57 protein-coding genes, 3 tRNA genes and 6 pseudogenes (1 of these 66 running past the window's edge) are annotated in these 55,859 nt (G+C 51.5%); 36 read left to right on the forward strand and 30 right to left on the reverse strand.

Annotated elements, in window-relative coordinates; translation table 11 throughout:
- Positions 1-155: 155 nt before the first annotated feature.
- Positions 156-758 carry a phage tail protein gene (locus Q3O12_RS08125; RefSeq protein ID WP_301670014.1) on the reverse strand — a complete coding sequence of 201 codons (603 nt, stop codon included), beginning with the start codon at positions 756-758 and terminating at the stop codon, positions 156-158.
- A 76-nt stretch (positions 759-834) separates the two neighbouring features.
- Between Q3O12_RS08125 and Q3O12_RS08130 the strand changes: the two genes are divergently transcribed.
- Together Q3O12_RS08130 and Q3O12_RS08135 are read left to right on the forward strand one after the other, a co-directional pair.
- Positions 835-1,122, forward strand: a complete 288-nt coding sequence (locus tag Q3O12_RS08130) for a BrnT family toxin (RefSeq protein WP_301670015.1) — start codon at positions 835-837, stop codon at positions 1,120-1,122.
- Positions 1,094-1,396: a BrnA antitoxin family protein gene (locus tag Q3O12_RS08135; protein ID WP_301670016.1), complete on the forward strand. Its 303-nt coding sequence runs from the start codon at positions 1,094-1,096 to the stop codon at positions 1,394-1,396. Before Q3O12_RS08130 ends, Q3O12_RS08135 begins: the two co-directional genes overlap by 29 nt.
- Positions 1,397-2,397: 1,001 nt before the next feature.
- On the opposite strand, the pseudogene Q3O12_RS08140 reads toward Q3O12_RS08135, so the two are convergent.
- The 7 genes and pseudogenes from Q3O12_RS08140 to Q3O12_RS08170 form a co-directional block, all read right to left on the reverse strand.
- Positions 2,398-4,029, reverse strand: a pseudogene (locus Q3O12_RS08140) (pyocin knob domain-containing protein); the annotation flags it as partial.
- Positions 4,030-4,214: 185 nt separating this feature from the next.
- Complete coding sequence (locus tag Q3O12_RS08145) at positions 4,215-4,793, reverse strand: phage tail protein (protein ID WP_301670017.1); 579 nt, start codon at positions 4,791-4,793, stop codon at positions 4,215-4,217.
- Between the two features lie 2 nt (positions 4,794-4,795).
- On the reverse strand, positions 4,796-5,749 hold the full coding sequence (locus tag Q3O12_RS08150; protein WP_301670018.1) for a baseplate assembly protein: 954 nt from the start codon (positions 5,747-5,749) through the stop codon (positions 4,796-4,798).
- A 55-nt stretch (positions 5,750-5,804) separates the two neighbouring features.
- Positions 5,805-6,002: pseudogene (locus tag Q3O12_RS08155) on the reverse strand (hypothetical protein); the annotation flags it as partial.
- An 85-nt stretch (positions 6,003-6,087) separates the two neighbouring features.
- Positions 6,088-6,378 carry a helix-turn-helix domain-containing protein gene (locus Q3O12_RS08160; RefSeq protein ID WP_301670019.1) on the reverse strand — a complete coding sequence of 97 codons (291 nt, stop codon included), beginning with the start codon at positions 6,376-6,378 and terminating at the stop codon, positions 6,088-6,090.
- 11 nt (positions 6,379-6,389) lie between these two features.
- The gene (locus tag Q3O12_RS08165; protein WP_308446908.1) at positions 6,390-6,635 is read right to left on the reverse strand and encodes a DNA-binding protein; all 246 of its coding nucleotides are present in this window, start codon (positions 6,633-6,635) and stop codon (positions 6,390-6,392) included.
- Positions 6,628-6,852, reverse strand: coding sequence for a DNA-binding protein (locus Q3O12_RS08170; protein ID WP_301670020.1), 225 nt, complete (start codon positions 6,850-6,852; stop codon positions 6,628-6,630). The genes Q3O12_RS08165 and Q3O12_RS08170 overlap by 8 nt, the downstream gene beginning before the upstream one ends.
- Positions 6,853-6,983: 131 nt before the next feature.
- Between Q3O12_RS08170 and Q3O12_RS08175 the strand changes: the two genes are divergently transcribed.
- From Q3O12_RS08175 to Q3O12_RS08265, 18 genes and pseudogenes are all read left to right on the forward strand, one after another.
- Entirely contained in the window at positions 6,984-7,250 is a 267-nt protein-coding gene (locus Q3O12_RS08175; RefSeq protein WP_301670021.1) for a hypothetical protein, read from the forward strand.
- Positions 7,251-7,349: 99 nt separating this feature from the next.
- Positions 7,350-7,730 (forward strand): helix-turn-helix domain-containing protein, encoded by a 381-nt coding sequence (locus Q3O12_RS10980; RefSeq protein ID WP_304671572.1) that lies wholly within the window; start codon positions 7,350-7,352, stop codon positions 7,728-7,730.
- 193 nt (positions 7,731-7,923) lie between these two features.
- Positions 7,924-9,003 carry a nucleoid-associated protein gene (locus Q3O12_RS08190; protein WP_301670022.1) on the forward strand — a complete coding sequence of 360 codons (1,080 nt, stop codon included), beginning with the start codon at positions 7,924-7,926 and terminating at the stop codon, positions 9,001-9,003.
- Positions 9,000-10,007, forward strand: a complete 1,008-nt coding sequence (locus tag Q3O12_RS08195; protein WP_301670023.1) for a GTP pyrophosphokinase — start codon at positions 9,000-9,002, stop codon at positions 10,005-10,007. The genes Q3O12_RS08190 and Q3O12_RS08195 overlap by 4 nt, the downstream gene beginning before the upstream one ends.
- 77 nt (positions 10,008-10,084) lie before the next feature.
- On the forward strand, positions 10,085-10,588 hold the full coding sequence (locus Q3O12_RS08200; protein WP_301670024.1) for a glycoside hydrolase family 108 protein: 504 nt from the start codon (positions 10,085-10,087) through the stop codon (positions 10,586-10,588).
- Between the two features lie 13 nt (positions 10,589-10,601).
- Positions 10,602-10,775 (forward strand): hypothetical protein, encoded by a 174-nt coding sequence (locus tag Q3O12_RS08205; RefSeq protein WP_301670025.1) that lies wholly within the window; start codon positions 10,602-10,604, stop codon positions 10,773-10,775.
- A complete protein-coding gene (locus tag Q3O12_RS10780) occupies positions 10,700-11,035 on the forward strand; it encodes a hypothetical protein (protein ID WP_308447789.1) in 336 nt (111 codons plus the stop codon). Before Q3O12_RS08205 ends, Q3O12_RS10780 begins: the two co-directional genes overlap by 76 nt.
- Positions 11,028-11,411 carry a hypothetical protein gene (locus tag Q3O12_RS08215; RefSeq protein ID WP_301670027.1) on the forward strand — a complete coding sequence of 128 codons (384 nt, stop codon included), beginning with the start codon at positions 11,028-11,030 and terminating at the stop codon, positions 11,409-11,411. Before Q3O12_RS10780 ends, Q3O12_RS08215 begins: the two co-directional genes overlap by 8 nt.
- Positions 11,389-11,610, forward strand: a complete 222-nt coding sequence (locus Q3O12_RS08220) for a hypothetical protein (protein ID WP_301670028.1) — start codon at positions 11,389-11,391, stop codon at positions 11,608-11,610. The genes Q3O12_RS08215 and Q3O12_RS08220 overlap by 23 nt, the downstream gene beginning before the upstream one ends.
- A complete protein-coding gene (locus Q3O12_RS08225) occupies positions 11,603-11,836 on the forward strand; it encodes a TraR/DksA family transcriptional regulator (RefSeq protein ID WP_301670029.1) in 234 nt (77 codons plus the stop codon). Before Q3O12_RS08220 ends, Q3O12_RS08225 begins: the two co-directional genes overlap by 8 nt.
- A gap of 3 nt (positions 11,837-11,839) precedes the next feature.
- A complete protein-coding gene (locus Q3O12_RS08230; protein ID WP_013448349.1) occupies positions 11,840-12,160 on the forward strand; it encodes a hypothetical protein in 321 nt (106 codons plus the stop codon).
- Positions 12,157-12,474 (forward strand): hypothetical protein, encoded by a 318-nt coding sequence (locus Q3O12_RS08235; RefSeq protein WP_301670030.1) that lies wholly within the window; start codon positions 12,157-12,159, stop codon positions 12,472-12,474. The genes Q3O12_RS08230 and Q3O12_RS08235 overlap by 4 nt, the downstream gene beginning before the upstream one ends.
- 1 nt (position 12,475) lies before the next feature.
- Positions 12,476-13,021: a DUF3486 family protein gene (locus Q3O12_RS08240; protein WP_301670031.1), complete on the forward strand. Its 546-nt coding sequence runs from the start codon at positions 12,476-12,478 to the stop codon at positions 13,019-13,021.
- The gene (locus Q3O12_RS08245) at positions 13,018-14,514 is read left to right on the forward strand and encodes a terminase large subunit domain-containing protein (protein WP_301670032.1); all 1,497 of its coding nucleotides are present in this window, start codon (positions 13,018-13,020) and stop codon (positions 14,512-14,514) included. The genes Q3O12_RS08240 and Q3O12_RS08245 overlap by 4 nt, the downstream gene beginning before the upstream one ends.
- A 21-nt stretch (positions 14,515-14,535) precedes the next feature.
- Complete coding sequence (locus Q3O12_RS08250; protein ID WP_301670033.1) at positions 14,536-16,005, forward strand: DUF935 domain-containing protein; 1,470 nt, start codon at positions 14,536-14,538, stop codon at positions 16,003-16,005.
- Positions 16,002-16,904 (forward strand): phage head morphogenesis protein, encoded by a 903-nt coding sequence (locus Q3O12_RS08255; RefSeq protein WP_301670034.1) that lies wholly within the window; start codon positions 16,002-16,004, stop codon positions 16,902-16,904. The genes Q3O12_RS08250 and Q3O12_RS08255 overlap by 4 nt, the downstream gene beginning before the upstream one ends.
- A gap of 2 nt (positions 16,905-16,906) precedes the next feature.
- Positions 16,907-17,323: pseudogene (locus tag Q3O12_RS08260) on the forward strand (phage virion morphogenesis protein); the annotation flags it as partial.
- Positions 17,324-17,497: 174 nt separating this feature from the next.
- Positions 17,498-17,650: pseudogene (locus tag Q3O12_RS08265) on the forward strand (IS1595 family transposase); the annotation flags it as partial.
- Positions 17,651-18,072: 422 nt separating this feature from the next.
- Here Q3O12_RS08265 and Q3O12_RS10985 read toward each other — a convergent pair.
- The 3 genes from Q3O12_RS10985 to Q3O12_RS10990 form a co-directional block, all read right to left on the reverse strand.
- Positions 18,073-18,210: a toxin-activating lysine-acyltransferase gene (locus Q3O12_RS10985; RefSeq protein WP_500796404.1), complete on the reverse strand. Its 138-nt coding sequence runs from the start codon at positions 18,208-18,210 to the stop codon at positions 18,073-18,075.
- A gap of 116 nt (positions 18,211-18,326) precedes the next feature.
- On the reverse strand, positions 18,327-18,761 hold the full coding sequence (locus tag Q3O12_RS08270; protein ID WP_301670035.1) for a hypothetical protein: 435 nt from the start codon (positions 18,759-18,761) through the stop codon (positions 18,327-18,329).
- A complete protein-coding gene (locus Q3O12_RS10990) occupies positions 18,698-18,880 on the reverse strand; it encodes a hypothetical protein (protein ID WP_502572655.1) in 183 nt (60 codons plus the stop codon). Before Q3O12_RS10990 ends, Q3O12_RS08270 begins: the two co-directional genes overlap by 64 nt.
- 730 nt (positions 18,881-19,610) lie before the next feature.
- On the opposite strand from Q3O12_RS10990, the pseudogene Q3O12_RS08275 reads away from it, so the two are divergent.
- Positions 19,611-19,862: pseudogene (locus tag Q3O12_RS08275) on the forward strand (IS1595 family transposase); the annotation flags it as partial.
- 122 nt (positions 19,863-19,984) lie between these two features.
- On the opposite strand, the gene Q3O12_RS08280 reads toward Q3O12_RS08275, so the two are convergent.
- From Q3O12_RS08280 to rnr, 6 genes and pseudogenes are all read right to left on the reverse strand, one after another.
- Complete coding sequence (locus tag Q3O12_RS08280; protein WP_301670036.1) at positions 19,985-20,464, reverse strand: SMI1/KNR4 family protein; 480 nt, start codon at positions 20,462-20,464, stop codon at positions 19,985-19,987.
- Between the two features lie 143 nt (positions 20,465-20,607).
- Positions 20,608-20,907: an immunity protein CdiI family protein gene (locus Q3O12_RS08285; protein WP_301670037.1), complete on the reverse strand. Its 300-nt coding sequence runs from the start codon at positions 20,905-20,907 to the stop codon at positions 20,608-20,610.
- Positions 20,904-21,503, reverse strand: a pseudogene (locus Q3O12_RS08290) (hypothetical protein); the annotation flags it as partial. The gene Q3O12_RS08285 and the pseudogene Q3O12_RS08290, both read right to left, overlap by 4 nt.
- A 12-nt stretch (positions 21,504-21,515) precedes the next feature.
- A complete protein-coding gene (locus tag Q3O12_RS08295) occupies positions 21,516-21,941 on the reverse strand; it encodes a hypothetical protein (RefSeq protein ID WP_301670039.1) in 426 nt (141 codons plus the stop codon).
- Positions 21,942-21,985: 44 nt separating this feature from the next.
- Positions 21,986-22,171, reverse strand: coding sequence for a hypothetical protein (locus tag Q3O12_RS08300; RefSeq protein WP_301670040.1), 186 nt, complete (start codon positions 22,169-22,171; stop codon positions 21,986-21,988).
- 21 nt (positions 22,172-22,192) lie between these two features.
- Positions 22,193-24,547: a ribonuclease R gene (gene rnr / locus Q3O12_RS08305; protein WP_301670041.1), complete on the reverse strand. Its 2,355-nt coding sequence runs from the start codon at positions 24,545-24,547 to the stop codon at positions 22,193-22,195.
- Between the two features lie 88 nt (positions 24,548-24,635).
- On the opposite strand from rnr, the gene Q3O12_RS08310 reads away from it, so the two are divergent.
- The 5 genes from Q3O12_RS08310 to aspA all read left to right on the forward strand — a co-directional run bounded on the left by Q3O12_RS08310 (position 24,636) and on the right by aspA (position 27,318).
- Positions 24,636-24,722, forward strand: a tRNA-Leu gene (locus Q3O12_RS08310).
- 33 nt (positions 24,723-24,755) lie between these two features.
- A tRNA-Leu gene (locus Q3O12_RS08315) sits at positions 24,756-24,842 on the forward strand.
- Positions 24,843-24,879: 37 nt separating this feature from the next.
- Positions 24,880-24,970, forward strand: a tRNA-Ser gene (locus tag Q3O12_RS08320).
- A 230-nt stretch (positions 24,971-25,200) separates the two neighbouring features.
- A complete protein-coding gene (locus Q3O12_RS08325; protein WP_301670042.1) occupies positions 25,201-25,773 on the forward strand; it encodes a hypothetical protein in 573 nt (190 codons plus the stop codon).
- A 147-nt stretch (positions 25,774-25,920) separates the two neighbouring features.
- Positions 25,921-27,318: an aspartate ammonia-lyase gene (aspA, locus tag Q3O12_RS08330; RefSeq protein ID WP_301670043.1), complete on the forward strand. Its 1,398-nt coding sequence runs from the start codon at positions 25,921-25,923 to the stop codon at positions 27,316-27,318.
- Between the two features lie 209 nt (positions 27,319-27,527).
- Here the strand turns inward: aspA and Q3O12_RS08335 are convergent, their stop codons facing one another.
- From Q3O12_RS08335 to ybaK, 3 genes are read right to left on the reverse strand one after another with little or no spacing between them, the layout of a single operon-like run.
- On the reverse strand, positions 27,528-28,403 hold the full coding sequence (locus tag Q3O12_RS08335; protein WP_301670044.1) for a DMT family transporter: 876 nt from the start codon (positions 28,401-28,403) through the stop codon (positions 27,528-27,530).
- Position 28,404: 1 nt separating this feature from the next.
- Entirely contained in the window at positions 28,405-29,127 is a 723-nt protein-coding gene (locus Q3O12_RS08340) for a DnaJ domain-containing protein (RefSeq protein ID WP_301670045.1), read from the reverse strand.
- Between the two features lie 22 nt (positions 29,128-29,149).
- A complete protein-coding gene (ybaK, locus tag Q3O12_RS08345) occupies positions 29,150-29,629 on the reverse strand; it encodes a Cys-tRNA(Pro) deacylase (RefSeq protein ID WP_301670046.1) in 480 nt (159 codons plus the stop codon).
- A gap of 74 nt (positions 29,630-29,703) precedes the next feature.
- Here ybaK and Q3O12_RS08350 point away from each other — a divergent pair, with 74 nt between their 5' ends.
- The 4 genes from Q3O12_RS08350 (at position 29,704) to ttcA (ending at position 32,692) form a co-directional block, all read left to right on the forward strand.
- Complete coding sequence (locus Q3O12_RS08350; RefSeq protein ID WP_301670047.1) at positions 29,704-30,066, forward strand: RidA family protein; 363 nt, start codon at positions 29,704-29,706, stop codon at positions 30,064-30,066.
- 33 nt (positions 30,067-30,099) lie between these two features.
- On the forward strand, positions 30,100-30,948 hold the full coding sequence (gene ygfZ / locus Q3O12_RS08355; RefSeq protein ID WP_301670076.1) for a CAF17-like 4Fe-4S cluster assembly/insertion protein YgfZ: 849 nt from the start codon (positions 30,100-30,102) through the stop codon (positions 30,946-30,948).
- 5 nt (positions 30,949-30,953) lie between these two features.
- Positions 30,954-31,577 carry a DUF8309 domain-containing protein gene (locus Q3O12_RS08360; RefSeq protein ID WP_301670048.1) on the forward strand — a complete coding sequence of 208 codons (624 nt, stop codon included), beginning with the start codon at positions 30,954-30,956 and terminating at the stop codon, positions 31,575-31,577.
- A gap of 155 nt (positions 31,578-31,732) precedes the next feature.
- Positions 31,733-32,692 carry a tRNA 2-thiocytidine(32) synthetase TtcA gene (gene ttcA, locus Q3O12_RS08365; protein ID WP_301670050.1) on the forward strand — a complete coding sequence of 320 codons (960 nt, stop codon included), beginning with the start codon at positions 31,733-31,735 and terminating at the stop codon, positions 32,690-32,692.
- 93 nt (positions 32,693-32,785) lie between these two features.
- On the opposite strand, the gene Q3O12_RS08370 is transcribed toward ttcA, so the two are convergent.
- From Q3O12_RS08370 to Q3O12_RS08400, 7 genes are all read right to left on the reverse strand, one after another.
- Positions 32,786-35,725 (reverse strand): type III restriction-modification system endonuclease, encoded by a 2,940-nt coding sequence (locus tag Q3O12_RS08370; RefSeq protein WP_301670051.1) that lies wholly within the window; start codon positions 35,723-35,725, stop codon positions 32,786-32,788.
- A 12-nt stretch (positions 35,726-35,737) separates the two neighbouring features.
- On the reverse strand, positions 35,738-37,672 hold the full coding sequence (locus Q3O12_RS08375; RefSeq protein WP_373323076.1) for a site-specific DNA-methyltransferase: 1,935 nt from the start codon (positions 37,670-37,672) through the stop codon (positions 35,738-35,740).
- Positions 37,673-37,937: 265 nt separating this feature from the next.
- The gene (locus tag Q3O12_RS08380; protein WP_301670053.1) at positions 37,938-38,864 is read right to left on the reverse strand and encodes a CobW family GTP-binding protein; all 927 of its coding nucleotides are present in this window, start codon (positions 38,862-38,864) and stop codon (positions 37,938-37,940) included.
- Positions 38,852-39,328 carry a Fur family transcriptional regulator gene (locus Q3O12_RS08385; RefSeq protein WP_118997876.1) on the reverse strand — a complete coding sequence of 159 codons (477 nt, stop codon included), beginning with the start codon at positions 39,326-39,328 and terminating at the stop codon, positions 38,852-38,854. The genes Q3O12_RS08380 and Q3O12_RS08385 overlap by 13 nt, the downstream gene beginning before the upstream one ends.
- Positions 39,329-39,404: 76 nt before the next feature.
- A complete protein-coding gene (locus Q3O12_RS08390) occupies positions 39,405-39,860 on the reverse strand; it encodes a low molecular weight protein-tyrosine-phosphatase (protein WP_441338430.1) in 456 nt (151 codons plus the stop codon).
- 64 nt (positions 39,861-39,924) lie between these two features.
- Positions 39,925-41,031: a conjugal transfer protein gene (locus Q3O12_RS08395; RefSeq protein WP_301670055.1), complete on the reverse strand. Its 1,107-nt coding sequence runs from the start codon at positions 41,029-41,031 to the stop codon at positions 39,925-39,927.
- Between the two features lie 81 nt (positions 41,032-41,112).
- Positions 41,113-42,651, reverse strand: a complete 1,539-nt coding sequence (locus Q3O12_RS08400; RefSeq protein ID WP_301670077.1) for a methyltransferase regulatory domain-containing protein — start codon at positions 42,649-42,651, stop codon at positions 41,113-41,115.
- A 303-nt stretch (positions 42,652-42,954) separates the two neighbouring features.
- On the opposite strand from Q3O12_RS08400, the gene Q3O12_RS08405 reads away from it, so the two are divergent.
- Entirely contained in the window at positions 42,955-48,183 is a 5,229-nt protein-coding gene (locus Q3O12_RS08405; protein WP_301670056.1) for a RecQ family ATP-dependent DNA helicase, read from the forward strand.
- A 98-nt stretch (positions 48,184-48,281) separates the two neighbouring features.
- Here the strand turns inward: Q3O12_RS08405 and Q3O12_RS08410 are convergent, their stop codons facing one another.
- Positions 48,282-48,500 (reverse strand): heavy-metal-associated domain-containing protein, encoded by a 219-nt coding sequence (locus Q3O12_RS08410; protein ID WP_301670057.1) that lies wholly within the window; start codon positions 48,498-48,500, stop codon positions 48,282-48,284.
- Positions 48,501-48,646: 146 nt separating this feature from the next.
- On the opposite strand from Q3O12_RS08410, the gene Q3O12_RS08415 reads away from it, so the two are divergent.
- The 4 genes from Q3O12_RS08415 to Q3O12_RS08430 all read left to right on the forward strand — a co-directional run bounded on the left by Q3O12_RS08415 (position 48,647) and on the right by Q3O12_RS08430 (position 53,553).
- Positions 48,647-49,804, forward strand: a complete 1,158-nt coding sequence (locus Q3O12_RS08415) for a sugar transporter (protein WP_301670058.1) — start codon at positions 48,647-48,649, stop codon at positions 49,802-49,804.
- Positions 49,805-49,932: 128 nt separating this feature from the next.
- Positions 49,933-51,369, forward strand: a complete 1,437-nt coding sequence (locus tag Q3O12_RS08420) for an MBOAT family O-acyltransferase (protein ID WP_301670059.1) — start codon at positions 49,933-49,935, stop codon at positions 51,367-51,369.
- A 10-nt stretch (positions 51,370-51,379) separates the two neighbouring features.
- Positions 51,380-52,363 (forward strand): peptidoglycan O-acetyltransferase PatB, encoded by a 984-nt coding sequence (gene patB, locus Q3O12_RS08425; RefSeq protein ID WP_301670060.1) that lies wholly within the window; start codon positions 51,380-51,382, stop codon positions 52,361-52,363.
- Positions 52,360-53,553 (forward strand): SGNH/GDSL hydrolase family protein, encoded by a 1,194-nt coding sequence (locus tag Q3O12_RS08430; RefSeq protein WP_301670061.1) that lies wholly within the window; start codon positions 52,360-52,362, stop codon positions 53,551-53,553. The genes patB and Q3O12_RS08430 overlap by 4 nt, the downstream gene beginning before the upstream one ends.
- A 69-nt stretch (positions 53,554-53,622) precedes the next feature.
- Here Q3O12_RS08430 and Q3O12_RS08435 read toward each other — a convergent pair whose 3' ends face one another.
- A complete protein-coding gene (locus Q3O12_RS08435; RefSeq protein WP_257623275.1) occupies positions 53,623-53,751 on the reverse strand; it encodes a hypothetical protein in 129 nt (42 codons plus the stop codon).
- A gap of 50 nt (positions 53,752-53,801) precedes the next feature.
- Here Q3O12_RS08435 and Q3O12_RS08440 point away from each other — a divergent pair, with 50 nt between their 5' ends.
- Entirely contained in the window at positions 53,802-55,355 is a 1,554-nt protein-coding gene (locus Q3O12_RS08440; RefSeq protein WP_301670062.1) for a fatty acid--CoA ligase, read from the forward strand.
- A gap of 89 nt (positions 55,356-55,444) precedes the next feature.
- Here the strand turns inward: Q3O12_RS08440 and Q3O12_RS08445 are convergent, their stop codons facing one another.
- A protein-coding gene (locus Q3O12_RS08445; protein WP_301670063.1) for a BCCT family transporter crosses the window boundary here: on the reverse strand, positions 55,445-55,859 show its end. The gene runs 1,613 nt beyond the window's last position; 415 of the gene's 2,028 nt are visible here — the last part of the coding sequence; the start codon falls outside the window, past its right edge — the gene reads right to left on this strand; the stop codon is at positions 55,445-55,447.

Consider the following 55,859-nt stretch of genomic DNA (forward strand, 5'->3'; position numbering starts at 1 on the left):
ACAGGCATAAGAAGAGGCGCAGTATGTAGGGAGCCGCACGGCGATTTCGCAGTGACTGTACTGACTGCGGGTTATAGTACGTATCAGCCAATCCTCAAACCTCGCACGTATTCCGCACGCCTTTCCTTTGTAAAGTGCCAGATAAACCTCCGCCATCATTCAGCCTCAGCTTTCAGGTCGATGACGAGCGATATATCAGCCAATTCATCAAGATTTGCCGCGGCGTTGATTTTGTCTTCCGCCGCCTGCCTCAAGCCTGCAACATGCGCGGTCAACCGCTCGAATTTAAGTGTTTTTTCATAAGCTTTTTGCCTTAAAGCAGCGGGCGATACGCCTCGAGAAGCGGCAATAGCGTCAAGCGTCGGCGTTGCAGCATTCTGGTCGGCATGCCATACCTTCGCCTCAAATGCCTGCGTTGTCCAAGTCGCCACCTCAAATTCGGGTACTTTGTCCAAGCCTGCCGCACGGTCGATATAGGATTGCGCGGCGCGGTTGATTTCCGCCAGTTTTTCAGACTTCGCCTGTTGCAGCATTTTCTTTTTGGCAGTCGGTTTCAGCACCCAGCTGCCGCCGTCCCATTCGTGGTATTCGGACGGGCGCGGCGGTGAAACGGCCAGATCGTCGGACACGATGCAGCCGGAATTGAGGGCGGCGAGCAGCGCGGCGTGTTGTTCGGGGCTTACGGGACGCGCGCCCTCGGGTGCTTGTTCGGGGGTGTCCGCGTCGTAAAAGGCGCGGTCTTTGTAGTAAATGGTCATTGGTTTTCCTTTTCTGTATTTACATTTTGATTTTTTGCCGCTTATAATGTAACGACAAAATACGCTGTAAGCTGCAATGAAGATTGAATTTGACTCCAAAAAAAATCAACGCAATATCGAAGAGTGGAATTTGCCCTTTGAATTAGTCGGGCAAATACGCTGGACAACGGCCGTTATTGTGCCCGATGTCCGCTTTGATTACCCCGAACCGCGTTATGTTGCCGCTGCTTATCTGGGCGATACGCAACGCCTGCACATTGTCTGTTTTACGCCGATAAAAGACGGTATCCGTGTCATCAGTTTTCGCAAAGCGAATAAAAGAGAGGTTAAAAAATATGCAACGTCAATCCTTAATAAACGCTGACGGCGAAGTGCGGGAACTTGCTGCCGAAGATTTTGCGCTTGCCCGCCCCATTGCCGAAACCCTGCCCGAAGACTTGGCACAGGTGCTTTTTTCCCATCAAAAACAATTGGAAGAAAAGGGCGTAATGCAAAAACGAAACACAGGCAAAACCCCGAAACAACTCGTTACCATACGCCTGTCCGCCGATGTGGTCGAAAAATTCCGCGACGGAGGCAAGGGCTGGCAGACGCGCATCAACGAGGTTTTGCGCCAATATGTCGCCCAATTGAAATAACGGGGACGGCCGCTGCTTATCGGGCGCGCCCGACTGTCCTTTCCCGCGCGGTTTCGGCCGTGCAGTTTTTTTTGCCGATGCCGTACCCTGCGGGCAGGCTTCGCACTCTGAAGGGGTCGGCGGGGGTTTGCGCGGTTGTTCCTTGCTTTCGTTATTCCAGCCCTTTTGTTCGTCATTCCCGCGAAGGCGGGAATCCAGGGCATTCGGTTTCAGCCCTATCCGACAGATTCCCGCCGTATCGGGGTTTCTGGATTCCCGCTTTCGCGGGAATGACGGGGTCGGCGGTTTCGGGCTTTCGGATTCCCGCTTGCGCCTTCCCTTGTTATTCCCGTTTGCCGATTGTCGGCGGGTCGGCAATGCCGTACCCTGCGGGCAGGCTTCGTACTCTGAAGGGGTCGGCGGGGGTTTGCGCGCTTGTTCCCGCCTTTCGTTATTCCTGCTCTCGTTGTTCCTGCTTTCGTTATTCCAGCCCTTTTGTTCGTCATTCCCGCCACCTTTCCGTCATTCCCGCGCAGGTGGGAATCTAGGACGTTCGGTTTCGGTTTCTTCCGATAAACCACCTTAACGTTGTGGGTCTGGATTCCCGCCTGCGCGGGAATGACGGAAAGGGGGAGGGAATGACGAAAGGGGGGCGGGAATGGCGGCGGCGGGGTTTCAGACGGCATCGCTGTCGGCGGCGGGGTTGGCGGATTGGCGGGATTGGCGGGCCGAAGCCCGCCCTACAGCCCAACCTATGTCCAACCTGCGCCCATCCTACAGCCTGCCGCGCGCCCTTATGTCCGCCAACGTCCTTTCTATTTCTCTTCGTGTTTCTTCGTCGATTTCAGGTATTCCGGGGCTTATCGCGGGGGGGTCCCCGATGCGGCTTTGCCTACGGCGAACCATAGGAAGCAGGTGTCGCGCCCGCCGCTGCCTCCCCCTGCGGGCAGGCTTCACACTCTGAAGGGGTCGGCGGCTTTTTGCGCGTTTGTTCCCGCTTGCGCCTTCCCTTGTTATTTCCATCTGCCTATTGCCATCCAGTCGCAACTGCCTTCGTACCAGTTGGTAATAATGGCGGCGGCGTGGTTTTTTGCGCGGATAAACAGCCAGTTGTATTGCCTTTCGCCGTTGGCGCGCCCCGAATGGCGTTCGGATACGAAGCAGCGGACGTTGCCGTCGGCAAAGGCGATGGGGAAGACAACTTCGTTTTCTATGGCGCCGCCGCTTCTTGTAAACCTGTAGCTGCCGGTCTGTATCATTGTGCCGTCGGGGAATCTGACAATATCCACGCCGCCGATGGTTTGGCGTGTGAATTGCGCGGCAACGGCGGTGCTGATTTTTTCGTCCAGCCCTTGGATTTGGGCGGCGGTGTGGGTGTGGTCGCGGTCGGCTTTTTCCTGCAAACCTTGCGCCAGCGTGCCCGCGTCCAGCGCGCCTGCGTTAACGGTTTCGCCGTGGGACTTTATCCAGAACACGGCTTCGCCCAAGGTGTCGGCGGCTTTGATGCACAGTTTTAAAACCAGTGCTTTGGGGCGGTTTTCGTCGGCGGTGGGGACGACGCGGGATGCGTCGAATGTGATGGCGGACGGGCGGTCGTTGCCGCTGCCGTCTCCGTCGTATGTCCAATTTTTCCGGGCTTTGTCGATGCCGAACGCGCCCTCGGGGATGGCGGTGTCGAAGAGTTGCTCGTTGCTTCGGTTGCCGCTGTCGATTTTGCCGGTAATGTTGCGGATTGCGTCCCCCTGCATCTGTCCGACTGCCAAGCCGTTGCCGGCGTTGCGGATAAAGCGGTCTTCCGCCTGCGGGACGTTTTGGATGCGTCCGTATTGGGCAACCAGCAGGCGGTAAAGTTCGGGATAAGCGGTTTCGGTTACGCGCGTGCGGATGTCGTCAAACGCCAGCCAGCCGGTCGGGATTTGGTCGGACGGAAACCACGCGGTGATGCCGATGTCGGTACGGCTTAAATCGGGCAGGCGGTTGCTGTTGCCCAGTGCGCGGTACAAATCGGGAAATGTCCGGCTGTCAAAGGTCGTGCCGTCGGCTTTGAGGAAGCCTTCGGGACGGCTTACCGGGCGCGGGAAAGCAACAATCGCGCCGACGGGGATGCCGTCTGAATTGAGTTTTTTCCACGCGCTCCAGTCGTCGTTTGCGCTGCTTACCTGGTGGCGTTCGTACACATCGGACGTGTAGGCGGGATAGCCCAACTGCCTGCACCAGCCGGGTTGCGTGCCGGCGATGACTTGGATATGGCAGGCGGTGTTTTCAACGGGCAGGTTCGAGCTGCCGACCGCTGTCGGCAGGGAATAGACGCCGTCGGTTTTGAGGGTGTTCAAATCGCCCCGGAAGGTTTCTACTTTGAAATTGCCGATGCCGTATCCGGACAGTGTGTTCGGTTTGCCTTCGATGTCTTCGCCAAAACGCGGTTTGTTGGCTTTGTGGAAGATGTCGTGGTTGTTGTAGGAAATGCGGTTGTTTGCGCCGTGCAGGCGCAGGGTGTCGTCGCCGAAGACGATGTGGGCGTTGTCGGCATCCGCGCCGATGTAGGCTTTGTAGCCGCCGTTCCAGTGCGTTTGGTTGGCGGACAAATGGATGCCGCTTGGGAATTGGGTTGCGGCGGCAAAGGTTTTTTGGCCGTTGACGGTTTGGTCGCCGGTGAGGGAGACTTTGCCTTCCGATTCCGTCTGAAGGGCTTCGGTTTGGTTTTTGAGCCAAAGGGTGCGGTTGGCCAATTGTTTTGCCTGACGGTTGTCGATGCCGTCCGGCCCGCCCATCACGGGGTCGGAGGTTTCTAATTGGTAAATGCCTGTTTCCCATTGTGCTGTTTCGTTCAAATTTGCCATTATGCAGTTCCTCGGTTAAATGTTCCGTCTCTCGATACCCGTCCGTTATGCCGGACGGCGGCGTGCCGGTAATCCAATGCCGCCAATACGCATCGGGCAGGCGCGAAGGCTTGCAGGGTATGCCGCAGCAAAGCCGCCTGATCGTTGGTTAGCGCGCCGTTCATGGTGATACGGTAATGCGCCCAGTGGTCGGACCGTCCGTGCGCGTAGGTTCCGTCCCGCCTGATTTCGCCGTTGTGTTCCTTATTGCCCAAGCCTTCGGTGATTTCGACTTCTCCGAAACCGAGCCGCCGCACGATTTCGCGTATCGCCCACGGCGTGCCTTTCATACGGTGCAGCCGATACGCGCCCTTAATCAGCTTGCGGCGCGTCTGGTCGCTTTCAGCTAACCAGTAGCCGTCCGCACCTAAAATGCTGCGGCCCTCCGCCAGCAGTGCCAAGTGTTCCGGAGCAACCAAATCTACCAGCCTCGGCAGTAGTCTGACCGCATCGGCCTCATTCATCCTCAAGCCTAAATCCGCCAACATTTTGTAACGCCGGTCGTGTTCGATAACGGATGCGTAGGAGAGTTTTGCCATTGCTAACCCTCTGCCGTTTCAGGCGGGATGCGGATATTGGCGGAAGTGCATCTTGCCCATTGGTCGGGTTGGACGACGGTCAGCGCGGGCGACTTTAAAACGACGTTGTATACGCCTGCCGCCTTCAATGCCGTCTGAATGTCCAGCGGCACGATGTCCGCGCCCAGTTTTTCGCGGCGTGATGCTTCGTAATCCGCCCAAGCCTGTTTTGCCGCCGCCAAAACTTCGGCGGCATCCGCGCCTGTAAACAGCGTGAGTTCCGCATCCAGCGTGTAATCGATAACAGAAGGGGCGGCAACGCTTACCGTGTCGCAAAGCGGGCGGACACGTTCGTCAGACAAAGCCCTCTGCACTTCGCCGATGAGTTCGGGAGACGGCAGCCCGTTTTTAGTCAGCACCGTTACCCGTACCCGGCCGCCGACCGGTTCGCCGCCTGCCGTTTTCAGGTTGCCGACATGAACGTCGCAAATGACAGGATTGACACGTCGTGCAAAGTATTCGTATGCGCCAACAGGCCCCGCCACGCTGAAACTTTCCGAGGCGAGCAGGATGCGTTGCCGATAAGCATCGTCCGACTCTTCGTCCGCACCGCCTGCCGATACTTCGATATTGGCGGCAGATACGCCGTCAATAGGACTGACCAAGGTATTGATTTGTCCTGCGGCAAAACCATTGCCGGACACACCTGTCTGCGTGCAGACAGCCTCTAAATCCAAAGTTCGGCCGACTGGTGAGAGCGCGCCTTCCGATGCCGTCTGAAACACGGTCGCACCTGCGGCAATCTGCGTACTTTGCGAGATGACGACGGGTTCGCTGTGGGAAGCTGCAAGGGTAAAGCGGACAGTGCAGCGGGCGGCCGATGCCTCAAGGCGCGGCGTGTTCACATCGTCGCCGCACAAATCCAACATCAACCCCGTTGCAAAACGCGGGTGCTGCTGGCGGTAGGCTTCGTTCAAGGCTTTGCGGACCAGTATTTCGCGGTAGGCATAGGTGTTGATAATCAGACGCTCGTTCTTTTAAAACAATTAAAGCCTGACCAAGCTCAAACATCCCTTCCATTGTTTTGCGTGTTGCGATCTTGGCTCTCTCAACCCATACATCTTCATTGTAGGTTTCGCCGTTGCCCCATTGCTCCATCACCAGCACACTGTGCATCGCCGCCTGATTGCTGATTCCATTGCCATCTACAACTTCAATTTCATTGCTCATTTTTATCTCCACTTGTCCTGACGTAAGGACAAGTTAAAATTCAGGTTTCATCAAAAGTCCCGACGTCGGGACTTTTCCAATCCGTTCAAAAAGACTCCGCCCGTTCCAGGACTTCCGCCAGCCGGCGTTGCAGGTTTTCCTGCTGCTGCCGGAAGTGCTCCGCGATTTGCAGCGTCCGCACGCTGTAGGCATAGTTGCCGTTGTCCAGCCGTACCGCCAGCCCGGCCGCCATCAGGTCTTCCAAATCCCGGCTCACCTGCGTCGCCGTCAGTCCCAGGCCGTCTGAAAGCTCCTTATTGCTGATGCCGATTATCGGATGCGCGTCCATCGCCAAAAACACCCGCAACAGCCGCTGCGCCTTTTTACTTACCGCCATCCGCATCCTCCTTATTTCAGTCCCAGCTTCTTAGCAATTTCGTACCCCTTGCCGTAATTTGCTTTAGAAAAACCGTTTACTACACGGATTACTTCTTGCGGACGGTAACCATTTTCCCTTGCCCAACCGGAGAATGTGATTCCGTCATTTTTAAATTTTTCTTTCAATTCGTCTGGCGTAAGCATTTCTTTGGCCTGTATGCGGGAAAATTTCAGTATCCGTCCGTACGGTTGGTTAATACACTCATGATTAATCATCGCTTTTCTCCTTCAGCCCCAGCTTCACCGCCGCTTCGTGGCTTTTGCCGAAATTGCCTTTCAGCTTGCCGCGCAAGAGGTGTTCCACCGTGGTACGCTCCAGATTGAAATGTTTCGCCCAGTGCGCCTTGCACACGCCGTTGCGCTTAAACCATCTTGCCGCGCTCTCGCGCGTTTGCGGATAGGGAATAGGTTTGAAATTCAAAGGTTTTTCCATATTATTTACACCTTTCGTGTGATATAATGTGTTCGTTTTTCAAGATTATTCGGAGTCTTCGTGTGAATAAAGTATCAACCATCCTCCATATGACTCGTTCAGAATCCGAGTCTCTTCGTCGCTTAAGTCCTGTGTCTGACCGTTTATTAAACCTGCCAGACGGTCAGGCCGTTGCGGCGGCTGAATTTCGTGCGCTGCAAGCCATGTTTCATGATGTGCTTCAAGTATTGAGTACAGAACAGAAGCAGCAGCTTGCAGCGAAATGGTTTGATGAGCTGGTCGCGCCTGCGTGGCTGCAGGATGACGCAGCCGGCTTGGACGCACAATGCGATGACGCTGCAAATTCGGTACTACTCGCCGGCCTGCACGTGTTGGAACGCTACCGCGAACAGGATTAGGGGTCATTTTTTCGTCCCTTCTCGTGATGATTTAGGGTGTCTTGTGTTTCGATGTGGAAATTATAGGAAGAGTTCTTCCTATTCTGCAAGGATTATTTTATGAAGAACTCTTCCTTTTCTGGTAACAGATTGAAAGAAGAAAGAAAAAAATTAAAACTGACGCAAGCTGAAATTGCTGAAAAATGTGGGGTTTCAGGAAGAATGTGGGGGAATTATGAACGTGGCATTAGTCAACCCAAGACGGAACTTTTCTTCCAATTTGAAAAAGTAGGCATAGACGTTCAATACGTCATGCACGGCAGACGCGGCGAAACAGCGGTCATGCCGTCTGAATCCTTGAGTGCTGAAGAAAAAGAACTGCTTGCCCTGTTCCGTCAGCTCGGCAGCGGCAGCCGCAAAGAGCTTGCCGATTACGCCGCCTTCAAGCTGGCGGCAGAGAAAAAAGCCCAAGCCGCGCCTGGTAAAGTGGGCAACGGATAAAAAATGCCGTCTGAAATTTTCAGACGGCATTTAGGACACTCCGACAGTCGGGCTGCTCCGGTGTTCTGAAACAGATATTAAGCAATAGAAGCGGCCGTGTATTTTAAAGCGTATTAAAAACCACCCCGATATTCAGGTCATCGGGCAGGTGGTTCAGATTTCAAAAGACCTTAATTAACTTACAATAGGAAAAATGATGACAGAAACGAATTACTCTTTTGAAGGGCTGGTAATTGAAAAAATTATTACCCATCGTATTTATCCAAAAAATGAAAATAGAGAGCGTGTAGAACCTAAAATCAGTACACAGTTGATTGATTTGCCTATTACGGCAAGAAGAACATTGGAAAACAGGCTGACCAAAGCTTTGGGTAATAAATCTCATGGGATTGAAATGTCTATTGCCAATACGGCTGAAAATAGTTTTTTTCAGATAGCGGCAGCCATACAACTCAAAGACGAAGCAGAGTTTATTGAAGATTCCGCACAATTTGCCCACATGTTGACCGATGCACAACTGAATACGAATGCACCGGGTGGTATTTTGTTGGTATTAAAAGGTAGGGTTGGAGATACCGGCAAGCCGTTTTTATGTGTGATTAAGGCTGAGCCGCAAGATGGGTTCAGGACCAAAGAAGAGGATGACTTTATCACGATTGAATTCTTAGAAGAATTATTACTGACCGATTCAGCAAGATTATTCAAGATAGGTTTTTTGGTGGCTGAAACAGTAAGGCCGCAGGAGCAAATACAATCTGGGAATTATCGGGCTTTTTTGTATGACCATCTGATGACACAAACGGAAACCAGACCGGCAGCTTCCTATTTCTATCAAGTATTCTTGGGTATGAGTATAGCTGCTTCTTCCCGTAAATTGACGCAGAATTTTTTTGAGTGGACACGCAATTTTATCGATAACTCTGATTTAAGTGATGATGCAAAATTAGATGCGCATGAAGCATTGCGCGTTACATTGAAAAGTGCGGAAGCAACCATTAGTGTAAATAATTTTGCCCAAAATCATTTACCTCCAGAAAAACGAACAGCTTATACAGAATTTATGGTGGCAAAGGACTTTCCTCAAAATACCGTAAGTAAAGATATTGAATATATTAAAACTCGTTTACGCCAACGGAGGTCTTACGGATTTAGTAATGGTGTAGTTATCTTGACTCCTCCCGAGCATACTCAAGACTATATGGAAATTGCGCCAACGGAAGATGGGGAATATACTGTTGTCACAATTAAAGGACAGTTACAACAACAAAAATGAGTGATATTGATGATTTCAAAAGCTATTTAGAAAGCCACCAAGCGGCATTTGCCGCTTGGGGTAGATTTGTGGCTGAAGAAATTCAAAATCAATTATCCAATGTCATTTCTCCTGTTCCGGTTGCCAATTTTCTAAAAATTGAAGCAAAGCCTAGAGTCAAAGAGATTTCTTCAGCTCTGGCCAAGATTGGCCGAAAAAATTACACTTCACCTCAAACTCAAATGACTGACTTGGTCGGTGTACGTTTTGTGGTATTGCTTGCGGAACATATTCAAATAGTTTGTGAAATCATTGAATCCTCATCTCAGTGGAATGCTAAAGTTTCGAAAGATTTTGCAGATGACATTCAGCAAAATCCCAAAGCATTTGACTATCAATCCAAACATTACGAGATTCGTCCTAAACAAGCATTCATTACACCCGAAAATGTCAGCATCCCTTCTGATTTGTGCTGTGAAGTTCAGGTGCGTTCTTTACTCCAACATGCTTATGCAGAGCTGGTTCATGACAATATATACAAGCCTGACGGCAATGTTCCAAAGCAAGCAGAGCGCGAAGTCGCGAAGAGCATGGCTTTGATGGAAACTACAGATGACTTATTTAGTCGTACTCTGGCAATTTTGAAAGAAGCAAATCAACCACAAGAAGAACTTCTTCCCCAATTGTCACAGCTTTATCAAGAGGAAATAGGGCTTATTCCTGAAGTTGATAAAAAAACCAATATGATTTTTCTAGAAACATTTCAATCCAGCATTGACCCTTCAAATATTCTTGCTAATATCCGGTCACTTTTGAATGAGAAGAAATATCTTGCTAATCGGATAAAAGAAAATGCTGAAGAAATGTATTTTTTCAGTCAGCCAGCAGCTTTGTTGGTTTATTGGCTGATTGAGAAAGTTGGTGCAGATGAAGTATGGAAAAAATGGCCTTTGCCTGCATACAACAAAAACCTGAAATTTATTTGTACTGATTTGGATAAGCAACCATCCCATGAACTCTTTTAACTCCCTTTAAAAGCCCCTTCAGACGGCCTTCCCTACAATCCCTGTATTGATTTCAACCTCAATACAGGGATTTTCCCATGTCAGACAAATTCAACCAATTCATCAACCGCGTCCTCTCCCACGAGGGCGGTTACGTCAACCATCCAAAAGACCCCGGCGGCGAAACCAATTGGGGCATCACTAAGCGTACCGCAATGGCAAACGGCTTTAACGGTTCCATGTGTGCCATGACGCGTGAACAGGCTATCGGCATTTACCGAAAGGCGTTTTGGGAGCGTTACCGCGCCGACCAAATGCCGGAAGCGGTCGCGTTCCAATTTTTTGATGCCTGCGTCAACCACGGTTACGGCAATGCCGTCCGTATGCTGCAACGCGCCGCAGGCGTGGCGGACGATGGAATCATCGGCGAAATCAGCCTCAAAGCCATCAATTCCCTCCCCGAAAACGACCTTTTATTGCGGTTCAACGCCGAGCGTCTGGTCTTTTATACCAAGCTCAGTACGTTCACCTCTTTCGGCAAGGGCTGGGTACGCCGTGTGGCGCAAAACCTGATTCACGCGTCTGCAGATAACACTGATTAAAGGGAGACAAACCATGTCAAAAAAGTCACTCATCGCCCTAATGACCGCAGCCATGCTGCCCGATTTCAGCCACAGCGACCTAGGCATTCGCTACGCCATGCCGACTCAGGGATGTTGGACGCAAGCCCACCGCAAGAGCGGGGTAGCCGCCGTGAAACGCGCAGCCAAAAAAAAGCGTCGCAAATAACCGTCTTTTTCCGATGGCTGGGCGGCTTGGTCTCTAATCCGGCCACAGGAAAAATCAGCCATACCAAACTATGGGCAAACGTGGCAGCCGCTTCTATGACTTATAAGTTCTCGCAAACCGCTGATGCCCCCGAATGGCTTTGGTGGGCTTATGGCGCATTGGTCGGCGGGTATGCATTAATCAAACGCGGCATCGCGGCAGTTCCGCAGCTGGCGGAAATCAAAAAATCCGCAAATCGGGAAGGGGGCGGCAATGATTGAATTTGTCCGGGCCAAAAAACGGCTGCTTTGGGCATTTGTGCTTTTGCTTGCGTGGGCGTGCGGCTACCGGTACGCCGCCGGCAAGGCCGAAGCGGAACAAGCCGCCCTGATTGCCACCTATCGGCATTCTTCTATGGTTGCGGCGGAACAATACGCCTTGCAGCTTAAAAAAGCGCAGGACGAAAGGCAGCGGTGGTACGACTTTTCCCAAAAACAAAGCGCGGATTTGGCGGCCGCCCTGACCGAATTGGACAAAACGCGCAACACTTTACAGGAGCAAACGCATGACACGATTAAAAAAGACGGCAATGGTTTTAACGGTATCGGCTCTAACAGCCTGCACCTCTACAACCGTGCCTTCGGATACCCCGATTAAAACCGTACCAACAGTGGATTTGCCGCCTGTATCTACCGGACTGCTGGTCAAATACGAACGCCCCGAGCGTCCGACCGGCGGCTCACCCGAACAACTCTTGAACCATGCCGTGCGCTACGGTGAATACTGCCAAAAACTGGAAAAACAAATTTCCGGCTGGCAGACATGGTACAAGAAAGGCCGTCTGAAAAATGACTGATTTTGCCGACCGCGCATCCAAACGCGAAGCCATCTTTCTCGCAGAATCCCTGGCAAAGCATCAACCGCCGTACCACGGGCAGGCTTCGCACTCTGAAACCACCGTCAGCCTAAGCCACTGTGAAGATTGCGGCAGCCCGATACCCGAAGCCAGGCAAAAAGCCGTCCAAGGCTGTACGCGCTGTGTTGTCTGCCAAGAATATTTTGAACACGGATTTCAGAGGTGAACAATGGAAAAAACCTTTATCCACATCGAGTTTTGGCAACTTGTCGGCTTTTTACTCTCCTTCCTCGGCATTTGTTTTACCTTCGGCAAAATGCTGCTGGCGCAATTCCGCGAGCAGCAGGACGAACGCCAAAAACAGCAGGAACGCCTACAAGGCAAAGTCGAAATCATGGAAAACAAACTGGCGGAATTCAATGCCGGTCTGCCGCTGACCTATGTTTTGCGGGAAGACTACATCCGCAATCAAGTCGTCCTCGAAGCCAAACTCGACAACGTCGCCGAAAAACTCACCGAAATCTACAAGATGGAAAGCGTAAAGAAATGATTAGCCAAGAATTGATTGCCAAACAACGCCGCGAGGGGATGCGTTGGAACATCATCAACACCCTTAATAAAGCCCGCCCTCACACGACAAGCGAAACCTTCTTGTTGGACATCATGAACGCAATTTATCCGCAAACCACCGCACTGGAACTGCGCCAACAGCTCGACTATCTTGCCGACCGTAAGCTGGTTGAGCTGAATAAAGCCCCGCACGGCCTGTGGTTTGCCGACCTGACCGGCTTGGGCGTGGATATTGCCGAATACACGGTCGAGTGCCGCGCAGGCATCGCCCGTCCCGAAAAAGTGTGGGGCTGATATGGCAAAGCGCAGCACGATAGACCGATTGCCCGAAGCCGTCCGACACGAATTTGAGCGCAAACTCGTCGAAAACGGTTTTGCCGACTATCAGGCACTGGCGGAATGGTTGCAGCAGCAGGGCTACGAAATCAGCCGTTCCGCCGCCCACCGTTACGGGCAGAAAGTCCAGCGTCGGTTTGCCGCCATCAAAAACAGCACCGAAGCGGCACGCCTGATTGCCGAAGGCGCAGCCGATGAAGGCGATACACGCTCCGAAGCCCTGATGGCGATGTTGCAGACCGAATTGTTCGAGGCATTGGTGCAAATCGGCGAAATGCCGTCTGAAGAACTGAACGCGCTCGACCGCTTCGGCATCATGAGCGAAGGAGCGCGCAAAATCAGCGGTCTGATTACCGCCGGAACGCGCCTGAAAGAATATCAGGCAAAAGTTAAAGCCAAAGTCGAAGCCGCCGCCGAAAACGTCGCCAAGCAGGCGAAAAAAGGCGGGCTGTCCGACAGTGCTGCCGAAGCCATCCGCAAACAGATTTTAGGTATCGCATCATGACCCTGCCCAAAACCGAAGAGCGCACGCCATCGGCATTGCTTCCTTATCAGCAGCGTTGGTGCGCCGACACCTCGCCCGTCAAACTCTGCGAGAAATCGCGCCGTATCGGTCTGAGCTGGGGCGAGGCTGCCGACACCGCCTTACTTGCCGCCTCATCGGGCGGCATGGACGCATGGTATATCGGCTACAACAAAGACATGGCTTTGGAGTTTATCCGCGACTGCGCCAACTGGGCGAAATTCTACGGTTTGGCGGCAGGCGAAATCGAAGAGACCGAAGAAGTGTTTATCGAGGGCGACGACAAAAAATCCGTCCTCGCCTTCGTCATCCGCTTTGCCTCCGGCTGGCGCGTTACCGCCTTATCCAGCCGCCCCTCAAACCTTCGCGGTAAGCAGGGGCGCGTCATCATCGACGAGGCGGCGTTCCACGAGCAGCTCGGCGAGCTGCTCAAAGCGGCAATGGCCTTGCTGATGTGGGGTGGTCAGGTACACATCATCTCTACCCATGACGGTGTGGACAATCCGTTCAACGAGCTGATTACCGACATCCGTGCGGGCAAAAAGCCGTACTCCATCCACCGCATTACCTTCGACGAAGCCGTTTCAGACGGCCTCTACCGCCGCATCTGCCTGCGTTTGGGGAAAGAATGGACAGAAGAAGGCGAGGCGGCGTGGTGCAAGGAAATCCGCGATTTCTACGGAGACGACGCATCCGAAGAGTTGGACTGCATACCCAAAAACGGCGGCGGCAAATGGCTCAACCGCGCCTTAATCGAAAGCCGTATGAGCCCTTATACACCGGTTATCCGCTACGACCAGACCGACGATTTCGGCCTCTTGCCCGAACCGCGCCGCGCCGCTGAAGTCGCTGACTGGATAGCCGACACCCTGCAACCGCTGCTCGACGGTTTGGATAAAACCCGCACCAGCTTTGTCGGCGAAGACTTTGCCCGCAGCGGCGACCGTACTGTCATCGTCCCTTTATTGCAGCAGACTAATTTAAGCCTTAAGCCGCCGTTCGTATTGGAGTTGGGCAATATGCCGTTTGCCCAACAAGAACAAATCATGAAACACCTGTTGCACGGCTTACCCAATCTGCGCGGCGCGGCATTGGATGCGCGCGGCAACGGCCAGTCAATCGCCGAAGCCATGCGCGACGAATTTGGCGCGGAGGTATGCGAGTCGGTCATGCTCTCGGAAAACTGGTACCGCACCCATACCGCGCCGTTCAAAGCCGCCCTCGAAGACGGCACACTGGACGGCATTCCCAAAGACGAAGACATCCTGACCGACCTGCGCGCCTTCGAGCTGGTCAGAGGCGTGCCGCGCATCCCCGATGTACGCACCAAAGGTCAAGACGGCAAAAAACGCCACGGCGATGCGGCGATTGCCTTTGTCCTTGCCCATTACGCCAGCCGCGAGCTGAATACCGGACCGATACGCGTAGCCAGCCGCCGAATCCGCCGAAAAAGCGCGTTAACTGAAGGTTATTAAGGTATTTAAAGAGTACATATCATGCCCAAACCCCACCTCAAACTCAAAACCAGCCAAGGCATCATGACCTTCAAGCCGCAGGATTTATCTGCCCATCTCGCCGTTTCCCGCCCGTTTTTCAGCGGTTTCAACGGCTGGCTGCCTAATCCCGACCCTGTTTTGCGCAAAATGGGCAGGCAAATCTCCATTTACCGCGAGCTGATGCGCGACCCCTTGGTCGGCTCGCTGGTGCGCCGCCGAAAAGCAGCTGTCGCCCGCCTCGAATGGCGGCTTGAGGGCGACGACACCCCTAAAAATGTTCGGGATTTTGTCGATAGCTGGCTGGCTGAAACCGATGTTTACCGCCTGATTAAAGACGTTTTAAACGCCGTTTTTTACGGCTACCAGCCCATCGAACTGATTTGGCGTACCGATTCTGCATGGCTGCCTGACAAAATCATCGCCAAGCCGCAAGAGTGGTTCGCCTTCAACGACGAAGGCGAGCTGCGTTACATCCAAAATGGGCTGACCGATACCGTTCCTCCGCCTTATAAGTTTCTTTGCCCGACACATGAGGCAGATTATCTAAACCCCTACGGTTTGGGCGATTTGGGCTTGGTTTTTTGGCTGGTCACCTTCAAGCGCGGCGGACTGAAGTTCTGGATGCAGTTCACCGAAAAATACGGTGCACCTTGGCTGATTGGTAAAGAACCACGTTCCAATACCCCGCAGGATACCGACAAACTGCTGGACGCACTCGAAGCCCTGATCGGCAACAGCGTCGGCACCATTCCCAATGATTCCAGCGTTGAAATCCACGAGGCAAGCGGCAAGTCCTCATCTATTGATGCCTACGACAAGCTCATCCGTTATTGCCGCTCTGAAATCAGCATTGCGCTGCTCGGACAAGACCAAACCACCGAAAAAGACAGCACGCACGCCAGCACGACCGCAGGCTTGGAAGTAACGGACGACATCCGCGACAGCGACAAACGAATCGTGGAGACAACATTCAATCAGTTGATAGAGTGGATGGTAGAGATAAATTTCGGAGACGTTGTCCGTCCGAAATTCGTGCTGTTCGAAAATGAGGAAAGCGGCACCAGAGAGCGTGCCGAACGGGATAAGATGATGGTGGATGCCGGTGCCAAGTTCACCAAGCAATACTGGCAGCGCACATACGGTTTGGAAGATGGGGATTTGCTCGAGGGCGTTCAAGCAAGCCCGGAGGCAAAAGCTGCCGACTTTACCGAGGGCGATTTGACGGATGCAGGTTTGGTCATCGACGGACTCGCCCCTAACTCAGACCGTCTGAATACACAAGGCGACCTACTGACTGCCGTCCTAGTGGCCGAATTAAGTCGTGGAGAAACCGCCGAAAACCTGCTCGATCGTCTGTCCGCCGCCTATCCGAATATGGACGATACCGCCTTGCAAAACGAGTTGGCGCGCCTGATTTTCCTTTCCGACTTGGTCGGCAGGATTGAAGTAGCACAGGAGCTTAAATCATGAACCCCGAAGATATTAAAGCCGTCTTCGGCATGAAACCCGAAGCCGCCGTCGCCTATCTCAAGCAAAAAGGCATTGCCGTATCTTGGGACTGGCAGGATATGTTGGACGACGCGCACGCCACTGCCTTTACGGTGGCCAAAACCGCCAAAATGGATGTACTCTCCGATATCTATTCCGCCGTCGTCGATGCCGCCGAACAAGGCCGGACGCTGGAAGAGTTCAGCCGAGAACTCGCCCCCGTTCTACAGCGCAAAGGCTGGTGGGGCAGGCAGGAAGTTCAAAATCCCGAAGGAGAAACCCAAAGCGTACAGCTCGGTAGCCCCCACCGCCTGAAAACCATCTATCTGACCAATATGCAGTCGGCCTATATGGCGGGCCGCTACGCCGAAATGATGGACTCCATCGACACGCACCCTTATTGGCAGTACGTCGCCATCAACGACAGCCGCACTCGTGATACCCACCGTATGTTACACGGTCGCGTCTATGCCGCAGACGACCCCGTGTGGAATACTTTGTACCCTCCTTTGGACTACCGCTGCCGTTGCCGTGTCAAACCGCTGTCCCGCAGTATGGGAGAAAACCGTGTCCTGCCCCGACCGACTCTTGAGTCCATCACCGTCGATATAGGCGCAAATCCCTATACCGGAGAGGAGCGTTACGCACAGCGCACCGGCATTCGCATCAACAACACATTTATCGCCCCCAATGCGGGCTTCAACGCCAACCAAGGCAAGTCTATGCTGTCCCGTATGGCGAAAATCGCAGTGGATAAGGCGCAGGTAACCCATCCGGACATCGCCCGCATTGCCCTGAAAACGATGATGGGCAACGACAGATTCAAAAACGCCCTGTCCACCGCTTCGCTGACTTGGGTGCTTAAACTGTTAAAAGGCTGATTATGCTGGAAATCAAACTCGATGCTGCCAAACTCGAACACGGTCTGAGTACGCTCCTTAAAAACGCCGCAAACACCCGCCCCATGATGCGCGGTATTGCCACCGAGTTGCTATCTATAACCGAAGAAAACTTCGAATCCGAAAGCTGGGGCGAGCAGCGGTGGAAACGAAGTCGGCGTGCCGCAGATGAGGGAGGCAAGACCCTGCAAAAAAGCGGGCAACTTGCCGCCAGCCTGACTACACAGGTTGGCAGCAACTATGCCCGAATCGGCAGCAACAAAAAATACGCCGCCATCCACCACCTCCGCGGACGATCAGGGCGAGGTCACAAAACCAACCTTCCAGCACGCCCCTATCTCCCCATCAACGGCAACAACCAACTCCAACCCGGTGCCGAACGCAGAATCCTCGACATCGCCATCGCCGCCCTCAAAAAAGGACTTTGGCAACAAAAAACGGACGATAAAAACACCGTCCGTTTTTATTGCAATATTTGCAACTCCCTTGCATTTTTCCCATCCCACAAAATCCCCCGTCATCCTCTTTCGTCCCATTTTTCTCATCAACACCTATATATTTATCTCATTAGGTTTCAAGAGAAAGTTAAGCCTGATGGCATTGTGTACACAGATACCTTTCATAGTTATGATGCGCTTGATGTCAGTGAATTTAGATATTTTCGCATCAATCACACCACGCATTTTGCTGAAACTCATCACCACATAAACAAAAGCTACTGGCAGAAAACCAGTAGCTTTTGTTTATCTTGTCATACATTATTCGCTTCAATTGCATCAAAACGAATAACTTACCTGAAATCCCGTTACCCATTTCTTCGTCTGAAAATATTCAGGCTTTTTCAATGCATGGCTCGCAAATATATCGTAATACAGTTGTCCGCCTGCTTTCATTTGCCCACGTACACCAATGGCCGCACCAGCCAAAGTTTGTCCTAATAACCATTGTGCCGATTGTCCTGAAACGTATCCCACATCTGCACCCAATGCTCCTGCTAGGGCATTGTTGTCTCCTGCTACTACAACCGCTGCTTCTAAATACCGCGTAGGCAAAGATATACGCGTTTTTTTGTCCTGTGCTTAATTCTTCTTGCTTGGTTTTTCTGGTGCGTTGATTTTCTTTTTTTACACAGGCAACACATAAGTCGGCATCAGGCAATAGGCACTTGACGATGCTTAGGCGACTGATACCACAACCAAGTGATGGCACCGAGTGCTTCGCTTTCGTTATATGGCTCACTGGGATAGAGCTTGGTTGAGAGGATGTTTAGGGTTGAGATGGTGAGCATAGTTTATAGGGGGGGTAAAACAAAAAAGTAAGTGTAAGTGGTTTTAAGGCTGCCTGAAAATAAGTAAAAAGCAAAGTAAGGAACGCGTGGGTATCAGCACCCCCTACCATGCAAGTTCACACTTTATTTTCATAATAATCTGTTACTGCTTTTGATGAAAGTGGGGCATTGCATCGATTACAATAATGAATAAATGGAACTACTCCTTGATTGCAGGCTATTTCTTGATTATCGACACTGATTACTTTTCCATTAAACTGTTTTTGAAATCTGTGGCAATAGGGGCAAATAGTTAAAAAAACTGTAGAAATCACACTATATACACCGAGCAATACAAATAACAGCATGAGCCAATCCATTAATTTATTGAAGTTAGAGATATGAAGAATTTGATATTTCTGTAAAAAAGCCAATAATCCCGTAAAACCTGTATAAAAATATACAATTTTTGATGGTATCAATCTTCGTTGGAATCTTACGGCGATTTTTAGCTCACTTTTTCTGTTTTCAGGCTTAAAAGGCATAATTTTGTCATAGTTATTCGTATCCATTGCTTATTTCCTTTTGCTCGGTTTTTCCGGTGAGTTGATTTTCTTTTTTTACATAGGCAACACATAAGCCGGCATCCGGCAATAGGCACTTGGCGATGCATGGGGGATTGATACCACAACCAAGTGATGGCGCCGAGTGCTTCGCTTTCGTTACATGGCTCATTGGGGTAGAGTGGCAGGCATGATTTAGGGTTAGGTGGATTAAAACAAAAAAGGCAGGTAAGTAGTTTTAATGCTACGCTAGTTGCATGATGAATCCGGATATTTCCACTCGATAGCCAAAGAATCTATTTTAACTGTCTTATCAAATTCAGTTATTAATTTATATTCATATATTAAAGACTCCCCATTCCTACAAGCATTAACAAATCCGAAAAGGCTCTGTCTCCGATCGATTAATAGAGTTAATTTTTTTAGTTCGGAGTCCGAACCTTTAACATAAAAAGTCACAAAAGTTGTAGGACCTCTTGTAAATGAATTACTATCAGATACTTGATATGGTTCAATCATAGTCGGTATTTCAGAGAATATCCTTTGAACCCTTTCCCTATTATCCGTTTTATAACCTAATTTACCTTCCTGTTGAGCTTCTGTTATCAATAATGCAAAACAAATTCCAAATATAATTACTATACAACCACCTATAGTATTCAGATTTTTATTGATAAAATGGGATAGCATTAAATTTATCTCCAATACTAGGTAAGTTTGCAGGAATAGATGCTTGAATATGACTAGGTTATCCCATTTATTGATTGGGGCTGTCCTAGATAACTAGGGAAATTCAAATTAAGTTAGAATTATTCCTATGAGAAAAGTCGTCTAAGCCGGTATAAACAAAATAAACTCATTGGGCTATTTGTCGCAGGTGTAACTGCAAGAACAGCAGCAGAGTTAGTAGGCGTTAATAAAAATACCGCAGCCTATTATTTTCATCGTTTACGATTTCTTATTTATCAAAACAGTCCACATTTGGAAATGTTTGATGGCGAAGTAGAAGCCGATGAAAGTTATTTTGGTGGGCAACGCAAAGGCAAACGCGGTCGCGATGCTGCCAATAAAGTCGCCATATTCGGTCTTTTGAAGCGAAATGGTAAGGTAAGTGGTTTTAAGGCAGCCTGAAACCGAGTTCAGAGAAACCAAAACCGCGTGTGCATGAATACACATCCTACCATTTCACTTTTTTGGTTGGTTACACAGGCTATACTGGCTAGTAGTGCCAGTTAATCTACATCTTGATAAAGTTTATCTATAAAACTATCGAAATCAGGTGCGATGGGAACTGTAATCATCTTGGTATTACCTAGTTCATCTTCGTAAAATTCATCATGATACATAAGTACGATGGATGGATTACTTGAATTTTTACGGTAATCAAAACAAATATAATCGCCATTTGCACTTATTCCAAATGCAACAACTTGGTTTCCATAGCCATATTCATCATCAATGCATGAATAGGTATAGATATTTTCATGACAGAAAGCATCTTTTTTATATCCTAAAAATAAAATATTTCTGTTATCTGTGTTTTTATCATTATCAATAAAAATAAAACAATCTTCTTCGGGATATAAATAATCATGTTCACTTATCAAATATATATACGATTTAGGGAATGTTACACCTAAATTTTCTGCAAATTTTTCAATGATTGAAGCAGAAACTTTTCCTTCATCTCTCCAGATATTTAATTTTTTCATTATTCATTTCCTTGATTAACGTCCTTTTTTAATGCATTTTGACCAGTATGTCTAACTGCATCATGTATTTCCAACGGTACTAGCCGCATGTTATTTGGTGCACTTTTTAGTTTGGTTACACGGGATATGCTGGTTGGTTATTGTTAAATAGTAACAACATACCTAATCTCGTATGAGTCACCTAACTCAACTTTTAATTGAGAAAAAAGCTCTGCCCCCATTTGTATGAAGTATTTTTCTTCTTCTTTACTATTAAAAACAGAGCTTGCTGGATCAGCCATATTTAGAACATTATCATACAATTCTGACCAATGATAGAGTTTCATTTTTAATTCATTGGAAATTGGTAAACTGGCAGGGTCAATATCTCCTATATTAATACCATCATCATGCCATAATGGATAACAAAAATAGTCAGCCATTAATCTAATTTTAATTTTCATTTTACAAATCCTCGAGGGTTTGCCCCCACAATGTAACCATTATCACCAATGGTAATTGCCACCTTAACTTCCCTACCATTATGGTTCACTTGATAAATTGGTCTACCTAGACCTTTTTCTTGATAGCCAATTATTTTCCTATCTCTTATTGCCTTTAATAAAACACTGGGTATTTCAGATTCATCCACCCCAATACTTGCGAATTCTTTAGCATGAGCCAAAATATGTTGTAATCCAGATGCTGCATTTCCTTTTTCTAAAAAAACCACCTTTTCTGATGAAATACGAACAGTCGCTACTAAATCTTCAGTAGTAAATTTTACGACATTTGACTTAAGTATAGAAACATCTGCTTTATTAATTAGCTGGGTAGAATCTCTAGGAAAAATAGCTAATTTAGAATAATTTCCTAATAAGTTGGGTTTCGGCGGATCGTCTTTTTTAGCTGCTTCTTGAAGCGCTTCATCCGCCGTGGCAATCGGCATCAAACCGCAAAACAGCACGTAATCCGCCCTGTCCTTACCGCACGGATATTCGGCAATCGCCAGATTCCGCCCTTTTTCTGGACACGTGCCTTTTTGGTAGTTCAGATTTTCCGTATCCGCTTCTCAACCGGCTTCGCGCAGTTGGGCATCAATCAACAGCAGGCGGATTTGTTTTTCATCCAAATCCCGCATCTGGAGGCTGTGGGCAAAATGTGTGTCCAATTGGTCGCGGCGTACCTGTTGTTCTTTTTCGCTTTTCGCCACCAATTCCGCGCGCAATTTTGCCAATTCCGCTTCTTGCGCTTTCAGCAGGCGTTGCTCTTCTCCGTTGGAAACCGGCGGATTTTCTAGCGTACTTTGTGTCTGCAAATAGGCAGGATTAAAGGCTTCCGACACAAAATCTTCCTGCCCGTCGGCAAAAGTGCGGCAAAACCACAATGCAATCTGCCACGCCGCCATCAAACTTTCTACCGCCGCTTTACGGTCGTCGTTAAATACGTGCGTTGCCGCATTGCCGGACTTACGCAAACTGTGGAAAAGATGCAGCATATCTCGATTAATGCCATAACGTGCAACTGTTTGAGCAGATCCGACTACGAACCGTTTTCCGACTCCGCCAGTCCATAGTTTGCCGCCACGGTTTTCGCCGTCAGCTTGGCAAACTGACGGGTTTTCATCACCAACGTATTGGAATCGTCGGCAAAATAGCGTTCTGCATTGCGCACAAACGTAAACAGAATGGGGAAATCGGATTGGAAAAAGGTCAAGTTCGACCGCATCGGCAACTTCCTCGATACGGATTAGCGGTTATTCTTGGCTTTCTTTATTTTGATGGAAACAGATTTTTTACTTTTCCCCTCCTGCTCTTTCCCGCCTTTTTCCAATTTGCCGTTTGACGAGGCATTCTTCTTGGATGGTTTGGCTTTTTTCCTTTTGGGTTCCGCATTGGGTATTTTGTTTTTTCCGGAATACTTTCTGCCGGACGTGCCACCCGTAATCAGGACAAAATCGATTTTTCCGTCATCCAAATCGGCGCGCGCGACCCGGACGGCAACCCTGTCCCCCATATTGAAACGGATGCCGCTGCGTTCGCCTTCGATTGCCATGATTTCGGGGCGGAAGTTGAAATAGTCTTCGCCCAAATCGCTGATGTGTACCAAGCCGTCAATGTGGATGCCGTCCAAGGTAACGAAGAGGCCGAAGTTGGTCATGCCGGAGATTTTGCCTTCGAATATTTCGCCGACTTTATCGCGCATATAATAGGTTTTCAGCCAGTTTTCTACGTCGCGGCTGGCGTCGTCGGCACGGCGCTCACAGAACGAGGTATGCATGCCCAAAGCCTGCCAGCTCTTGTTTGGCGTGTAGGTTTGCTGGTTCAACACGGCTTTGATGGCGCGGTGTACGGTCAGGTCGGGATAGCGGCGGATGGGGGAGGTGAAGTGGGCGTATGCTTCATAAGCCAAACCGAAATGCCCTTCGCAATGCGGTTCGTAAACTGCCTGCTGCATGGAGCGCAGCATCATCACTTGCAGCAATTCGGTATCGGGCCTGCCTTTGAATTGTTCGGCAAGTGCGGCATAGTCTTTCGGCGACGGGTTGTCGCCGCCGCCAAGTTGAAGCCCCAACAGACCGAGCTGCTCGCGCAGGGTGGCGAGTTTTTCGGGTGTGGGACCCAAATGGTTGCGGAACAAAGCCGTATGCTTGTTTTTCAACAGAAAATCCGCCGCGCAAACATTCGCCGCCAGCATACATTCTTCAATCAGCTTGTGGGCATTATTGCGGACGACGGGGACGATTTTTTCAATTTTGCCGTTGTCGTCGAAAAGCATTTGGGTTTCGACGCTTTCAAACTCCACCGCACCGCGTTCAAAGCGTTTTTTCTGAAGGATTTTGAAGAGTTTGTAGAGTGTGTCGATTTGGACTTTGTGCGGATGGTCGAGGTCGTCTGAAATCCATTTCCAAACTTGGTTGTAGGTCAGGCGGGCATGAGAGCGCATCACAGCGGGATAGAAGCGGTATTCTTTGATATTGCCCGCATAGGTAACGACCATATCGCACACCATACACAAACGCTCGACATCGGGATTGAGCGAGCAGATGCCGTTGGACAGGTTTTCCGGCAGCATCGGAATCACACGGCGCGGGAAATACACGCTAGTGCTGCGTTCTTGAGCATCTGCATCGATCGCATCATCAGGGCGGACATAATGGCTGACATCGGCAATCGCCACGACCAGACGGTAATCGCGTCCGATTTTTTCAGCAAACACCGCATCGTCGAAATCGCGCGCCGTTTCGCCATCTATCGTTACCAAAGGCAGGCCGCGCAAATCGACGCGGCCTTTCAAATCGCTTTTGCGTACATGGTCGGGAATTTTTTTCGCGGCTTTGGCACACGCTTCGCTGAATTGGTGTGGTAAATGGTGTTTGCGCACGGCAATTTCGATTTCCATGCCGCTGTCGGCATAATCGCCCAATACTTCAATGATTTTCGCTACGGCTGGGCGGTTTTGCTCGGGATAAGTCTCGATTTCGCCGACGATGACCTGACCAGATTCGGGTTTGAAATGCGCGACACTGCCAGGTTCCAAGACAATGCTTTGGTTCAGGCGTTTGTCTTCCGCTTCCAAAATCGCCACGCCGCGATCCATATAGAAACGGCCGACCACTTTACTTTGCGCGCGTTCTACAATATCCAAAACCGTACCTTCGCGGCGGCCTCTGCGGTCGATACCGGCGGGGCGAACGGTAACAATGTCGCCGTGCATGATGCCACGCATTTGGCGTTCGTATAAAACGAAATCGCCGTCTTTGGTGGGTGTGAGCGGTACGGCGAAGCCGAAACCGTCTTTGTGTGCCTCGACACGGCATTTGACCAAATCCAATTTGTCCGCCGCGCAGACCGCACCGCGACGGTTGATTAAAACCTGACCGTCCCGCGCCATCGCTTTCAGACGACGTTCGAAAAATTCGTACTCTTCTTCCTTAATCAACAATTCACGTGCCAAAGCTTCAATCTTGGACGGTACGCCTTTACGTTCAAGCAGCTCGACAATCCATTCCCTACTTGGCAAGGGATGTTCATAACGCTGTTTCTCCCGACTCAAAAACGGGTCTTTTTCCCGTAAATTTAAATAGTTAATATTTTTATTCATTTTGACCGTTGACATTCTTTTTATGACCTATATAATAGCGACTTCTTTGCGGAAGGACACTGTACCGCAAAACAGTAAATAAAGCAAAGCCCAGGTGGCGGAATTGGTAGACGCGCTAGCTTCAGGTGCTAGTGTCCTCACGGGCGTGGAAGTTCGAGTCTTCTCCTGGGCACCAATCATACTTTGCTTTATTTTAGATATTTATATTGCCCAGGTGGCGGAATTGGTAGACGCGCTAGCTTCAGGTGCTAGTATCCTCACGGGTGTGGAAGTTCGAGTCTTCTCCTGGGCACCAATAATAATTTATCCTGTTAAGGGTGAATTCCGCCATTAGAGAGGTGGATGAGTGGTTTAAGTCGCACGCCTGGAAAGCGTGTATACGTGAATAGCGTATCGAGGGTTCGAATCCCTTCCTCTCTGCCAAATACGAATCCCAAACTTTTACAGTTTGGGATTTTTTATTATTCAAACAATAATTTCATTGGGAAAACCTGTTATTGTCTATAATCGTCATCAACCGTTTACAACTATCCGTTACCGTTTTTTGTGGTATGTTTTGCGGTATGTTTTACCCTCTTCCTAAGCCTGTAAGGACTCAAAAGGTGTACCCCTTCAAACGGCATTGTTCCACATGCTGCAAACCGAAAACCGATATGGCTGCACCGCATTCCAATCCGACCAACCTTTCTGAATACATCAGAACCTTAAAACGTGATTTGCCGTTCGGGGTTTCTGTTGCGGGCGAAGGGCTGCTGTTCCGGCATTCCGTTCTGCGCGGCAGGTTGTTTCAGCCGCTGCTTGCGCTGTTTTTCGGTCTGCTGCTTTGGATAGGCGGCGGAAACCAGTTGCTCGAATGGGGTGTTCCTCCCGTATCCGATTCGGTTTACAGCGTCTTGACGGCGGGTTTTGCCGTGTTTTGGATGTGGCGCATGGAGCGTTGGTGGTATACGCTGACGACGTGCAAATCGGTTTATATCGATGATAAGGAACTGGTTGTTTATGGTGCGTTCGGGCGTGTCCGTTATCGCGACAGGCATGATGCGGCATATTCCGTCCATGTGCTTCCGCATTCCCTCTACCAATGGCTGACCGGAGGCGTTGCGCTGCTGACCGGCCCGAGCGGACGCGGTGTGTGGACGGGCATCGTTTTGGGGCTGCACCGCCATAACCTCGGTGCGACGCTGGCGCGGAAAACGCTGGCAGACCTGCCGGAGCAGCATCCTTAAGACACGGCACTTCTGCGTTCAGACGGCATTGTTCTTGAAAACACCATAGACAATACCGCCCAACTGGTATAGTGTTCGTCCTACTGCGGCATCTTTCCGATGACGCATTTTTTCAATATTAATTATCCGACTTACAAAGGTAAAAACATGACTGTCCGTATCGAACACGACTTATTGGGCGACCGCGAGATTCCCGCCGAAGTATATTGGGGCATCCACACTCTGCGCGCCATTGAAAACTTTAAAATTTCCACACAAAAAATTTCCGACGTGCCGCAGTTTGTCCGCAGTATGGTGATGGTCAAAAAAGCGACCGCGCAGGCAAACGGAGAATTGGGTGCAGTAAAACCCGAAATCGCCGCCGCCATTGAAAAGGCTTGCGACGAAGTTCTGCTGAACAACCGCTGCCTCGACCAATTCCCGTCCGACGTGTATCAGGGCGGCGCAGGTACTTCGGTCAATATGAACACCAACGAAGTCATCGCCAACCTTGCATTGGAAGCCTTGGGATATGAGAAAGGCCGCTACGACATCGTCAATCCGATGGATCACGTCAACGCCAGCCAATCCACCAACGATGCCTATCCTACGGGCTTCCGCCTTGCCGTGTATTACAGCATCGGCGAATTGCTGGAAAAACTGACCGTATTGAAAAACGCCTTTGCCGCCAAAGCCGAAGAATTTAAAGACGTTTTGAAAATGGGGCGCACCCAGCTTCAAGATGCCGTGCCAATGACTGCCGGACAAGAATTCCAATCTTTCCAAGTGTTGCTGGAAGAGGAAATCCTCAACCTTGACCGCACGCGCCAACTGCTTTTGGAAGTCAATTTGGGTGCAACCGCCATCGGTACGGGCGTGAACACACCTAAAGGCTATGCGGCTTTGGTCGTTGAGAAACTTTCCGAAGTCAGCGGCCTGCCTTGCAAACTGACTGAAAACCTGATTGAGGCGACCTCCGACTGCGGCGCATATGTGATGGTACACGGCGCATTGAAACGCACGGCCGTCAAACTCTCCAAAATCTGCAACGACTTGCGCCTGCTCTCTTCCGGCCCGCGTGCCGGTTTGAAAGAAATCAACCTGCCCGAATTGCAGGCCGGTTCTTCCATCATGCCCGCCAAAGTCAATCCCGTGATTCCCGAAGTCGTCAACCAAGTCTGCTTCAAAGTCATCGGCAACGACACGACGATTACCTTCGCCGCCGAAGCCGGGCAACTGCAATTAAACGTGATGGAGCCGGTCATCGCCCAATGTATGTTTGAAACCATTTCCCTCTTGGGCAATGCCGCAGTCAACCTGTCCGACAAATGCGTCAAAGGCATTACGGTCAACCGCGAAATCTGCGAGCGGTATGTCTTCAACTCCATCGGGCTGGTTACTTATCTGAACCCGTATATCGGACACCACAACGGCGACTTGGTCGGCAAAATCTGCGCCCAAACCGGCAAAGGCGTGCGTGAGGTCGTTTTGGAACGCGGGCTGTTGAGCGAAGAAGAACTCAACCGCATCCTCTCTCCTGAAAACCTGATGAACCCCCATCTGTAACGTTGCAGGCAAATGCCGTCTGAAGAAGGGATGCTGCTTCAGACGGCATTTTCGGCATTCAATGCTGTTTTAGCCGCCACCCGATTCCGGCGGTTTGTCGGAAAAAGCCGGTTATTTCCCTTCGGGCAAAAATCTATCTTATTAATAAAAAAACAATTATTTAAAACCATTCCTTAAAACGCGCCCGCGCGGTATACGGACGCGCGGGATTATATGCCGAACAGTGCCTTGACTTCCCCCCAATAAAACAGGCAGGCGATAGAACACAGTGCCAACACGATTCCCGCCGTATTGATTGTGTTGATTTTTTCCTTAAAAAACAGTGCGCCCGAAAGCGTACCCAAAACAATCACGCCGATATTCATACCGGCAAAAACCAGCGTGGGATTGTCCTTCATCATTTGGTGCGCGGTGATATAAGTAACGATATTCATAAAATTCAAACCGCCCAAGAGTATGCCGCCGACCACACTCTCAACGCGCCATCTGACCGATTTGGCAAACAGGCAGGTAAACATCAGCACACCCGCCAGCACAAATGCAACCAGCAGGTTGCCCGCAAATGCCGTACCGCTTTTGGCAATCTGTTTGAACAGGATGTCGATAATGCCGTAACCTGCCCACACGCCCAGCAGCAATACCGCCTGCCGCCACGCGCTGCCTGATTTTTTGCCACCGCTGTGTTTCCAAAGCAGGCAGAACAGTGCGGCAAATGCGAGGCACAGCCCGATTAGTTTGCCTTCGCTGAGTTTTTCGCCAAACAGCGTCAAGGCGGCAACAATCGGCAAAAACAGCGACAAACGCTGCGCCGCGTCGGATTTGACGATACCGGCGAATTCTACGGATTTGCCCATAATGACGAATACGGACGGTAACAACACGCCCAAAGCGGCAAACAGCGGCCACGTCGGCAAAAATGCGCCGATATTGCCGACATCCGGCTTCAATACCAGCAGGGTCAGTATGACCGCGACCACATAATTGACCGCGACCGCCTGCGCGATGTCGATTTTTTTCTTCCTTGCCATTTTCAGCAAAATGGAAACCGACACGCTGAACACGATGCTGATTAACAGGTAAGCCATACTATATCCATTTCTCGGGTGCAACCACCCTGCCGCTGTTGAAACGGATAAAGCCGACGATGATGCGGCAGAAATACCAGACGTTCGTTGCAATAATAATCAGCACGCCGATACCCAAAAGGGCAGTCAGCGCGCCCAAAAGATAAAGCCAAAATGTGCGCCAAAAGGTTTTAATCAGGTATTCGGCATGTGCGGCATAGACAATGCTGTCCAAACTGTTCCGTTTCATATAGGCGAGAATCACGCCGACTATGGGCATATAGGCGAAAATCACGCCGTCTATGGGCATGAACTGCATGATTGCACCCAAACCGAACAGGATGTAGGCGGCGAGGACATAGTTGCGCCCGCTTCCGCCGCCGGACGGTTCGTAAGCATGGCGCGAACGTGAGGCCTGCCGTTCAAACGCCTGTCTGAACGCCTGTTCGCGGCGCATCTGTTCGCGGTAAAACTGCTCCCTGCGCGCCTGTTCGCGGCGGAATGCCTCTTCCTGCCGCCCGCGTTCCTCATGCCGTCTGAAGGACGCGTCGTATTGCATCCGTTTCGACAGGTCGGAAAGCGTATCGTAAGCCCGTTGGATTTCTTTGAACTTTTCTTCCGCCTGCGGATTGCCCGGATTGCGGTCGGGATGGTACTTCATCGCCAGCTTGCGGTAGGCGCGTTTGATTTCGTCCGCCCCCGCCTGCGGCGACACGCCCAATACGGCATACAAATCTTTGTCCATATTGCTCCTTTATACTCCCCCGTCAAACCGCCGCCTGTATTGTTTTCGGGTTCAAAATATTTAAATCTCCGGGACGGATGCCGATAATGAACCCGCGTTTTCCACCGTTGATATAGATGATGTCCAAATCCATCACCGACTGTTCGACATAAATATCCAACTTTGTCCTGATGCCGAACGGCGTTGTGCCGCCGACCAGATAGCCCGTCCACTTGTTTGCCTGTGCGGGCGTGGCGGGTTCGATGTGTTTCGCACCCAAATGCCGCGCCAGATTGCGGGTTGAAATCTGTTTGTCGCCGTGCATCAAGACAATCAGCCCCTTACCGTTTTCATCTTGCAAAACAATGGTTTTAATGACCAAGTGTTCGTCTTTGCCGAACAGTCGGGCAAACTGCGCCGTGCCGCCGTGTTCCTCATAGGCATAGGTAAAAGGTTCAAATTCGATGCCGTTTTCACGCAAAACGCGTACGGCAGATGTTATCGGATAAGTGTGTTTACTCATTTTTCGTCATGCAAAACATGGAAATCGGTCAAGTGCAATGTTACCATATATCCCCTTTATCGAAGGAAACCGATATGGATATCCAATATTTCGGCACAACGCCCCGCTATTCCGAAGCCGTCGGCGCAAACGGCTTGATTTTCCTCTCCGGCATGGTTCCCGAAAACGGTGAAACGGCTGCCGAACAGACTGCCGACGTGCTTGCCCAAATCGACCGCTGGCTGGCGGAATGCGGCTCGGACAAAGCGCACGTTTTGGATGCGGTCATCTATCTGCGCGATATGGACGACTACGCGGAAATGAACGGCGTGTGGGACGCTTGGGTTGCCGCCGGCAGAACGCCCGCCCGCGCCTGTGTGGAAGCGCGGCTCGCCCGTCCGGAGTGGCGCGTCGAAATCAAAATAACCGCCGTGAAGAAAGACGCGGCAACTGCATAAACAGATTTCCTTATATTTCAGAGTACGCAAATGATGAAAACCTTACTGCCCTTTTTCGGCGTGGCGCGCGTCAGCGGCGAAGACCGCCAAACCTTCCTGCACGGACAGCTTTCCAACGACATCAACCACCTTCAGACCGGGCAGGCGTGTTATGCGACTTACAACACGCCCAAAGGCCGCGTCATCGCCAATATGATTGTCGTCAACCGAGGCGGCGATTTGCTGCTGATTATGGCGCAAGACTTGCTTGAAGCAACGATCAAACGCCTGCGGATGTTTGTCCTGCGTGCCAAAGTCGTTTTTGAAATCCTTGAAGATTACGCCGTCGGCGCAGAGTTGGCAGCATCCGCCGAACCGCTTGCCGCGCAAGAACCCAGTCTTGCCTTTACCGCCGAATGCGTTTCAGACGGCATCTGTTCCGTCGTCCTGCCCCATCGGGGCATTTTGCACATCGCCCCCGAAACCGCCCTGCCCCCTTATGATGCCGCTGCCGAAAGCGCGTGGCGGCTGCACGAAATCCTCAGCGGTTATCCGTGGATATGCGCGGCTACCAAAGAAACTGCCGTTGCCCAAATGCTCAACCAGCACATCATCGGCGGCGTACACTTCAAAAAAGGCTGCTACCCCGGTCAGGAAATCATCGCGCGCGCCCAATATCGCGGTCAGGTCAAACGCGGCTTGGCGGTATTGTCGGGAAACTCGGAAGCCGAAGCGGGCATCCTGCTGACGGCGGACGGCGAAGAGGCCGGCATCGTACTCGACTGCGTTAAAGGTTCGGAAAACTTTACCGCCCTTGCCGTGATTAAATTCTCCGCCGCACAAAAAGAACTGACCGTCCCAAACGGCGGTATCTTCAAAGCGGTTCATCCCTTCTTTAGATGAGAAATATGACAGAAATAAGGTGGAGGAATAATCAAGTTATCAGCATTGAGACTAAACGAAAGGATGAATCAAGAGAAACTAGGGTGTATGTGCTCGCTCAGATGATAGGGAAGGCTGAACTCCTGTTTTTCAATCTATTTAACACTGATAACAATTGGGATGATGTAGACTTAACCCAAGTTCCTATTCTTTTCTGCGCCACTGTTGCTCGTCAATTCATTAAAAGCAGCAATATCTTCAGGCAGAATATTAAGGGGATTGAGAACTATATCTCTCCAAAGCGTAAGATAGACCCCTTAGGTATGGGAAGTAGATGGATTACGCTCTGGGAAGGAACACCAAACGAAAAGAAAATTCTTATCATAGGAGATGGTGGGGGCAGACTCTTTGAAGTAGATACTTCCTCGGGGAAATACAATGAACGAGATATCATTGCGTCAATAAATAGAGACGATTTAGAAACGATTAATAGCTATGAATTGAGGAATGTACGAATCTATGCTGAGCTTAATGAACGGCTATATTTGTGTTACAAAATGGGGAGAAATGTAGACCCCCTAAAGGATTTGGTGTTTAATCTACCTATCCCCTTAGAATACAAAGAGTATATTGAGATCATATCACCCTAGAATCAACGACTTAAAGGGCTGAAATAATACACTCAAAAAAACCGAAAATGCAGAATAATCCCTCTAATGCCGTCTGAACCTTTTTCAGACGGCATTTTAAAACCGCCCCTGTTTTCGGTTACAATGCCGCATCCCTAATTTTTCAAACCACCGCCATGTCCAAAAAAACCAAACAAGAACTGGAAAACAACAAACTCAGCAAACGCCTGCGCCACGCCGTCGGCGACGCGATTAACGACTTCAACATGATCGAACCGGGCGACAAAATCATGGTCTGCCTCTCCGGCGGCAAAGACAGCTACGCCCTGTTAGACATCCTGCGCCAGCTCCAAGCCAGCGCGCCGATTGATTTCGAACTGGTTGCCGTCAATCTCGACCAAAAGCAGCCGGGCTTCCCCGAAGAAGTATTGCCGACCTATCTCGAAAGCATAGGCGTGCCGTACAAAATCGTCGAAGAAGACACCTACTCCACCGTCAAACGTGTATTAGACGAAGGTAAAACGACTTGTTCGCTGTGCAGCCGCCTGCGCCGCGGCATCCTCTACCGCACCGCAAAAGAATTAGGCTGCACCAAAATCGCCTTGGGACACCACCGCGACGACATCCTCGCTACCATGTTTTTAAATATGTTTTACGGCGGCAAACTCAAAGCCATGCCGCCCAAGCTGGTGAGCGATAACGGCGAACACATCGTCATCCGCCCGCTGGCGTATGTGAAAGAAAAAGACTTAATCAAATACGCCGAATTGAAACAGTTCCCGATTATCCCGTGCAACCTCTGCGGCTCGCAGCCCAACCTGCAACGCCAAGTCATCGGCGATATGCTGCGCGATTGGGACAAACGCTTCCCCGGCCGTATCGAATCGATGTTCTCCGCCCTGCAAAACGTCGTCCCATCCCACCTTGCCGATACCGAACTCTTTGATTTTGTCGGATTGGAACGCGGTCAAAGCCTGAAACACGGCGGCGATTTGGCATTTGACAGTGAAAAAATGCCCGAACGTTTTTCAGACGGCAGCGAAGAAGACGAGAGCGAAATCAAAATCAAGCCGCAAAAAGCCGAACGCAAAGTCATCAACATTCTGGCGAACAAGCCGAAAACCTGCGGCGCATAGGCTTCCGCCGTCAAAAATGCCGTCTGAAGCCCGTTTGGCGTTTCAGACGGCATTTTAAAAGCCCGAAGCAGACGGCTCCCAAACATTTGTTTCTCAGTATCCGTTTTCAGAATGCCCGACTGCGGGCATATTTTGCCCGATCAGTTCGGCTATCTTCTCGCCGTCAAACTGCGTTTTGAACACCACCTTGATTTCTTTGGAAATCTCGGCAAACAGCTTTTCGGCATGTTTGATTTTCCGCTCTTCGCTTTTTCGCAAATCTTCTGCCCCATCAGTCCCTTTGGCTTCAATCACAAAGTTCAGAATCTCGCCGCTTTTGGTTTTCACGATATAGGCAAAATCGGGCGAATACGTGCCGCCACCGGCAACAGGGATTTTGATGGAGTTTCTCGGTATTTTAGTGAATACGGTTACGCCTTCAATTTGGTTGTTGGCGACATTTTCATGTTCTATATCCGAATCGTAGAAAATCTCGCCGAAGAGATAGCTGGCGGCAGGCCGGTGCTCCGTATCTTCAAATCTGCCCAAATCTGCTTTTTTCACCGCGCGCGGTTTGCCGTCTATATCGGTAAATTTGGTCGGATGGATTTTGCTGCCGACAAGCCGGTAATCCAGTTCGAATTTATGGAAGGAATGATGAAGCAAAAACCGGTTGAAGCCGTTTTTGATTTGGGCGATGGTCTGCATATTCAAAAAATCGCCAATGTTCAGTTCGTCGCGGACGCGGTAAAACGCCTGATGCAAAGTCTGCATGCGGATTTTTGCCGTTTGTGCCAGTTTTTCCAGAAACTCACGGTAAGTCATTGTGTTGAAACGGATAAAATCTTCATCTTCAAAGCTGTCTATGCGGCGGGAAAGCATAAGCCCGTTGTTGATATAAGCTTCGTTTACCGCCGTGCGTATGCCTGCCTGCGGGAATTTGGCGGCGTTTTCACGCAAATAGGAGGTAAATAAATCGACAAATTCGGCTTCATCCTTGATTTTGTACTGCAAAACGGCTTTATGGTGAATCAGCTCCCACAAGGCTTTGAGTTCTTCATATTTGCCTTCGCGCATGATGATGGTGTCTTTGCCTTCGTCTTTGGCGTTGCTGACTTTGCCTTTGTCCAAACCTTTGGGGAAGGCTTCGGGATAGGCGGCTTTTAATTTGTCATAGCCGTCTTCGGCAAAGTTTTCATTGTCGTCAATGATGCCGTCTGAAAACAGTTGGTTTACCAATACCAGCGGTTTGATATCGGGGTATTTTTGCAATATTTTTTGTTTCAGCTCCTCGGTAAACTTTTTGGAGATTTCTTCCTGAAAAGAATTGTCGTTGATTTCGCCGACAAGCTGCTTCACAAAGTCTTTTTCGCTGCTATCGACAAAATAATTCAGCTTGTACGGCACATCGCGCACCCGCGCCATCAGCTCGTTTACCGGCAGGCGCAGGCCGCGTCCGACTTCTTGCAGCTTGGAAGTCGTGCTGCCGCTGGAACGCAGTTTGCAAATCTGGAAAACGTTGGGATTGTCCCAGCCTTCGCGCAGCGTCCATTTGGAAAAAATAAAGCGGCGCGGGTTATCCAAAGACAGCAGTTTTTCCTTATCGTGCAGAATTTCATTGATTTCCTGCTCGATTCTATCGTCGCTGTCTGTATTGTCTTTGGAAAAATAACCGCCGTGGCAGGCAGATACATCGTCCAACGTCTTTTGCAGGTAATCACGATAAAACGGGTCGCTTTCCGTTTTCAGGCGGCGTGCCGCTTCCGCACGGATCCAGCTTTCAAATTTATCTTTCAGGCTGCCTGAAAGCTCGTTGCCGCTGCGGTAGCCCGCAATATCGTCAATAAAAAACAGCGTCAGCGGCTTGATTTTGGGCTGTGGCGCGCGTTCTGCCAAAAGCGCGCGTTCCAGCTTGAAATGCTCGGCAACCGCCCGCTGCATCATCGCATCCTGCACCGTTTGCGAATAGGAATAAGGGTTGATGACGGCACCCGTTTTCAACTCCAAGCCGTTGCTTAACACCACCGCGGTTTTATTCATTTTGTCGATTTTCAAATCCGAAACAGCGGGATGGATTTTCGCCAAATCTTCGCCTTTTGCCAGTTTGAACGTCTGCTTTTTGTCCTTTTCGTTTAATTCAAATTTCGCTTCTTTGCCGTCCGACGACACCAGTTTTACCGCCGCATCCATGCCGCCCTGCATTTCTTCCTGAAACACGCGCACGCCTTTGACCAGCCCGTCGTTAAACGCGCCTACTGCCGTCAAACGGTAAAGCAGGTTGTAATATTCATCGTTAAATGTCGCACCGTAGCGCAAAATATATTGCGGTTTTAAGCGTTTGATATTGCCCCACGTTTTCGCGCTCTCCCGGGTCGGGAATTTATGCGGTTCGTCCACAATCACAAACGGGCGCACGGCGGCCAATGCATCAACGGGATTGTCAAACAAATCCTTCAATGCCTTGTCGCCCGTATCGGTCATGGACGATGAATTAACCATGCCCGCGTTAATCAGCAGCACATGGATTTCCTTTTTGTTTTCCGCTTTGATAAATTGCTCGATCGTTATGGGCGCATTGGACTTTTTGCCCTTATTCTTTTTCGTGCTTTCCACCACATAGGTTTTCAGGCGCACGCCTTCATAATCTCCGCCGAAATCCTGTTCAAAATGCTCTGCCAAAGCCTTGCTTTGCAAAAACTGCCGCGTTCCCGCCTTAATGGACAAAGTCGGCACGACCACGATAAATTTGAACACGCCCAGCCAACGGTGCAGCTCGAACATGGTTTGTGTGTAGGTATAGGTTTTGCCCGTGCCCGTTTCCATGGAAATATCGAGGATATTTTGGTCGTCCGAACGGTCGGGGAATCGGCCGTCTATGCCGTTTTGGCTTTGCACTTTCAGGATATTGTCTGCGTATTGTTTTGCAGCAAACAAAAGTTCGGGATTTTCGTCTGCCGCCCGATATTTGGGCGTTGCCCCGTCAAACACGCCCAAAACCGCCGAAACCGCCCGCATTTGGTGCGGCTGGTTTTTCTCGTAATTAAAACCACTCATAAACTTTCTCCGTCAAACCCTGATAACCACATTCAACTCAATCTCTTTTTTATTGGTATAACCGCGAACCGCTTGGTCAAGTTCGTGCTGCATGGCGCTTGCCATATTGCTGCCGAATACAATCACGCGGTTGGGATTGAAAGCCGCATCGTCGTCCAGCTTGCGGATAAACGCCAACAAATCGGCGGAAGTAAAACCAGTATTCATCAGATACAGCCGTTTTTCGCACAGATACGCCGTATAACTGCCCAACCGCACAGGCTCAACCGGCGTGGTCAGTGCCGCCCCGTCATACAGCGTCCAGGTGGTCAGAAGCGTTTGCAGCTGTTCTTCGCTTAATTCATCGTTAAGCGGCAAATCCGGTTGTTCGGGCGAAAAATCCTTGTCCGGATGCTGCCTGAAATTGTCTGCCGTTTGAAAGATTTTGAAGCCCAAATCACCCGTGTAATCGGGATGTTCGGCGCGGATTTTGGCGGCGGCTTTTTCTATGCGGGCTTTGGTGATGTCGAAGATGGTCGGGTAGCCTGCTTTACGGGCTTCGGATTTTTCATCGGTTTTTTCAGGCAGCTGCACGCAGATATAGCGGCAGCTGCCGTTTTGTTCTTCGGCGTTAAGCTGCATCACGGCGTGTGCGGTCGTGCCGCCGCCTGCGAAGAAGTCTAGGATTAGGTCGTCTGAATTTGTGGTTAATCGCAATGTTTGTACAATCAAACGAATTGGCTTCGGTGTATCAAAATAACTATCGCCATCAAATAATTTACGCAATTCTTGGCTTGCTTCTTGATTGTGTCCAACTTCATTAAATTTCCAAATTGAAATGGCTTTCGTACCATCTTGAACTTCGCTTAAAAAGCGTTTGATACGAGGAACATTTCTACCGTCTTCACCAAACCAAATGCGATTATCGGCAACCATTTCGGTAAATTTAGTTTGCGAAACACGCCAGCTTCTACCGCTGGGTGGATTGTATTGTGTACCGTTTGGCGTTGTAATTGTATAAATTCCGCTTTGTTGCACATCTTTACGCAATAAGTCTCCCGAAGTCCAAGCACCACGTGGGTCATTATCAATATTTTTATAACGAGCATTTGTTTCTTCTGTACGCGGTAACAGTTTGATTTCTAGTTCAGTAATATTTTTTGCATAACAAATTAAATAATCGTGATTTTCTGAAAAATATTTTGCATCATTTTGGGGGCTGAATTTCTTTTCCCAAATAATCTGTTCTACAAAATTCCCTTCCCCAAACACTTCATCACACAACAACTTCAACTGTGCCGCTTCGTTATCGTCAATCGAGATAAAAATCACGCCATCTTCGCGCAACAGTTCGCGGGCGACATACAGGCGCGGATACATAAAGGTCAGCCACGCGCTGTGCGAGTTTGAGCCTTTGTCGGTGAAATCTAAAATCCGCGCGGCTTCGTCTTCATCAATATTCGCCAGGCGGGCAAGTTCGGCGGGTGTGAATTTGCGGTCGTCCTGATAGACAAAGCCGTCCGATCCGGTGTTGTAGGGCGGGTCGATGTAAATCATCTTCACGCTGTTTGTGTAGGCGTTTTTTAAGTGTTTCAACACTTCCAGATTGTCGCCGCGAATCAGCAGGTTTTGGCTGCCTGCATTTTCGGGCTTGGCGTTGTGCGTCTTGTCTTCACTTATCAGGGTTTCGGGCGGCAGGTTGCGAAGCAGGCGGGCATATGATTTACCCAGCCAGTTCATTTCGTAAAATTCGCGTCCGATGTCGGTCTGCGGCGCGATTTCGGCTTGTAATCTGTCGATAAGGAAATTGCCGTCTGCGTCAAAACAGGCGGGAAACAGTTTTTTGAGCTGTTCGAGTTGGGTAGAGTTGGCGGTAATGCCGTCTGAAGTGTAGATTGCCTCGGTGTTCGCCCCGGCTGTGTCGATTAGATCAGGGATTGGATTGGATTGGATTGGATTGGATTGGATTGGATTGGATTGGATTGGATTGGATTGGATTGGATTGGCAGCATTTTAAAATCCTCGGTTTGAATTTGTCAATATCAACTGTCTGTTTTAAAATATTTTTTCACTTTAAGCGGCGTTTTTTGGGAAACGGGTGCGCCGTCTGAACGTCTGTCCGCGTGTTATTACCCGACGACGACGCGGCGGTTTTGGCACGGGCGATTTTGGAAACGGTTAAAGCCTTCAGACGGCATTTTCATTTCATATGCCGTCTGAAGGCGCGTGAACGCTATTCCAATGCGTCTTTAAGTTTTTGCTCGATTAAATCCGCGTCAAACGATTTGGCAATCAATTCAAAACGGGAATCGCGCCGCCAAGACACTTGGTTCGCGCCCCATTGCCCGTCCACCCAGTTGAGCCACACCCATGTACCGAGCACTTGGAATACGCCTTTGGCGCGGACAAGGCCTTCGGTCATTTTGGTCAAATCATTGAAGAAGTTGGTCAGCTTTTCGCCGTCAAAATCGCGTCCGGCGGGGAATGTGAAACCTTGCGACTGGAAGCCCATCGTGTTGTCCGGCAGGGCTTTGAGGCGGTAGCGTGATTTTTCGATGACGGGAATATCGAGCCACCGGATGTCGAGTTGCGCGTTTCGGACTTCGACCACTTTGGCTTTTGGCGGGAACAGTTTTGCCGCTTTGTCGTGAAATTCGGCCAGCTGTTCGGGGGTGCATAAATCGGTTTTGCTGGCGACCAATACGTCGCAGATGCCGATTTGGTCTTTATACAACGCCTGTTGCGCGTAATCGGGGTTGATGAACTGACGCGGATCGACGACGGTAAAGACTGCGCCGATTTCCAAAAGGCTGTCCAGCGGTTTGGCTTTCAATTCGTCGATGACGCTGGCGGCGTGCGCCAGTCCGCTTGCCTCAATCATCAGGCGGTCGGGCTTGGCATCGCGCAGCATTTTCTGCACGGTTACGCCCATTTGCGGGCCGGCGGTGCAGCATAAACAGCCGCCGGCGATTTCTGCCACGGGGATGCCGTTGTCGCTTAATACCGCGCCGTCAATGCCGATTTCGCCAAACTCGTTGACGATGATGACCCATTTTTCGTTCGGGTCTTTCTGTTCCATCAGGCTTTTGAGCGCGGTGGTTTTGCCTGTTCCCAGAAAACCTGAAATCAGGTGGACTTTGGTTTTTTTCACTTCTGACATTTTTTACAGATTCCAGTTAAAACAACGTGTTCTTCTTTCAGCGCGAAGCCGCTTTCGGCAACGCCTGCGCGCAATGCCGCCCACTCGTGGCTGAGGGTTTGCTCGTCCGCCGCGCCGCATTCGGTGCAGACCAAAATAAACGCGCTGTGGTGCGCTTCGGCTTCTTCGTGGTCGTGGCAATGGTCGTTGCACTCGTGTTGCGCGTGGCTGCACAAAATATAGCCGTTGACCGCCGCCACTTTGTGCAAAACGCCCTGCTCCGCCCAAAAATCAAGGGCGCGGTAGGCTGTCGGCGGCGCAACCGCGCCCTCGCTCTGCTGCTGCATCTGCGACAAGACGTTGTAGGCTTTAATCACGCCGCTTTGCTGCAAGACAATATCTAATACCTGCTCGCGCAAAGCGGTTACCTGCAAGCCTTCGCTGCGTGCCTGATCGATAATTTTCTGTTTGAAATTTGTTTTCATAAATTCCCTGTTTATGCCGTCTGAACGACCGATACGGCAGGAGGCGGTTTTATATTTGTGTTTGTATTCAATTACTTTATTTGGAAATCTTTTCCAACAATGCCCGACAGCCCGCATCCGCAAGCCTGTATGTTTCTTCAAAATCGCCCGTGTACCACGGATCGGGGACATGGTCGTAACCGCTTTCGGGTATCAGGTCGGTCAGCTTGAATATTTTTTCCGGTTGCCTGCCGAAGGTTTTTTCCAATTCGGACAAATTCTTGCCATCCATTGCGATGATGTAGTCAAACGCCGCCGCATCGCTTTGGCGGATTTTGCGGCTGGTAAAGCCTGAAGCATCGATACCGTGTTTTTTCAATATCTTTGCCGTTTCACGGTGCATATCCTCGCCGTCGTGCCAGCCCGATGTCCCCGCGCTGTCCGCTTCAAGGGGAATCCCTGCTTCGGCGGCACGGCGGCGCAAAATGTATTCCGCCATCGGCGAACGGCAGATGTTGCCGAGGCAGACAAAAAGGATTTTCGGTTTTTTCATATCCGCGCCCTGTTCCAATGCGATGCCGTCTGAAGCGGAAACCCTTTCAGACGGCATCGGCAGGTCAATCGTATTGTGTACTGAAAAACGGATTGTGCCCTTCCCGTTTCAACGCTTCCGCATAGCTCGGGATGTTTTCCTGTTCGCCCAAGGCATTATGCAGCAAGTAAACGTGTTCCACGCGGCACTCCGCCATCAGGTCGAGGAAATTCTGCTGGATGACGGCAATATTGTCGGTAAAGGAAAGCTGCCACGAAAACACCTGCGGCACGACTTCAAACGCGCCGTCGGTCGCATTAAATCCGAATAAAACCTGTCCGCCCGCCTTTGCCGCAACGACCACGCCGACGCGCGGACTCTGCATACGGACGGCGCGTATCGCGTTTGCCGCAAAAACATCCATCGCCATACGTTGGCGCGTGTGGCTGCCGTCTGAAAGCGCGCGTACCGGAGAATCCGGGGAAAGCGGGTTGGCAAACAGCGTAACGCCTTCCGATGCAAGATTTTCCTGCCATACCTGCATTAAGGGCAGGCCTGCCTGAAGAAGGTTCTGACCCAATGCCGTCCGAACCTTGCCGCTGCCGAAACCCAGCGCGTAAACGACGTGGACGGACTGTCCTTCGGGCAACAGCAAAGGGCGCGGGGCGAAACGGCGTAAGTGTTGCGCCGCCGCTTCGGTATTTTGTTTGGCACGCCACCACTCATCCGGCGCGACCGCACTTAAATCGGACGAATGCACAAGATAAGGCAGCCATTGTGTCTCTTGCGTCAACGCGCGCAGGTGCGGATAGTTTTGCAGGCAGGCAAACAATGCCTCCGTCGGCAGCTTCATCTCGATTGCCCGTTCTTTTTTGCAGCCGGACACCAGCACGACCGGCAGGGCGAACCACTGCACTTCGCCTTCTTTCTCGCAATCGAGTACCGCGTTCACACTGGAAAGCAGTGCTGCATAAGTTCCGGCATCGGGCGACATCGTCAGCGCGAGGGAAAGGTTGATATAGTGGTTTTGCTCAAGCATCCCCCTGATTTCGGTTTGAAGTTGGCCGGACGAGAGTTTGCGCGAAGCCTGGGAAGAATTATGCGCCAACTGGTAGGCATTGAGCAGCAGGTGGTTTTTAATCGGATTTTGGGGATACGGGCGCGTATCGGGCAAGGTAAATGTCTGGTTCATATGTGTCGTGTACCGCTTTTCGCAGTGTGTGTCTTTCCTGTCTGAAAATATATCGGACGGATTGCCGTCGGGACTTGCCCGTCAATCCGCCGAAACGAGAAAATGCCTGTCTGCCAAGTCTGCCAATATTTCTTCCACATACACTTCGGCAGGCGGATGGAATGTCAAACCGTCGGGCGTGGTGCTGACGATGTTCAAGTTTTCGGCAACCGTTTCAATCAATGCCTGTTTGCTCGTCGGCCGCGACAATTGCCGCATAATGTACAAATGCCCGTACCCGAATGAGGGGGTGCTTTCGTTGTAACGGTTGGCAGGCTGGACAAACGCTTCCGCGCCGTGTTCCACAAAGGCGGCGACATAATCTGTAAAACGCGCCGGCACATAGGTTTTATGGTCTTCAAAAAATTGTTTGCCCGCATTGTCTGATGAAACAGAAAAACGCCCGAGAATGGTTTGCAATAAAAGCTGGGAATTGATTTTCATGCGGTCAAATTCCAGACCGGGAAATCGGCGAGCGAGGTTTTCCGCAACATCTTCCGTTTTAAACGCCTCTCCGGTTTTCATCACATCGCGTATGCCCGAAAGCAGGGTATCGTTTTCATCAAAGTTGATTGTTTCCCCTCTTGCCGGGCGGAAATTCAAACTTTCTATCACTTCGACGGCAACCGACTCATCACGCCTGACAGTATCCCCGACTTCCTCACGGCATAAAAGCGAACGGCGGAATTGGCGGTCGGATAAAATATCGCTATAAAATTCCTTGGCAATATAATCGCCCCCTGCCAACGCCAGAATCCGCTCCCGCGTATGCTCCGCCATCCAAGAAACAAAAGACACGTGCAAATCGGTATCCCCGATATACGCCAGCCGGTGGCGGTTTGCCCATTCAATGAAGCCGTTGACGTAAATCGGGTCGTTAAACGCCTCCATATATTCGTGTGCGATGTAATAAAAATTATGATTCAATATTTTTTGCATCGCCGGAAGTTTGCCGCCGCCGCCCAAGCCCTTGTCGTTTTCCAAAATTTCCGCCAGCGCCTTGAGCGCATCCAAGCCTTTCCGCGTTCGTGCTTCCAAGGGTTCTTCAAGCACATCCCTGCCGGAAAACTGCATAATTTCGCGCAACTGCTCCTGCCGTTTCCAGCCGGGGTAAACATTGTATGAAATATAGGCAATGCCGTGCTCGGTCAGGTTGTTCCGGCAAATCGAAAAGATTTTGTCTTTAACTGCGTCAGGCACCCACGACCAAATGCCGTGGACGATGATATAGTCAAACTTCCCGAATGACTCATCGACGGTCAAAATATCTTTTTCTTCCAGGCGCACATTTTTCAAGCCCATTTTTTCAATGATAGCATTGCCCTGCGCAACCTGCCTGCCGGACAAGTCGATACCGATAAATTCCGCATCCGGGTAATAAAGTGCCTGCGTGATGATATTGCCGCCCATCGAACAGCCCAGCTCCAAGACCTTGGCATTTACCGCTGCGGCAGGCTTCAGGCCCATCATGCGGGCGCGTGCCTCCAAGGCGTTGATGGCGGTTTGGGAAAATGCTTTGGATTCATACATCAAATCATCATATGAATTTTTGATGTCCGATATTTCCGAAGGTTCCGCCATATGGGAGGCAGGACTGCCGACAACCGTCTGCTGCGCTTTCTTCGCCATAACGGGGGGCGCGGAAGCGGCTTTTTTCTTCTTGCTCGACATATTTTTGTTCACTCTAAAGACAATATGCCCTCAAGTTTAACCAATTCGCCTGCCTACTTCAACCGCACGGAAATTATCGGGCTTCCGAACAAGTATGCCGTCTGAAGGTATGCGCATACGTCCGGACGCATCCCTCCGCCGTCTTGCCGAAATCAGGGATAAAGGCGCAACACTATGGTATATTGACCGTTTTATGCCAGCATCCCGACCGCCATGGATTTTGCCGTACCTGCCGTTTTAATCATCGACTTGGAAATTAACCCCAAAACCGATACCGTCTTCAAAATCGGTGCATACCGGCCTGACCTTGACCTCGGGTTTGAACGAAGCTTCCGCAATGAAGAAGGTTTCAGGAAGGCATTGGCGGAAATGCAGCCCCTTGCGGAAGGTGCGGAATGGCTGATGGGGCACAACTTCCTCGAACACGACCTGCCGTATTTGAAAAAAGCCGCGCCCGACCAGGCATGGCTTTCATTGCCCGTTATCGATACGCTGAAGCTGTCGCCGCTCGCCTTTCCGCAAAACCCGTACCACCGCCTGATTAAAAACTACAAAATCATCTCTTCTGAACTCAACTCCCCGTTGGCGGACTGCCGCGCCTGTTGGCAGCTTTTTCAAGACCAGTGTGCCGCATTCGGCAAAATCAAAACCGAAAGGCCCGACGAATTTACCCTGTGGGCGGCATTGTCCGATATGCGTCTGCCGTATCGTTCTTCAGACGGCATCTCCTTCGCCGAACGTACCGAACACCCGGACACCAACCGGTTGATACGCATTATTTGGATGATGATGCAGGACAACGAAGGGAAAGGGCGTTTGAAAGTCTGCCGCACGCGTTTTTTAGAGTTGATGAAAACCGACATCCGCAATCGCGGCATCTATCCTTCGCTTGCCTATGCCCTGTCATGGCTAAACGTCTCCGGCGGCAACTCCGTGCTTGCCCCGTGGGTGCGGAGCCGTTTTCCTGAAACGGCGCGGCTGATTGCCGAACTGCGCGATCACGACTGCGGCGACAGCAACTGCAACTACTGCGCCGACATGCTCAATCCCGAAGCCCAGTTGCAGCGTTATTTCAAACTGTCCGAATTCCGCCATTTCAAAGGTTTCAAAGGCGGTCAGCGCGCCATTGTGCAGTCGGGGATGAAAGGTCTGCACACGCTGGCGGTCCTGCCCACCGGCGGCGGAAAATCCCTGTGTTATCAAGTTCCCGCACTCAACCGCTATTACCGTAACGGCGGGCTGACCGTCGTCATTTCGCCCCTACAGTCACTGATGAAAGACCAGCTGGACGGAATGCTCAGAAAAAACATTACCTGCGCCGCCATGCTCAACGGCCTGGTCGAAGTGGTCGAACGCGCCGAAATATTGGACAAAACCGCATTAGGCGACATCGGCATCCTGCTGGTCGCTCCCGAACAATTCCGCAACGACAGTTTCATTTCCGCCATTTCCCAACGTCAAATCAACGGCTGGGTATTCGATGAGGCGCACTGCCTGTCCAAATGGGGACACGATTTCCGACCCGATTACCTGTATGCGGTCAAATTCATCGCCGAACATGGCAGGAAAAACGGCGGCACCGCACCGGTAAGCTGCTTTACCGCCACCGCCAAACCCGACGTACTTGCCGACATTACCGATAATTTCCGCGAGCAGGCCGGCATAGAATTCAGGCAATTTATCGGCGACAACGCGCGCGACAACCTGTCTTACGAAGTTTTCGAAGCTTCAGACGGCATCAAAAAACAAAAAATCGACGAACTGCTCCACCGAGAACTCGACCATCAAAGGGGCGGCGCAGTCGTTTTCGTCGGCAGGCGCAAAAGTGCGGAAGGCTATAACGAATACCTCCAAAAACAAGGCTGGGCGTGCGAATACTTCCACGCAGGTCTGGAAACCAATGCCAAAGCAGACATACAGAACCGCTTTATCGAGGGCGGCTTGCGCGTCATCGTCGCCACCAACGCCTTCGGCATGGGCGTGGACAAACCTGATGTGCGGCTGGTCATTCATGCCGAAATCACCGGTTCGCTGGAAAACTACCTTCAAGAAGCCGGGCGCGCCGGACGGGACCGCGAAGAGGCAAAATGCATCCTGCTTTATGAAAAAAGCGATGTGGATACCCAATTCGGCATCAGCAAAATGTCGCAAATAGAATTGCGCGACCTCAAAACGGTATGGCGCAAAATCGGCATGCTCAACGCGGCTGCACACGGCAGGGACGGCTGCGGCGAAGTCGTCGCCACCGGTGGTGAGATTCTGAAAGACAGCGAAGAATATATGAGCTTCGACAGGGACGACCGCCAGTCGGACACCAAAATCAAAACCGCCATTTCCTGGCTGGAACGTGCCGAACTGCTCGACCGCAAAGAAAACCGCACCAGAATCTTCCCTTCACGCTCGGGCAAACTGACTCTGGAACAGGCTTCAGAACTGATTCAAAAAGGCCGGTTCGCCCGACGGCTCAAAGAAATCTACCTGACCATTGCCGAAATCGTATTCAACGCACCGGATGACAAGCCGCTCAGTACCGACGACCTGATACAGGCGACCGCATGCAGCTTGGAAGAATTGCGCGGACACCTGCACAGCCTCGAAGAAATGGGCATATTGACCAACGATACGCGTATGACCGTCATCCTGCGTACCGACAATGTCAAACCGTCGTCGGGGCTTTTGGAAAAAATAAGCCGATGGGAAGAAAAACTCTGGCAGATATTGAAAACGGAAATTCCCGATGCCGACCAAGGAATATGGCAAAATCTCGCCGTCAATGCCGTCTGCTATGAAATGCACGATTCGGGACTGGAAAGCACGCCCGCCGAAATCAAGCAGCTCATCCTGTCTTTTGCGGACGACAAATCCGCACTCGAATCCAATAAAAACGGCAGCTTTGAAATCCGCGACTTCGGCAACGGCTGCCTGAAAATCCGTTTCAAAAACAATGACAGCTGGGAAAATATTCAGGAAACAGCCCTTTTGCGCCGCAACATCTGCGCCTGCATCCTGTCCTTCCTCGTCGGCAAAACAGAGGGCGTCCGGCGGAAAGATGTCGTTGTAGAAACCGGTATCGGCGAAATGGTGCAGCGGCTTGCCGACGATATGCAATTGTCGGTACAGATTCCGGCAAACCGCCGCGAAACCCTGCTCAAACAGGCACTGCTGTTCATGCACAAACTGGGCATCATCAAACTGAACCACGGTATTACCATCCTACGCCACGCGATGACCATCGTCCCCAACCGGAACGCGCTGGAATCCAAACGGCAATACCTCAAATCGGACTACCGCCCCTTGGAAACGTTTTACGGGGAAAAACGTTTCCAAATCCACGTCATGCGCGAATATGCGGAACGCGCGCTCAAAAACATCACCGAGGCCTTAAACCTGGTCGCCGACTATTTTAAAACGGATGAAAAATCATTTAAGGACAAATGGTTCTCAGGAAGGCTGAAAGAATTGGAAGAACCCGTCTCCCCGGATACCCTCCATACCGTCACGGACGGTCTGAACAGCGTGCAAAAAGCCGTCGTTACCGATCAGAGCGGCAGGAACCGCCTGGTGCTTGCCGGACCCGGTTCCGGCAAAACGCGCATCATCGTCCGCCGCGTCGCCTATCTTCTGCGCGTCCAACATGTTCCGGCATCCTCCATCATCGTTTTGACCTTTACCCGGCTTGCCGCACTGGAAGTCAAACGCCGCCTGCACGGACTGGTCGGCAACCTTGCCCGAGCCGTTACCGTCCTGACTTACGACGGTATGGCAATGCGGCTTTTAGGCGTACGTTTCGACAGCAAAGGCTTCGACGGCAAAAGCAGAGAACAGGAGAAACGGAAAACCGAAGAACAGTTTGAAAAATGGTGTGAAGCCGCCACCGCCATGCTTTCAGACGGCATCGGCGGCGGCGATGGGGACGAAGCGCGCGAACGCATCATGTCGGGATTCCGCTATATCCTTGTAGACGAGTACCAAGACATCAGCGAACGGCATTACAGGCTGGTTTCCGCGCTGGCAGGCAGGAAACGCGACGATGAAGACAAGCTGACCATTCTTGCAGTCGGCGACGACGACCAAAATATCTTTGCCTACAACGGCAGCAGCAACGAATACATCCGCCGTTTTCAGGAAGAATACGGCGTGGATTCGCCCGATTTCCTGACTTTCAACTACCGCAGCACGCAAAACATCATCGCCGCCGCCAACCGCGTGATAAGCGGAATGCCCGACCGCCTGAAAAACCTGCACCCTATCGCCGTCAATCCCGAAAGGCGGCAAGACCCCGACGGCGGCGGCTGGGCGAAAACCGACCCCGAACGCCAAGGCCGCGTCCGCGTCATCTGCCTGCACCCCGAGTTCCACCGGAGAAAACGCTTCAACATCCAATCCCAAGCCGTCATTGCGGAAATACAGCGTTTGCGGAATTTGGCGGACATCCCCTGGAACAGCATCGCCGTCCTTGCCCGCAACAACGACACACTCAACCCCATGCAGGCATGGTGCGAACAAAACAGCATCCCCTACTTCCTGACAAACGAACAAAACCTGCCTTTATGCAAAACACGCGAATTTGTCCGTCTGGTGCACGGCATCGAAACGGCGGTGGACGGTATGCTTTCTTCGGCGGATTTCTGTCGGCTGATAGAGAAAGAAATCAGGCACAGCGGCAAGAAATGGGAAAACTGGTTCGCACAGCTTAAAACTGACTTCCTCAACGAATTCCCCATTGCCCGGCCGTCTGAAAACACCGACGCGCAACAACATCCTGCGGCATTTCTGAAAAACTGGCTGTACGAATATGTCGGCAACGAAAAAATCAGCCGTTCAGACGGCATATTCTTGGGAACGGCGCATTCGTCCAAAGGTTTGGAGTTCGACCACGTCTTTATCCTGGACGACGGCTGGGAAGAGCGCAGCGACGAAAACCGCCGCCTCTATTATGTCGCTATGACCCGTGCCAAAAAGACGCTGACACTGATCCACCACGCGCCACACCACGCATGGATAAACACATTGCCCGAAGACGTAGAGCGCATAGGCCGCACCTTTGCCGAACTGCCTGAATTGAATGTCGAATATAGGATGCTTTCCAACTATGGCGAACTTGATATCGGGTTCATAGCGAGAGATAAAGAAAGCGATAATCCAAGCTATGAAAACGTCCGCCAACGCATTGAAGCTGCCGAACAACTGGAAGTTGGAGACAGTTTGACCATCAAACCTTTCTATTACGGAGGTTATCTGTTCTGCTCAGGAGATATTCCTGTCGCCCTCACAGCTAAAGACTTCCGAGAGAAGATTCCCCTTCATGCCAAAGCAGTGGCGGCCGCCATTACTGTCGGCTATAGGAAAAATAACGATGAGGAGTATATCCACGAGTTTCCTGAAGAAGCCGATATGTGGTCAATCATCATCCCCATGCTGGTCATTCCGCCCAAACCGTAAACCTTACCTAAAAAATGCCGTCTGAAGGCACGAAACGTGCTTCAGACGGCATCGGGGAGGCGCGAAGGCTTCAGACGGCATTGCCTTGCCATATGGTTTCAACCTTGCTTCAACGCGGCATCATAGCCGCCGTCTTCAACGGCTTCAATCAACGCCCCCGCATCGGTTTGCGCGGGGTCGTATGCGACAGCGGCACTTTTGTTTTCAAGGCTGACTTCGACGCTTGCCACGCCTTTGACGCTTTCCAGTATCCGGGTAACGCTTTTGACGCAGCCGCCGCAGCTCATACCGCCGATGTCGAGGATAAGGGTTTCCATGGTTTTTCCTTTCGTTAGTACTGCAATCTGACGGGCGTTATTGTAAGTCGGGGCGTGAACTTGGGCAAACGCGGAAACGGTGCGGCGGTTTGAAAAAATACGGACGCTTGCGCATAATGGCGGCAATTTCCATCAGGACAACAACAATGAACGCTTCGCAAAAACCCTGGTTGAGCATCATTACCTTGGCAATCGGCGCATTTATTTTCAACACGACCGAATATATCCCCATCGCACTTTTGAGCGACATCGGACGAAGCTTCGGCATGACGGCGACCGAAACGGGCATCATGATTACGGTTTACGCGTGGATTGTCGCGCTGACTTCGCTGCCGCTGATGCTGCTGACGCGCCATATGGAACGGCGCGGCCTGCTGCTGGTTCTGTTTGCGCTGTTTACCGTCAGCCACATCCTGTCATTTGCCGCATGGCGTTTTGAAATCCTGCTCGCAAGCCGCGTGGGGATTGCGCTGACGCACGCGGTGTTCTGGTCCATTACGGCTTCGCTGGCGGTACGCATCGCCCCTGTCGGAAAGGGAAATCAGGCATTGGGGCTGCTCAGTACGGGGACGGTAATGGCGATGGTGGCGGGGATTCCGCTCGGGCGTATGGTCGGACAATATTTGGGCTGGCAGGCAAGTTTTCTGCTGATTGGTTTGTGTGCGGCGGCGGTGATGGCAGTGCTTGCCAAAAGCCTGCCGCGCCTGCCGAGCGTGAATGCCGGTTCTTTAAGCAGCCTGCCCCTGCTTTTAAAACGGAAAAAACTGATGTTGCTGTATGCGATGACGGTACTGGTCATCACGGCGCACTTTACCGCATACAGCTACATCGAGCCGTTCGTCATCCAAATCGGCGGTTTCTCCGCGCGGCAGGTTACGGTGGTTCTGAGCCTGTACGGTCTGGCGGGCTTTGCCGCGTCTTACCTGTTCGGCAAATGGTTTGCCAAACATCCGCGCGCATTTTTGGCGGGCGCGGTATCGCTTATCGCCCTGTCTTCGGGGCTTTTGCTACCTTTGGCGCATTTTCCTGCCGCCATTTACGCGCTGGTGTTCGTATGGGGGACGGCGATTGTGGTCGTCAGCTTGGGGATGGTTTCCAAAGTTTTGGATTTCGCCTCCGATGCCGCAGACCTTGCCAACTCGATTTATTCGGGACTTTACAACGTCGGTATCGGCGGCGGCGCGCTGCTGGGACATTGGGTTACGCAATACTCGGGCATTTCCTGCATCGGCGTTGCGGGTATGCTGACGGCGGCGGCAGGTTTGTGGGGCTGCCTGAATTTGAACCGCCATATCCGAACCTGACCGCGCGATGCCGTCTGAAGCCCCTCCCGCCCTTCAGACGGCATTTTGATTGAAGAAATATCCGCCCCTGCTTAAAATAACGGGCTTTGCCGTGTTTGAACGCCTATTTTTTGTTCCAAGGATGGTTTATGCCGCTGCTGTCTGTCGAATTTGCACTCTTCTTTCTCGCCTTCCTGCCGATTTACTGGGGCTTGGCGAAATACCCGTCCGTCCAAAACCTGCTGCTTTTAGCTGCCGGTATGGGCTGGCTCTACCATATCGGTCCCGTATTTACGGCAATCGTCGTCCTTTATTCCTCCTGCGTGTACCTTTTGGGCGAACTGCTCCGTTCCGATCGCGAAAGTACGCGCCGCTTTTGGCTGGGGTGCGGCATTGCCGCCTCGCTGACCGTCTTGGGCTTTTTCAAATATTTCGACTTTTTCCGGCCGCTGATTGCCCAATATGCCGGAAAAGGCGGCGCAATCGACATCCTGATGCCGCTGGGGCTTTCGTATTACACCTTCCAGTCGCTCGCCTATCTGGTTTACTGCTTCCGCGCCCCGCACGCCGCGCGTTTCGGCTGGCACGAGCTGCTGCTGCACCTGAGTTTTTTCCCCACCGTTACCTCCGGTCCGATTATCCGCGCCGCCGCATTCAAAAGCGCAGACGGCGAGCAGGCAGGCGCACTGGCGCAAATCCGCACCCGCCAACCGCGCTCACCCGTCCGCCCCGCACTCGCCGTTTCCCTGATTCTGCTGGGCATTGCCAAAAAATGGTGGCTGGCGGGGATGCTGGCGGAAAACTGGGTGTCGCCCGTATTTGAAAACCCCGCCCAATTCGACGGCTGGGGCGTATTGGCGGGCGTGTACGGCTATACCTTCCAACTCTTTTTAGACTTTTCCGGATATTCCGATTTGGTTATCGGCATGGCAATGCTGCTGGGCTTTAGGCTGCCCAAAAACTTCTCCACACCGCTTCGTGCTTTAAACATCCGCGCATTTTGGGACAAATGGCACATCAGCCTTTCCACTTGGATACGCGACTACATCTACATCCCCTTGGGCGGCAGCAAAAAAGGCTTTTTGCGGACACAGCTCAACCTGATGGCGGCAATGGTGCTCTCAGGCATCTGGCACGGCTACGGCTGGAACTTCCTCATTTGGGGCGCGCTGCACGGCGCGGCGTTGGTGCTGCTCAACACGGGCGACCGCTATTTCGGACGCGACGCACTATGCCGTCTGAAATACCTCGCGCCGCTCTCGTGGTTTGTTACCTTCCATTTTGTCTGCCTCAGCTTTGTCGTCTTCAATACCTCAAGCCCCGACGATGCAGGCGCGGTTTTCAGCGCGCTCTTTGCCAATGCCGGCGGCTGGAACGCGCCGCAACGGGCGGATATGCTGCTGCTTGCCTCGTTTGCATCCGTGATGCTGCTCTACCCTTACCTGCAACGCGCTTTCGACGGCGCGGTCAAAGGTTTGGAAAAAATCCCGATGTGGCTGTGGTTTATCCCGATTTCCATCATCCTGCTGCTGATTATCGTCCTCGCCCCCTCGGGGATACCCGGCTTTATTTATGCCAATTTTTAAGGGTTTGGACATGAAAAACTTTCTTTCCCTTTTCGCCTCCATACTGATGTCTGCCCTAATTGCCGCGTGGTTCAGCCAAAACCCCATCAACGCCTACTGGCAGCAGACCTACCACCGCAACAGTCCGCTCGAACCGCTTGCCGCCTACGGATGGTGGCGGGGCGGTGCGGCGTTGCAAGAAAACGCCTACGCCTTTTCAGACGGCATCAAAGCCTTCCTGTCCGGCGAAACGCCACCGACGGCTCAAGACGGCGGTTCGGCAGATATGCCGTCTGAAGCCGCCGCATCCGAAGCCGTCCCTCAAACCGGTGAAACTGAATGGAAACAAGACACCGAAGCCGCCGTCGTCCGCAGCGGCGACAAAGTCTTTTTCGCCGGCGACTCGCTGATGCAGGGCGTTGCCCCTTTCGTGCAAAAAAGCCTGAAACAACAATACGGCATCGAATCCGTCAACCTCAGCAAACAAAGCACGGGGCTGTCCTACCCCTCATTCTTCGACTGGCCGAAAACGATTGAAGAAACCCTGAAAAAACATCCCGAAATCAGCGTGCTCGCCGTCTTCCTCGGCCCGAACGACCCGTGGGATTTCCCCGTCGGCAAACGCTACCTCAAATTCGCTTCCGACGAATGGGCGCAAGAATACCTGAAACGCGTCGACCGCATCCTCGAAGCCGCACACACGCACCGCGTCCAAGTCGTCTGGCTCGGCATCCCCTATATGAAAAAAGCCAAGCTCGACGGGCAGATGCGCTACCTCGACAAACTGCTTTCGGAACACCTGAAAGGTAAAATCATCCTGATTCCCACCGTGCACACTCTGAGCGGCGGGGAAGACCGCTACACCGACTCCGTCAACGTCAACGGCAAACCCGTCCGCTACCGCAGCAAGGACGGCATACACTTTACCGCCGAAGGACAAAAACTGCTGGCGGCAAAAATAATGGAAAAAATCGTTTTTGAACCAAGTACGCAACCATCAAGTACACAGCCATGAACCCCAAACACTTCATCGCATTTTCCGCCCTGTTCGCCGCCATACAGGCAGAAGCCCTGCCCGTCGCCTCCGTCAGCCTCGACACCGTTACCGTTTTCCCGTCCGCCCCCTACACCGATACAAACGGGCTGCTGACCGACTACGGCAACGCCGCCGCCTCGCCTTGGATGAAAAAACTCCGATCCGTCGCACAAGGCAGCGGCGAGACCTTCCGCATCCTGCAAATCGGCGACTCGCACACCGCCGGCGACTTCTTTACCGACAGCCTCCGCAAACGTCTGCAAAAAACTTGGGGCGACGGCGGCATAGGCTGGGTTTACCCCGCCAACGTCAAAGGGCAGCGTATGGCGGCCGTCCGCTATAACGGCAACTGGCAAAGCCTCAACAGCCGAAGTGCCGCAGCAGACTTCCCCCTCGGCGGCATCCTCGCCCAAACCGGCAGCGGCGGCAGTATGACCCTGACCGCATCGGACGGCACGGCAGGCAGGCAGCGTGTTTCCCTGTTTGCCAAGCCCCTGCTCGCCGAACAAACCCTGACCGTCAACGGCAACACCGTCTCCGCCAACGGCGGCGGCTGGCAGGTACTGGACACCCGCGCGGCACTGCCCCTGACCATACACACCGAAATGCCGTGGGACATCGGATTTATCAATATCGAAAATCCCGCCGGCGGCATTACCGTTTCCGCCATGGGCATCAACGGCGCACAATTGACCCAATGGTCGAAATGGCGTGCCGGCCGGATGGGCGACCTTGCCCAAACCGGCGCCGACCTGGTCATCCTCGCCTACGGCACCAACGAAGCCTTCGGCAGCAACATCGACATTGCCGATACCGAACAAAAATGGCTGGATACCGTCCGTCAAATCCAAGACAGCCTGCCTGCCGCCGGCATCCTCATCCTCGGCGCGCCCGAATCCCTGAAAAACACGCTCGGCGTATGCGGCACGCGCCCCGCCCGCCTGACCGAAGTCCAACAGATGCAGCGGCGCGTCGCCCGTCAGGGGCAGACGATGTTTTGGTCTTGGCAAAACGCGATGGGTGGCGTTTGCAGCATGAAAAACTGGCTCAACCAAGGATGGGCCGCCAAAGACGGCGTACACTTCTCCGCCAAAGGCTACCGGCGCGCGGCGGAAATGCTCGCCGACAGCCTCGAAGAACTCGTCCGCTCCGCCGCAATCAGGCAATAATCGGACAGGGGTCGGACGGTATTTCCACAACAGGGGGATGCCGTCTGAAACGCATACCTTCATATTGCTTCAGACGGCATTCAGGTCAGACATAGGAAGGACGGGGGCGAACCTCCGGCATACGGCGCAAAGGCGGCGTTTGATATGCCGTCTGAAGGCAAAGATGATAAACTGCCGCCTTCCGTTTTCAGACGGCATATTGTTTTCAAATGAGGGCGTTCGCCGTCCGCAACCATAAAGGAAGTTTCATGAACCGGACTTATGCCAATTTCTACGAAATGCTGACCGCCGCCTGCCGCAAAAACGGCAACGGCACGGCAGTGTTCGACGGCAAGGAAAAAACCGCCTACCGCGCGCTCAAGCAGGAAGCCGAAGCCGTCGCGGCGTATCTGCAAAATATCGGCGTGAAGTTCGGCGACACAGTCGCGCTGGCGGTTTCCAATTCCACAGAATTTATTACCGCCTATTTCGCCGTTTCCGCCATCGGCGCGGTCGCCGTGCCGATGAACACATTTTTGAAAAACAGCGAATACGCGTATATCCTGAACGACTGCAAGGCGCGCTTCCTGTTCGCCTCGGCCGGCCTGTCCAAAGAATTGGCGGGCTTGAAGGCGCAAACGCCCGTCGAAAAAATCATTTGGACGGGCCAAAGCCGGCCGGCCGGCGAAACGGCGGAAGGCGATGCCTTTTTTGAAGACGTGCGCCGCTTCCCCGAGAAACCCGACTTGGGCCGACAACCCCGGATAAATGATTTGGCACATATCATCTATACCTCCGGCACGACGGGGCATCCCAAAGGCGCGCTAATCAGCTACGCCAACCTGTTCGCCAACCTGAACGGCATCGAACGCATCTTTAAAATTTCCAAACGCGACCGCTTTATCGTTTTCCTGCCGATGTTCCACAGCTTCACGCTGACGGCTATGGTGCTGCTGCCGATTTATATGGCGTGTTCGATTATTTTGGTCAAATCCGTTTTCCCGTTTTCCAACGTTTTGAAACAGGCACTGCTCAAACGCGCGACCGTGTTTTTGGGCGTGCCCGCGATTTACACCGCGATGAGCAAGGCGAAAATCCCTTGGTATTTCAGATGGTTCAACCGCATCCGCCTGTTTATCAGCGGCGGCGCGCCTTTGGCGGAACAAACCATCCTCGATTTCAAAGCCAAGTTCCCCCGCGCCAAATTGCTGGAAGGCTACGGACTGAGCGAAGCCTCGCCCGTCGTCGCCGTCAATACGCCCGAGAGGCAAAAAGCCCGCAGCGTCGGCATCCCCCTTCCCGGTTTGGAAGTCAAAGCCGTCGATGAAGAATTGGTCGAAGTGCCGCGCGGCGAAGTGGGCGAACTGATCGTCAGGGGCGGTTCGGTGATGCGGGGCTACCTCAATATGCCTGCCGCCACCGATGAAACCATCGTCAACGGCTGGTTGAAAACGGGCGATTTCGTTACCATAGACGAAGACGGCTTCATCTTTATCGTCGACCGCAAAAAAGATTTGATTATTTCCAAAGGTCAAAATGTCTATCCGCGCGAGATCGAAGAGGAAATCTACAAACTCGATGCCGTCGAAGCCGCCGCCGTCATCGGCGTGAAAGACCGTTATGCCGACGAGGAAATCGTCGCCTTCGTCCAATTGAAGGAAGGTATGAATCTGGGCGAGGACGAAATCCGCCGCCACCTGCGTACCGTGCTGGCAAATTTCAAAATCCCCAAACAGATCCACTTTAAAGACGCGCTGCCGCGCAACGCTACGGGCAAAGTATTGAAACGGGTGCTGAAGGAGCAGTTTGAAGGAAACAAATGAACGCCGTGCCGTCTGAAGCCCCGTCCGGCAAAAAAATGCGGTGAATCTGATTCACCGCATTTTTTTGGCAAACGCCGGAGGGAAGGCATTTACTCTGCCAATTCCACCTGCTCGTGCGCCATCAGTTCCTGACCGACATCATCCAACAACATCAAATAACGTTCGTAATTTTTCAAAATGTCAGCAATCAGCTCGTCCTTGTTCATATACTGCACATCGTACCCGACGCGCCCGTCGAAAAAATAAGCGTAGGGTTTGTAAGTTGTCTGGTGCCGGATATGCGGCAGGTTGCCGTCGTTAATCAACTGGTCGGATACATCCTGCCCGACAGACTTAATCCCGTACATAAAATCGCGCATCGTCTCTTTCCGAATAACGAACTCGATTGCGGGCTCGTCCTGATGAAACATCTTATCGACCCGGACGCTCAAGCCGTATTCTTCCGAAAGCTCCCGTTGCAACTCGTGCATAGCGGGCGATGCGGTATGTTTGAGGAATTTTAAA

Source organism: Neisseria benedictiae (assembly GCF_958267435.1).
GTDB lineage: Bacteria > Pseudomonadota > Gammaproteobacteria > Burkholderiales > Neisseriaceae > Neisseria > Neisseria bergeri.

Coding starts and splice junctions, on each gene's coding strand:
- Q3O12_RS08250 (WP_301670033.1), top strand. CDS start 14,536: ATGCCCAAACCCCACCTCAAACTCAAAACCAGCCAAGGCATCATGACC.
- Q3O12_RS08135 (WP_301670016.1), top strand. CDS start 1,094: ATGCAACGTCAATCCTTAATAAACGCTGACGGCGAAGTGCGGGAACTT.
- Q3O12_RS08270 (WP_301670035.1), bottom strand. CDS start 18,761: ATGGATACGAATAACTATGACAAAATTATGCCTTTTAAGCCTGAAAAC.
- Q3O12_RS08200 (WP_301670024.1), top strand. CDS start 10,085: ATGTCAGACAAATTCAACCAATTCATCAACCGCGTCCTCTCCCACGAG.
- Q3O12_RS08165 (WP_308446908.1), bottom strand. CDS start 6,635: ATGATTAATCATGAGTGTATTAACCAACCGTACGGACGGATACTGAAA.
- Q3O12_RS08190 (WP_301670022.1), top strand. CDS start 7,924: ATGATGACAGAAACGAATTACTCTTTTGAAGGGCTGGTAATTGAAAAA.
- Q3O12_RS08370 (WP_301670051.1), bottom strand. CDS start 35,725: ATGAGTGGTTTTAATTACGAGAAAAACCAGCCGCACCAAATGCGGGCG.
- Q3O12_RS08205 (WP_301670025.1), top strand. CDS start 10,602: ATGTCAAAAAAGTCACTCATCGCCCTAATGACCGCAGCCATGCTGCCC.
- Q3O12_RS08285 (WP_301670037.1), bottom strand. CDS start 20,907: ATGAAAATTAAAATTAGATTAATGGCTGACTATTTTTGTTATCCATTA.
- Q3O12_RS08240 (WP_301670031.1), top strand. CDS start 12,476: ATGGCAAAGCGCAGCACGATAGACCGATTGCCCGAAGCCGTCCGACAC.
- Q3O12_RS08395 (WP_301670055.1), bottom strand. CDS start 41,031: ATGAACCAGACATTTACCTTGCCCGATACGCGCCCGTATCCCCAAAAT.
- Q3O12_RS08300 (WP_301670040.1), bottom strand. CDS start 22,171: ATGCGGTCGAACTTGACCTTTTTCCAATCCGATTTCCCCATTCTGTTT.
- patB (WP_301670060.1), top strand. CDS start 51,380: ATGAAAAACTTTCTTTCCCTTTTCGCCTCCATACTGATGTCTGCCCTA.
- Q3O12_RS08420 (WP_301670059.1), top strand. CDS start 49,933: ATGCCGCTGCTGTCTGTCGAATTTGCACTCTTCTTTCTCGCCTTCCTG.
- Q3O12_RS08195 (WP_301670023.1), top strand. CDS start 9,000: ATGAGTGATATTGATGATTTCAAAAGCTATTTAGAAAGCCACCAAGCG.
- Q3O12_RS08435 (WP_257623275.1), bottom strand. CDS start 53,751: ATGCCGTCTGAAAACGGAAGGCGGCAGTTTATCATCTTTGCCTTCAGA.
- Q3O12_RS08385 (WP_118997876.1), bottom strand. CDS start 39,328: ATGAAAACAAATTTCAAACAGAAAATTATCGATCAGGCACGCAGCGAA.
- Q3O12_RS08350 (WP_301670047.1), top strand. CDS start 29,704: ATGGATATCCAATATTTCGGCACAACGCCCCGCTATTCCGAAGCCGTC.
- Q3O12_RS08325 (WP_301670042.1), top strand. CDS start 25,201: ATGGCTGCACCGCATTCCAATCCGACCAACCTTTCTGAATACATCAGA.
- rnr (WP_301670041.1), bottom strand. CDS start 24,547: ATGAATAAAAATATTAACTATTTAAATTTACGGGAAAAAGACCCGTTT.
- Q3O12_RS08390 (WP_441338430.1), bottom strand. CDS start 39,860: ATGAAAAAACCGAAAATCCTTTTTGTCTGCCTCGGCAACATCTGCCGT.
- Q3O12_RS08230 (WP_013448349.1), top strand. CDS start 11,840: ATGGAAAAAACCTTTATCCACATCGAGTTTTGGCAACTTGTCGGCTTT.
- Q3O12_RS10980 (WP_304671572.1), top strand. CDS start 7,350: ATGAAGAACTCTTCCTTTTCTGGTAACAGATTGAAAGAAGAAAGAAAA.
- Q3O12_RS10780 (WP_308447789.1), top strand. CDS start 10,700: ATGTTGGACGCAAGCCCACCGCAAGAGCGGGGTAGCCGCCGTGAAACG.
- Q3O12_RS08130 (WP_301670015.1), top strand. CDS start 835: ATGAAGATTGAATTTGACTCCAAAAAAAATCAACGCAATATCGAAGAG.
- Q3O12_RS08380 (WP_301670053.1), bottom strand. CDS start 38,864: ATGTCAGAAGTGAAAAAAACCAAAGTCCACCTGATTTCAGGTTTTCTG.
- Q3O12_RS08400 (WP_301670077.1), bottom strand. CDS start 42,651: ATGGCGGAACCTTCGGAAATATCGGACATCAAAAATTCATATGATGAT.
- ybaK (WP_301670046.1), bottom strand. CDS start 29,629: ATGAGTAAACACACTTATCCGATAACATCTGCCGTACGCGTTTTGCGT.
- Q3O12_RS08405 (WP_301670056.1), top strand. CDS start 42,955: ATGGATTTTGCCGTACCTGCCGTTTTAATCATCGACTTGGAAATTAAC.
- Q3O12_RS08410 (WP_301670057.1), bottom strand. CDS start 48,500: ATGGAAACCCTTATCCTCGACATCGGCGGTATGAGCTGCGGCGGCTGC.
- Q3O12_RS08430 (WP_301670061.1), top strand. CDS start 52,360: ATGAACCCCAAACACTTCATCGCATTTTCCGCCCTGTTCGCCGCCATA.
- ygfZ (WP_301670076.1), top strand. CDS start 30,100: ATGAAAACCTTACTGCCCTTTTTCGGCGTGGCGCGCGTCAGCGGCGAA.
- Q3O12_RS08215 (WP_301670027.1), top strand. CDS start 11,028: ATGATTGAATTTGTCCGGGCCAAAAAACGGCTGCTTTGGGCATTTGTG.
- Q3O12_RS08125 (WP_301670014.1), bottom strand. CDS start 758: ATGACCATTTACTACAAAGACCGCGCCTTTTACGACGCGGACACCCCC.
- Q3O12_RS08245 (WP_301670032.1), top strand. CDS start 13,018: ATGACCCTGCCCAAAACCGAAGAGCGCACGCCATCGGCATTGCTTCCT.
- aspA (WP_301670043.1), top strand. CDS start 25,921: ATGACTGTCCGTATCGAACACGACTTATTGGGCGACCGCGAGATTCCC.
- Q3O12_RS08160 (WP_301670019.1), bottom strand. CDS start 6,378: ATGGCGGTAAGTAAAAAGGCGCAGCGGCTGTTGCGGGTGTTTTTGGCG.
- Q3O12_RS08225 (WP_301670029.1), top strand. CDS start 11,603: ATGACTGATTTTGCCGACCGCGCATCCAAACGCGAAGCCATCTTTCTC.
- Q3O12_RS08255 (WP_301670034.1), top strand. CDS start 16,002: ATGAACCCCGAAGATATTAAAGCCGTCTTCGGCATGAAACCCGAAGCC.
- Q3O12_RS08145 (WP_301670017.1), bottom strand. CDS start 4,793: ATGGCAAAACTCTCCTACGCATCCGTTATCGAACACGACCGGCGTTAC.
- Q3O12_RS08295 (WP_301670039.1), bottom strand. CDS start 21,941: ATGCTGCATCTTTTCCACAGTTTGCGTAAGTCCGGCAATGCGGCAACG.
- Q3O12_RS08415 (WP_301670058.1), top strand. CDS start 48,647: ATGAACGCTTCGCAAAAACCCTGGTTGAGCATCATTACCTTGGCAATC.
- Q3O12_RS08335 (WP_301670044.1), bottom strand. CDS start 28,403: ATGGCTTACCTGTTAATCAGCATCGTGTTCAGCGTGTCGGTTTCCATT.
- Q3O12_RS08280 (WP_301670036.1), bottom strand. CDS start 20,464: ATGAAAAAATTAAATATCTGGAGAGATGAAGGAAAAGTTTCTGCTTCA.
- Q3O12_RS08440 (WP_301670062.1), top strand. CDS start 53,802: ATGAACCGGACTTATGCCAATTTCTACGAAATGCTGACCGCCGCCTGC.
- Q3O12_RS08360 (WP_301670048.1), top strand. CDS start 30,954: ATGACAGAAATAAGGTGGAGGAATAATCAAGTTATCAGCATTGAGACT.
- Q3O12_RS08235 (WP_301670030.1), top strand. CDS start 12,157: ATGATTAGCCAAGAATTGATTGCCAAACAACGCCGCGAGGGGATGCGT.
- ttcA (WP_301670050.1), top strand. CDS start 31,733: ATGTCCAAAAAAACCAAACAAGAACTGGAAAACAACAAACTCAGCAAA.
- Q3O12_RS08340 (WP_301670045.1), bottom strand. CDS start 29,127: ATGGACAAAGATTTGTATGCCGTATTGGGCGTGTCGCCGCAGGCGGGG.
- Q3O12_RS10985 (WP_500796404.1), bottom strand. CDS start 18,210: ATGCTCACCATCTCAACCCTAAACATCCTCTCAACCAAGCTCTATCCC.
- Q3O12_RS08170 (WP_301670020.1), bottom strand. CDS start 6,852: ATGGAAAAACCTTTGAATTTCAAACCTATTCCCTATCCGCAAACGCGC.